Here is a 57,671-nt window from a genome sequence, read left to right on the forward strand (position 1 = left end):
TGCCCAAGCTGACGATTGACGGAACAGAGATCGAGGTGCCGGCCGGCATCACGGTATTGCAGGCCTGCGAATTGGCCGGCAAGGAGATCCCGCGCTTCTGTTACCATGAACGACTGTCGGTCGCGGGCAACTGCCGGATGTGCCTGGTCGAACAGGAAAAGGCGCCAAAGCCGGTGGCGAGCTGCGCTATGCCGGTTGCCGATGGCATGGTGATCAAGACCGACAGCCCGCTGGTCAAGAAGGCCCGCGAAGGTGTGATGGAGTTCCTGCTCATCAACCATCCGCTGGATTGCCCGATCTGCGATCAGGGCGGCGAATGCGATCTGCAGGACCAGGCCGTGGCCTTCGGCAAGCATTCCTCGCGCTACAAGGAAGGCAAGCGCGCCGTTTCCGACAAGAATTTCGGTCCGCTGGTAAAAACCATCATGACGCGCTGCATTCAATGCACGCGCTGCGTCCGTTTCGCGACTGAAGTCGCTGGCGTCGAAGTCCTGGGGGCCACAGGGCGCGGCGAGCACCTGGAGATTACCACCTATGTCGAGAAGACGCTGGCTTCGGAGCTGAGCGGCAACATCATCGATCTTTGCCCGGTCGGAGCGCTCACCTCGAAGCCCTATGCTTTCACCGCGCGCCCGTGGGAGCTGAGCAAGACGGAATCGATCGACGTTTTTGATGCCGTCGGCACCAATATCCGCGTCGACGTGCGCGGCCGCGAAGTGCTGCGTATCCTGCCCCGAGTGCATGAGGATGTGAACGAGGAATGGCTGGCGGATAAAGGCCGCTTCTCCTACGACGGTTTGATCCATCAGCGTCTCGACCGCCCTTATGTGCGCGCTGGCGGCAAGTTGCAGCCGGCGACTTGGCAGGAGGCGTTCGATGCCATCGCCACCAAGGTGAAGGGTGCCGATGGCAGCAAGATCGCCGCCATCGCCGGTGATCTCTGCGATGCGGAATCGATGCTGGCGCTCAAGGATCTGGTGCAGTCGCTCGGTTCCGCCAATCTGGATTGCCGCCAGGATGGCGCTGCGATCGATCCGACGGCGCGGGCGAGCTATCTTTTCAATTCGGGTATCGCCGGTATCGACAGGGCCGATGCCATTCTGATCGTCGGCAGCAATCTGCGTTGGGAAGCCCCGGTGATCAATGCACGCATTCGCAAGCGCTATCTGAAGGGCGGCTTAAAGACCGCGGTCATCGGTCCAACGGTTGACCTAACCTATCCTTATGATCATCTCGGGCACGGCCCCGATATTCTGCAGCAGATCGCCAACGGTTCGCATCCCTTTGCCGAGGTGCTGAAGAACGCCAAGGCACCGATGCTGATCCTTGGCGTGGGCGCCCTGACGCGTGGCGATGGCGGCGCCGTGCTGGGGCTGGCGCGCAAGGTCGCTGAGAATTCCAACATGATTCGGGCGGATTGGAACGGCTTCAATCTGCTGCACAATGCCGCCGCGCGGGTCGGCGGACTGGAGCTCGGCTTTGTGCCGGGCGCGAACGGCCGTGACGTGCAAGGCATTCTCGATGGCGCGCAGAAGGGCGATATCGAGGTCGTGTTCCTGCTTGGTGCCGATGAGATCGACACCAATCGTCTCGGCAAAGCCTTCGTCGTCTATCAGGGACATCATGGTGATGCCGGTGCGCATCGCGCCGACGTCATCCTGCCGGGTGCCGCTTATACCGAAAAGGACGGCACCTACATGAATACCGAAGGCCGCGCCCAGCTGGCGTTGAAGGCGATCTTCCCGCCGGGAGAAGCGCGCGAGGACTGGGCGATTCTGCGTGCCCTCTCCGCAGTGCTCGGCAAGCCGCTGCCCTATGACAATCTGGGCCAGTTGCGCCAGCGTCTTTATCAGCTCAATGCCCGCTTCCAGCGGATCAATACGATCGAGCCGGGCAGCTGGCAGAAGTTCGGCAATGACGCGCCGGTCGACAGCAAGCCTTTCATGCCGGCAATCGCCAATTATTACATGACTGACCCGATCAGCCGGGCGTCCGAAACCATGGCCAAGTGCACCGAGGCCTTTGTTCAGCCGGCTGCGGAGAAGACGGGTACCCATGGCTGATTTCTTTACATCCCATTTCGGGCTCTATCTCGGCACCACGATCTTCACGGTGCTGATGATTCTTGTGATCGTCGTGCCGCTGCTGCTGGCTGTCGCCTATCTCACCTATGCCGAGCGCAAAGTGCTGGCGGCGATGCAGATGCGCATGGGCCCGAACGTGGTCGGCCCGTTCGGCCTGTTGCAGCCTATTGCTGACGGTCTGAAACTGTTCTTCAAGGAAACGATCATCCCGTCCGGCGCTAGCCGCGTGGCCTTCCTGGTCGCGCCGATGATCACTTTCTCGCTGAGCCTTATGGCCTGGGCGGTCATTCCGCTCAGCGACGGTGTGGTTCTGGCCGATCTCAATGTCGGCATCCTCTACCTCTTTGCGATCTCGTCACTCGGTGTCTATGGCATCGTGCTGGCGGGCTGGTCGTCGAACTCGAAATATCCCTTCCTCGGCGCCCTTCGCTCGGCTGCGCAGATGGTGTCCTATGAAGTCTCGATCGGCTTCGTCATGGTCACCGTGCTGCTTTGTGCGGGATCGCTGAACGTCTCTGACATCGTCAGGTCGCAGCAGCATATCTGGTATTGCATCCCGCTGCTGCCGATGTTTGCGGTCTTCTTCATTTCGGCGCTGGCCGAAACCAACCGTCCGCCCTTCGATTTGCCGGAAGCGGAATCCGAGCTGGTGGCCGGCTATTTCTCGGAATATTCGGCCATGACCTTCGCCCTGTTTTTCCTGGGCGAATACGCGAATATCTGGCTGATGAGCGCGATGACCAGCATCCTGTTCCTGGGTGGCTGGCTGCCGCCGTTCAATATCGAGCCTTTTGCTGATGGCAGCGGTTGGCAGGTCGCTTGGCACGGCTTCTGGCTGGCGTCGAAGATCGCCTTTGTCGCCTTCTGTTTCCTGTGGGTACGCGCCACCTTTCCACGGTATCGCTATGACCAGCTGATGCGTCTTGGCTGGAAGGTGTTCCTGCCGTTCTCGCTGTTTTTCGTGGTTCTGACCGCCGGCGTCCTGTTGGCGACCGGTTGGCTGCCGGGCATGTGATCCGGCTGGATGAGGTAACTGATTATGGCAACCATCGCCCGGACAGCTAAAAGCTTTCTGCTGAAGGAATTGCTGAGCGGCATGAAGCTGACCTTCAGCTATTTGTTCAAGCCGAAGGTCACGATCAATTACCCTTATCAGAAGGGGCCGTTGAGTCCGCGCTTCCGTGGTGAGCATGCCTTGCGGCGCTATCCAAACGGGGAAGAGCGTTGCATCGCCTGTAAGCTATGCGAAGCGGTCTGCCCGGCCCAGGCGATCACCATCGAAGCGGAACCGCGCGAGGATGGCAGCCGCCGGACCACGCGTTATGACATCGATATGACGAAATGCATCTATTGCGGCCTGTGCCAGGAAGCCTGCCCGGTGGATGCGATCGTCGAAGGGCCGAATTTCGAATTCGCGACCGAAACCCACGAAGAGCTGCTCTACAACAAGGCCAAGCTGCTGGCCAACGGCGATCGGTGGGAGTCGGAGATTGCGGCAAACCTGCAGGCCGATGCGCCGTATCGCTAAGGCCGGAGTAGGGGAAACGATATGATCGTTCAGACGATTGCTTTTTATCTCTTTGCCGTGGTTGCGGTTCTCTCCGCCACCCTGGTGGTCGCCAATCGCAACCCGGTCTATTCGGTGTTGTTCTTGATCCTGACCTTTTTCAATGCGGCAGGTTTATTCGTACTGCTGGGCGCCGAATTGCTGGCGATGATGCTGGTCGTGGTTTATGTCGGCGCGGTAGCGGTCCTGTTCCTGTTCGTGGTCATGATGCTCGACATCAATTTCGTCGAGCTACGGCAAGGCTTTGTGCGCTATCTGCCGATCGGCCTTTTGGTCGGCCTCGTCCTGGTGGCCGAACTGGTTCTGGTGCTCGGCAGCGGCGCGATCGTTCCGCAGCTTGGGCAGCATATCGCTTCGCCGACGCCGCCACTGGACCAGGTCGGCAATGTCCAGGCCTTGGGCGAGATTCTCTACACCAAGTATTTCTATCTCTTCCAGGCGGCAGGCTTCGTGCTGTTGGTGGCGATGATCGGCGCGATCGTGCTGACGCATCGTGAGCGGGAAGGGGTGAAGCGGCAGAAGATTGCGGCGCAGGTGGCGCGCGGCCGGGAATCGGTCGAAGTCGTCAAGGTGCCGACCGGCAGCGGCGTCTGAACGGTCGAGGGAGAAGAAGATCATGGAAATCGGCTTGGGGCATTATCTGACCGTTGCGGCCATTCTCTTTACGCTGGGCGTGTTCGGGATTTTCCTGAACCGCAAGAACGTCATCATCATCTTGATGGCGGTGGAATTGCTGCTGCTCTCGGTGAACATCAATCTGGTGGCGTTTTCCCATTTCCTCGGCGATCTGGTCGGGCAGGTCTTCACCTTCATTATCTTGACCGTGGCCGCGGCCGAAGCAGCGATCGGCCTTGCCATTCTGGTGGTTTACTTCCGCAACCGTGGCTCCATCGCGGTTGAGGATATCAATGTGATGAAGGGTTGAACGAGATGGAAGTCGCGATTGTCGCCCTGCCTTTGCTGGGTGCGCTGATAGCCGGTCTCGGCAACCGTCGGATCGGGGATCATGCCGCGCAGTTGATTACCGCCGGATTGATGCTGATCTCCTGCGTGCTCGCCTGGATCGTCTTTGTCGACGTGACCTATGGCGCGAGCCCCCGCACGCTTCGCCTGTTCACCTGGTTCGCAACCGGCGCCCTCCATGTTGATTGGGCCCTGCGGGTCGATCAGCTTTCCGCGGTGATGCTGATCGTGGTGACCACGGTCTCGGCCATGGTGCATGTCTATTCCATCGGCTATATGCACCACGACAAGTCGGTGCCGCGCTTCATGGCGTATCTCAGCCTGTTTACCTTCGCGATGCTGATGCTGGTGACGGCTGATAACTTCGTGCAGATGTTCTTCGGCTGGGAAGGCGTCGGTCTTTGCTCCTACCTGCTGATCGGGTTCTGGTTTGACCGGCCAAGCGCCAATGCCGCCGCGATCAAGGCCTTCGTGGTCAACCGCGTCGGCGATTTCGGCTTCGCGCTGGGGATCATGGGCGTTTTCATGATCTTCGGGTCGGTGAGCTTCGACACCGTTTTCGCCGCGACCCCGGACAAGGTCGGTCAGAGTTTCCATTTCCTGAGCTGGAATGTCGACATCCTGACCACTCTGTGCGTACTGCTCTTCATCGGTGCGATGGGCAAGTCGGCGCAGCTCGGCCTGCATACCTGGCTGCCGGATGCGATGGAAGGGCCGACACCAGTCTCTGCGCTCATCCATGCCGCGACGATGGTCACGGCCGGCGTCTTCATGGTGTGCCGCCTGTCGCCGATGTTCGAATATGCACCCATCGCCAAGGATGTGGTCACCGTGGTCGGGGCCAGTACCTGCTTCTTCGCCGCGACGATCGGCCTGACCCAATTCGATATCAAGCGTGTCATCGCCTATTCGACCTGTTCGCAGCTCGGCTACATGTTCTTCGCGGCGGGCGTCGGCGCCTATGGTGCGGCGATGTTCCACCTGTTCACCCACGCATTCTTCAAGGCGCTGTTGTTCCTTGGCTCGGGCTCGGTCATTCATGCAATGTCCGGCGAGCAGGATATGCGGAAGATGGGCGGTATCTGGAAGCTGATCCCCATGACCTATGCCCTGATGTGGATTGGTAACCTGGCTCTGGCCGGCATCCCGTTCTTCGCCGGCTACTATTCGAAGGACTCCATTCTGGAATCTGCCTTTGCGGCAAGCAGCGGTGTTGGCCAGTATGCCTTCTGGCTCGGCATTGCCGCCGCGCTGATGACAGCTTTCTATTCCTGGCGCCTGCTGTTCCTGTCATTCCATGGTAAGCCGCGCTGCGATGAGAAGGTCTACGCCCACGTGCATGAAAGCCCCTGGGTGATGCTGGTGCCGCTCTTCGTCCTGGCTGTCGGTGCTGTGCTCAGCGGTGCTGTCTTCTTCAACGATTTCGTTGGCGAGCACGCGCATGAATTCTTCGGTAAGTCGATTTTCTACGGCCCTGAGAACGAGATACTGCATCGCGCCCATGAAGTGCCGGGCTGGGTGAAGATCCTGCCGCTGGTCATGGGGCTGGTGGGTATCGCATTGGCCTTCCTCTTCTATATGAAGAGGACCGATCTGCCCGGCAAACTCGCCTCGGCGCTTGGCGGCCTCTATGCCTTCGTCTTCAACAAATGGTATTTCGACGAGCTCTACGACCTCATCTTCGTCCGTATGGCCAAGGCACTTGGTTTCGGCCTATGGAAGGGGGGTGACGGTGCTCTCATCGATGGCCTCGGGCCGGATGGCGTGGCGACCGTCACGCAGGTGCTGTCGCGTCGGGTTGCCAAGCTGCAAACCGGTTACGTTTACCACTATGCCTTTGCCATGCTGATCGGCGTCGTCGCGCTCGTCACCTGGTACCTGATCGGCGACAAGTTGTGAGTTCGGCGATGTCCAACGAGTTTAACTATCCCATCCTGTCGCTGGTTACTTTCTTGCCGCTGATCGGCGCGATCTTCGTCGTCTTCATTCGGGGAGAAGCGGAAGCGGTCGCCCGCAATGCCCGGTGGGTGGCGCTGTGGACCTCCCTGGTGACCTTCGCGCTGTCGCTGGTCATCTGGTTCGGGTTCGATCGTGGATCGGCGGATTTCCAGTTCGTCGAGAAGCGCGACTGGATCCCGGCCCTGAATATTTCCTATCACATGGGTGTCGATGGCATTTCGATGGCCTTCGTCATCCTGTCGACGCTGCTGACGCCCATCTGCATCCTGGCGAGCTGGGAAGCGATCCAGAACCGGGTCAAGGAATACATGATCGCGTTCCTGGTGCTGGAAACGCTCATGGTCGGCACCTTCTGCGCCCTCGATCTCGTCGTCTTCTATGTCTTCTTCGAAGGCGTCCTGCTGCCGATGTTCCTGATCATTGGCATCTGGGGCGGTGCCAGGCGCGTCTATTCGGCGTTTAAATTCTTCCTCTACACGCTGCTCGGCTCGGTCCTGATGCTGCTCGCCATCCTGGCGATCTATTTCTCGACCGGCACCACCGACGTGCCAACGCTGATGCAGCATGGTATCGATCCGACCTGGCAGAAATGGCTCTGGCTGGCCTTCTTTGCGTCTTTCGCGGTCAAGGTGCCGATGTGGCCGGTTCACACCTGGCTGCCGGATGCCCACGTGGAGGCGCCGACAGCTGGTTCGGTCATCCTGGCGGGCGTGTTGCTGAAGATGGGCGGATACGGCTTCCTGCGCTTCTCACTGCCACTCTTGCCGCTGGCCTCGGCTTACTTCACGCCGCTGGTTTTCGCCCTCAGCGCCATCGCCGTCATCTATACCTCGCTGGTTGCGCTGGCCCAGGCCGATATGAAGAAGCTGATTGCCTATTCATCGGTTGCTCATATGGGCTTCGTCACCTGCGGTATCTTCACTTTCAACCAGCAGGGCCTGGAAGGCGCGATCTTCCAGATGTTGAGCCACGGTATCGTCTCCGGCGCGCTCTTCCTTTGCGTCGGTGTGGTCTATGACAGGCTGCATACCCGCGAGATCGCCCGCTATGGCGGCCTCGCCAACAACATGCCGCGTTATGCCTTCGCCTTCATGGTCATGACCATGGCATCGGTGGGCCTGCCGGGCACCGGCGGTTTCGTTGGCGAATTCCTGATCATGCTGGGAACATTCCAGGCGAATACCTGGGTCGCGGCCCTGATCACCACCGGTATCATCCTGGGCGCCGCCTATATGCTGTGGCTGTATCGCCGGATAATTTTCGGCAAGCTGGAAAAGGAAGATCTGAAGCATCTGCTGGATCTCGGTCCGCGTGAAGTGGCGATCTTCGTGCCGTTGCTCTTCATCGTATTGTGGATGGGCATTTATCCGTCATCCTTCACCAGCATCATGGGGCCCTCGGTGCAAAAGCTGGTGCAGAACTATCAAGCAGCGACGCAGCAAGCAGCCGATGCCGGTGCCAATGCCACCATGACCGCGGCAAGCGCGACTGCCACGACGACCGCTGGGGAATGAGCAAGCGATGACCGAAATGAACTATCTTGCCGCTTTGCCGGAAATCTGGATGGCCGTTGCCGGTATGGCACTGCTGTTGATCGGCGCTTTCCGTGGCGACCGTTCCACCCGAGCGATCGGTCTGGCCGCGATGACAGTGCTGATCGCAACCCTCATTCTCGTCCTGACCGGCAGCGGTGCGCCCAGCCGTGCACTTGCTTTCGGCGGCTTGTTTACCGTCGACAGCTTCGCAATCTATGCGAAGTCGCTTGTGCTGGTGGCGGCAGCGATCTCGATCTTCATGGCACTCGGCTACAACGAACGGGAAGGCATGGCACGGTTCGAAATTCCGCTGCTGATGCTGTTTGCTACCCTCGGCATGCTGATGATGATCTCGGCCAATGATCTCATTTCGCTGTATGTCGGTCTGGAATTGCAGAGCCTGGCGCTCTATGTGATCGCCGCCGTGCGCCGCGATACGTTGCGCTCGACGGAAGCGGGCCTGAAGTATTTCGTGCTGGGCGCACTCAGCTCCGGCATGCTGCTTTACGGCGCTTCGCTGATTTATGGGTTCACGGGCGCCACCGGTTTCGATGCGATTGCGACAGCAATCCAGGCTAAAGGTGCCGAACCGGGGCTTGGCCTGATCATCGGCCTGGTCTTCCTCTGCGCCGGCCTGGCATTCAAGATCTCGGCCGTGCCGTTCCATATGTGGACCCCGGACGTCTATGAGGGCGCGCCGACACCGGTCACCGCTTTCTTCGCTGCGGCGCCGAAGCTGGCGGCTATCGCACTCTTCACGCGGGTGTTGGTCGGTCCGTTCGGCGACATGACCGAGGAATGGCGCCAGATCATCTGGTTTATTTCCGTTACCTCGATGCTGCTCGGCAGCTTCGCGGCGATCTTCCAGACCAGTATCAAGCGCCTGATGGCCTATAGCTCCATCGGCAATGTCGGTTATGCCTTGGTTGGCCTGGCCGCCGGTAATCAGGCCGGCGTCAGCGGCCTGTTGATCTACATGGCGATCTATATCGTCATGACGCTCGGCACGTTTGCCGTCATCCTCGCGATGCGCCAGAAGGGGCAGATGGTGGAGAAGATCGCCGATCTCGCCGGTCTGTCGCGCAGTCAGCCGATGCTGGCCTATGCGATGGCCATCTTTATGTTCTCCATGGCGGGCATCCCTCCCTTGGGCGGGTTCTTTGCGAAATTCTTTGTCTTCAAGGCGGCGATCGAGGCAGGCGGCACCGACGGCTCGCTCTATGCACTGGCGATTATCGGCGTGCTGACCAGCGTGGTTTCTGCTTTCTATTACCTCCGTATTGTCAAGGTGATGTTCTTCGAAGAGCCGGCTGGCGGTTTCGATCCCGTCGATGGTTCCCTGCGGCTGGTGTTGTGGGTGACAGTGGCGCTGATCCTGTTCACCGTCATTCCGCCTCTGCTGGTGCCGCTGACCGGCAATGCGGGCGTGGCCGCGGCCAGCCTGTTCGCTGGATGAGCATCCGTTTCCAGGTCGAGCATCACGATCGCGTCGGAAGTACCAACGACCTAGCCCGCGAGCACGCCTTGGCCGGCGCACCCGAGGGATTGGTGGTGCAGGCTGATCAGCAGGAAGCCGGGCGCGGTCGGCGAGGCCGTGCCTGGGCCTCGCCACAAGGCAACCTCTATTGTTCACTGCTGTTGCGCCCGGATTGCGTTCCGGCCGTGGCAGCGACCCTGAGCTTTGCCACCGTCATTGCTCTCGGTGACGTTCTGACCGACCTGTTGCCGGACAGCACGATCCAGCATAAGTGGCCGAATGATCTGCTCATCGGCGGCAAGAAGGTTTCCGGCATTCTGTTGGAAGCGGGCGGAGCGGCTGGCAATAAACTGGAATGGCTGGTTATCGGGCTCGGCGTCAATATCGTCAGCCATCCGGATCAAGCTCTTTATCCTGTGACCGACCTCCGGGCTGAGGGGCTTGCGGACATCCCGCCGGCGGATTTGCTCACGCTCTTCCTAGAGCGCTTTGCCTTGCATTACGCGGCTTGGAAAGAGGGCGGGTTCTCCGCTTTGCTGCCGGCCTGGAAATCACGCGCTGTAGGGCTGGGGCGTAATATTCAGGTGCGGTTGGAAAACCACGTGCTGGAAGGGTGTTTTATCGATCTAGACGCCGACGGCACGCTGATGCTCAAATTGCCCGAAGGCAATGTCAGGCGAGTCACCGCGGGCGATGTTTTCCTGGCGACGTCATCTGCGGATTGAGGATCCCCATGTTGCTGGCAGTCGATTGCGGCAATACGAACATCGTTTTCGCTTTGTATGACGGCGAAACGCAGCGCGGCGCCTGGCGCATCTCCACCGATCATCGGCGGACGGCAGATGAATATGGCGTCTGGCTGACCCAGCTTATGGAACTTCAAGGACTGGCCCCCGAAGCCGTAACCGGGGCTATCATTGCCTCGGTCGTGCCGGATGTGATCTTCGAATTGAAAACATTGATCCGCCACTACTTTAGCTGCGATCCGCTTCTCATTGGCCAGAACGGCATCAAACTGACGATTCCCGTTCGGCTGGATCGCCCAGAGGAAGTCGGCGCCGACCGCTTGGTCAATGCGGTTGCGGCACATCATCTTTACACTGGGCCGCTGATCGTGATCGATTTCGGTACGGCAACGACATTCGATGTGGTCGATGCGGATGGCGGCTATATCGGCGGCGTCATTTGCCCGGGCATCAACCTTTCGCTGGAGGCGCTCTATATGGCGGCATCCAAGTTGCCAGGGATCGCCATTACACGCCCGCAACATGTCATTGGCCGTAGCACCGTGCCGGCCATGCAGTCAGGCATCTTCTGGGGCTATATTGGCCTCATTGAAGGTTTGGTGTGGCGGATCCGCGACGAATTCGGCACGCCGATGAAGGTCATCGGAACCGGCGGCTTGGCGCCTTTGTTCAAGGAAGCAACCTCGGCCATCGAGATCCTCGATGGCGATCTGACCTTGCGGGGCCTTGCTATGATCTATGCGGCAAACAGTAAATCGTGATGAAGTTGCAAGAGAGCCAATGACCGAGCATTTTCGCCCTTCGTCCCAAGAATTATGGTTTCTCCCTCTCGGTGGGGCCGGCGAAATCGGCATGAATCTCAACCTTTACGGTTATGCCGGCAAGTGGTTGATGGTCGATCTCGGCGTGACCTTCGGGGATGAATCGACCCCCGGCATTGACGTCATCATGCCCGACCCGGCTTTTATTACGGAACGTGTGAACGATCTCGCCGGCATCGTCCTGACCCATGCCCATGAGGATCATATCGGCGCCGTGCCCTATCTCTGGCCGCGCTTGAGATGTCCGCTCTATGCGACGCCTTTTACCGCTTCGGTCCTGCGCCGAAAGCTCGAAGAGGTCGGGTTGCAACATGAGGCTCGTATCACCGAAATCCCGATGTCGGGGAAATTCTCCGTTGATCCCTTCGAGATCGAACTGATCACGCTCACCCATTCGATTCCGGAACCGAATGCCGTTGTCATCCGAACACCTTTGGGCGCGGTGCTGCATACCGGCGACTGGAAGCTTGATCCCCAGCCCCTGGTGGGGGAAGCGACGGACGAAGCCGCTTTGCGTGAGCTCGGCAATGGCGGCGTTCTTGCCATGATCTGCGATTCCACCAATGTCTTCGTTGAAGGCACATCGGGCTCGGAAGCGGATGTCCGCGATTCCTTGATGGGAGTTGTCGGCCGCTTGAAGGGCAGGGTGGCGATCGGCTGTTTCGCCAGCAATATTGCGCGTATCGAGACCATCGCCCGGGTCGCCGCGGCTCATGAGCGCCGTGTGGCCTTGGTCGGTCGATCGCTTTGGCGCATGCTGCAGGCGGCGCGCGAGAACGGCTATCTGACCGATCTCGAGGATTTCGTCACCGAGCATGATGTTGGTTATTTCCCACCGGATAAGATCCTGATGATCTGCACCGGCAGCCAGGGCGAACCGCGTTCGGCTCTGGCCCGCATCGCGCGCGAGGAGCATCCGCAAGTGACGCTGGAACCGGGAGATACCGTGATCTTCTCGTCCCGGGTCATTCCCGGCAATGAGAAGTCGATTGCCAGATTGCAGAACGACCTCACCAAGCTCGGCGTGGAGATCATCACGGATCACGATGAGGACGTGCATGTCTCCGGCCATCCCGCGCGTGATGAACTCGCCGAAATGTATCAATGGGTCCGGCCCCGGATAGCGGTGCCGGTTCACGGCGAGGCCAGGCATATCAAGGAACATGTCGCCTGGGCCAAAGCCTGCCAGGTGCCGGAAGCGATCGAGCCGACCAATGGCTGCCTGATCCGGTTGGCACCGGGACCCGCGGAGGTGGTGAGCCATGTTACCTCGGGACGCTTGGGCCTGGATGGCAACAGCCTGGTTTCCATGGATAGCGACGCGGTCCGCCACCGCCATCGCCTCAGCTTCAACGGCGTGATCATGGTCTCGGTCGCGGTGGGCCGTGATGGAACCCTGCTGGCGGATCCGCAGGTAACGTTGGAGGGGCTGTTGGATGGCGAACCGGCGGCCACCGCCATTGCGGCGATTGCCGCTGCGGCCCGGGAAGCGATCAGTAATCTGTCCAAACCGCAGCGACTGGACAATGACGCGGTCGCCGAAGCGGCGCGCCTTGCAGGTCGCCGCTGGTTCAACAAAACGCATGATAAGAAGCCGATCACCAAAGTGCATGTGATCCGCCTTTAGCGGTCGGCTTCTCCATGCTAAAGTCCGGGAATGGCTCGCAAGCTTTTCGCCTTTACCGTGCTGACGGTTGTTGCCGCCGGCTGGGCTGGCCCAGCGGGGGCGGATCTGGCTATCTCGCGCCGGGACTGTCAGTATCTCGTCAATCATCAGCCGGCGCCGGACGTGGCCTACCAACCGGGTATCGATGCGCATGGCCGGCCTGTGGTTCCGGCCGACCTCAATAGTGCCGGTCAGATCCAATTGCCTGATACGATTTACATCCCGATCGAGGTGAACCTCGGCCGCCGTTTCAATATTCCACCGAATTCCAACCTTTGGAAGTCCACGGCGGAGATTGGCCTGGTCACGGTGACCGGGGATCAGGTCAGCTTCAACGGCCAACCCCTGACACCGCAGGATAATTCGGTCCTCGCGGCGCTCTGCCGGGAACACGGCGTAACCCGCTGAAATTGACCCAGTCCGGTCCGGAAACGGGCCGTTCGCCGCATTGGGCCGTGGACAGACCCCCGCGCTTTGCCTAAAGTCCCGCAACAATTCGATTTATCGCCAAAGTGAGGCTCTATGCGTTCCTCCCAGTTCTTCATGCCGACATTGCGGGAAAACCCTGCCGAGGCACAGATCGTTTCCCATCGGCTGATGCTGCGCGCCGGCATGATCCGCCAGGCAAGCGCCGGGATCTATTCATGGCTGCCGCTGGGCTTCAAGGTCCTGAAGAACATTGAGCAGATCGTGCGCGAGGAACAGGATGCAGCCGGCTGCCAGGAATTGCTGATGCCGACCATCCAGTCGGCCGATCTCTGGCGCGAATCCGGCCGGTATGACGATTACGGCAAGGAGATGCTGCGCATCACCGACCGTCATGAGCGCGAGATGCTTTTTGGCCCGACCAATGAGGAGCTGATAACCGATATTTTCCGCAATTCGGCGAAAAGCTATCGTGACCTGCCGAAGCTTCTCTATCATATCCAGTGGAAGTTCCGCGACGAAGTGCGCCCCCGTTTCGGCGTGATGCGCGGCCGCGAATTTCTGATGAAGGATGCCTATTCCTTCGATCTCGATTATGCCGGCGCCAAACGCGCCTATAACAAAATGTTCGTCTCTTATCTGCGCACTTATGCACGGATGGGGCTGAAAGCCATTCCGATGGCGGCCGATACGGGGCCGATCGGCGGTGATCTCAGCCACGAATTCATCATTCTCGCGGATACCGGCGAGAGCCAGGTTTTCTGCCATAAGAATTTCGTCGAGCGCGACGTGCTGTCGATGGATATCGACTTTGACGGCGATCTTGAGCCGATTGTTCAGGCTTGGACCAGCGACTATGCGGCGACCGAGGAGAAGCACGACAAGGCGGCCTTCGACGCCATCGCATCCGATCGTCGTTTGGAGGCGCGCGGCATCGAGGTCGGCCATATCTTCTACTTCGGCACCAAATATTCCGATCCGTTAAAGGCCCAGGTTCAGGACAAGGACGGCAAGCCGGTCACCCTTCATATGGGATCCTATGGTATCGGCGTCTCGCGCCTGGTCGGCGCCATTATCGAAGCCAGCCACGATGAGAATGGCATCATCTGGCCTGAATCGGTGGCGCCTTTCAAAGTCGGCCTGATCAATCTGAAGGTGACCGACGATGTCACCACCAAGGCTGCTGAAGATATCTATGGCAAGCTGAAGGCGGCCGGTGTCGAAGTCCTTTACGACGATCGCGATGAGCGGGCCGGCGCCAAATTTGCCGAGATGGATCTGATCGGCCTACCGTGGCAATTGACGGTCGGACCGCGTGGTGCGGCCAAGGGCGAGGTTGAATTGAAGAACCGCGCCAGCGGCGAAAAGCAGGAACTCACCATCGAAGCGGCGCTGAACCGGATCGGCCATAAATGATTTTCAATGCCTTCGAACGCCTCGTGGCGATGCGCTATCTGCGCGCGCGCCGCGAGGAGGGTTTCATCTCGGTCATCGCCGGCTTCTCGCTCCTGGGGATCGCCCTGGGTGTCGCGACATTGATCGTCGTCATGTCGGTGATGAACGGCTTTCGTGCCGAACTAATGAAACGCATTCTAGGCATCAATGGCCATGTCGCGGTCACCTCCATCCAAGGCCCGATTCCGAATTACGACGATCTCGTAGCCAAGCTGCGCCAAGTCAAAGGCGTTGTGTCGGCCACACCAATCGTCGAGGGCCAGGTCTTTGTGACCGCGGCCAATGGCGGCAGCGGTGCCATCGTGCGGGGCATGCGTGTCGATGATCTGAAGCAGCGGAAATTGCTTGCCGATAATATCCGCATGGGCTCGATCGATGCGCTGAACGAGGAAGATACCGTCATGATCGGTGCCCGCATGGCGGAGCAGATGGGACTGACGATCGGCAGCGAAGTCACCCTGATTTCGCCACAGACCACGGTGACCATCGGCGGCACCTTCCCACGGATGAAGACCTATACGATCGGCGCCATTTTCGACATTGGCATGTATCAGTATGACAGCGGTTATGTCTTCGTCCCGTTGGATGCCGCACAGCTCTACTTCAAAGTGCCCAAGGCGGCCACGTCGATCGAGGTCATGGCCACGAGCCCCGACAATATAGCGCCGGTTTTAGATGGGTTGGACAAGGCGCTGGGACCCGGTTTCCGCCTGACCGATTGGCAGCAGGCTCATGCCGAATTCTTCAACGCTGTCGAAGTCGAGCGGAATGTGATGTTCCTCATCCTGACGCTGATCATCGTCGTGGCTGCGTTCAATATCATTTCCGGCCAGATCATGATGGTGAAGGACAAAGGCCGAAACATCGCCATCATGCGCACCATGGGCGCTTCGCGGGGCACCATCTTGCGTATCTTCCTGTTATCCGGCGCCAGTATCGGCATCGTCGGCACGGCGGCCGGCTGTTTGCTTGGCGTGGCCTTTGCCTACAATATCGAAACCATCCGGCGTTTCCTCGAGGGCATTACCGGCACCAATCTGTTTGACCAGACGATCTATTTTCTCTCCAAGCTGCCGGCCATCGTGGATAAGTGGGAAGTGGCGTTGATCGTCTGCATGTCGTTGGTCCTGACTCTTCTGGCGTCCATCTATCCAGCTTGGCGGGCAGCGCGGCTCGATCCGGTGGAGGCGCTGCGCTATGAATAAGATGAACGGCGGTCGTCAGGCGGTGCTTGAATTGCGTGGTGTGAAGCAAAGCTTCAAGCAGGCTGCCGGCCGCTTGGATGTGATCGCTACTGCGGATCTTCAGGTTTATCCCGGAGAGATGGTGGCCTTGATTGGTCCGTCAGGATCCGGCAAATCTACTTTGCTTCATATTACTGGCCTGTTGGAGCATGCACTGGGCGGCGATGTGATCATCAGTGGGCAATCGACCAGTGAGATGAGCGATCGGGAGCGCACCAGATTGCGGCGCACCAAGATGGGATTCGTCTATCAGTATCATCATCTCCTGCCGGAATTCTCCGCTCTGGAGAATGTCGTATTGCCGCAGATGATTGCCGGACGAAGCCGCAGGGCCGCCAAGCCGCGAGCCGTTGAGCTGTTGACGCGGGTAGGGCTGGGCCAACGCCTCGATCACCGGCCGGCCAAACTATCGGGCGGTGAACAGCAGCGTGTTGCCATTGCCCGTGCCCTTGCCAATCAGCCGTCGATCCTCCTGGCCGATGAACCGACCGGCAATCTCGATATTCATACGGCGGATGACGTCTTTGCTCTCTTACTGTCACTGGTCCGCGACACGGGTGTTGCCGCAATGATCGCTACGCATAACCTTGAGATTGCAAAGAAAATGGACCGTGTCGTCACGATCCGCGAAGGCGTGCTGGAGCCATACTGAGCGGGTGCCGGTCCAGCGCGACGCTGTCCTATCATCGTGCCGACAACGTCCTCAAATGGTGCTGACTTCTAGCTGGCCTGGCGGCGCGCCACGATTCGCGCGACGAAGCGGGCGATCATGGGCCCGAGCAGCAATACGAGTAAACCCATGCCGATCGCGGCAATCATCGGCCCCAGCAACAATGCCGCCGGGAGGTCCAGTGCCTGTAATCCAAGCGTCAGGGCGAACGAGCCGATCACCATGAGGCCCCACTGCCAAAGCGGCTTGAGACCGGGCCCGGCGCGGATCTCGCCATGCATATCGCCGATGGCGGGGCGTCTCGGTGATTCCCTCTCCTTGCCTCGCAGGCGCATCTTCGGCTCCGGTCGGGGGTGCGGCGGGCATCATAGCCGGTAAGAAGGATTTCGGCCCAGCGGCAAAGCGGTCGGGAAGGCGACTCGCATTGGCTTCCGCTGACGCTCGGCCTGGGGGTTTTTATTCGCCGGGCGAGCGGCTAAACTGCCGGCGACCTCAAAAGCCGGAACACAGACCAAATGCCTTATGCCGATTTTGTCCATCTGCGCGTCCATTCCGCCTATTCGCTTTCCGAAGGGGCGGTGAAGAACAAGCAGTTGGTGGAGCTGGCCAAGCGCAATGACATGCCGGCGGTGGCGGTCACCGATACCGGTGCCTTGTTCGGCATCATGGAATTCTCTGGCTACGCGAAAGATGCGGGTATCCAGCCGATCATCGGCTGCCAACTGGGCGTCGCGCGGGTCGATGTCGAACCGCAGCGTGGCACCCAGCCGCCGCCGGATCCGCTGGTGGTTCTGGTGCAGAATGATGTCGGCTACCAGAATCTGATGAAGCTGGTGAGCCACGCCTTCTTGGAAACTGAACCCGGACTGGCTCCGCAGGTCAGCCTCGACCTGCTCACCCAACATTCGGAAGGGCTGCTGGCCTTGACCGGTGGGCCGGCCGGAGAGGTGGGCCGGCTGTTATTGGAAGGCCAGCAGGCGGCAGCGGAAGAGGCCTTGAAGCGCCTCGCTGCCATTTTCCCGGGCCGCTTCTATGTCGAGATCATGCGCCACGGCATGCCGGCTGAACAGAAAACTGAAGACGCCTTCATCGAGCTGGCCTATGAGCTCGATCTGCCGCTGGTTGCGACGAATGAAGTCTTCTTTTCAGACGAGGGCATGTACGCTGCGCATGATGCCTTGCTCTGCATCGCCGGCAGTACCTATGTCGGTGAAAAGGACCGGCGTCGCGTGACGCGCGCCCATGGCTTTAAATCGGCCAGGGAGATGCGCGAGCTTTTCGCCGATCTACCCGAAGCGGTCGATAATACATTGGTGGTTGCCCAGCGTTGCGCCTTCATGCCACCGGCACGCAAGCCGATCCTACCGGCCTTCTCGGTGGAAATTGCCGAGGCTGACGTGCTCAAGCAGAAGGCGATGGAAGGGCTCGATGCCCGCATGAAAGCCGCCAATATCGAAGGCGATGCGCGCAAGCCCTATGACGAGCGTCTGGAATTCGAGCTCAATACCATCATTCAGATGGGTTTTCCCGGCTACTTCCTGATCGTTGCCGACTTCATTCAATGGGCGAAGAAGAATGGCATCCCCGTGGGACCGGGACGAGGCTCGGGCGCCGGTTCCGTTGTCGCCTGGGCGCTGACCATCACCGACCTCGATCCATTGCGCTGGGGTCTGCTTTTCGAACGTTTTCTTAATCCCGAACGCGTTTCCATGCCCGACTTCGACGTCGATTTCTGCCAGGACCGGCGCGATGAAGTCATCCGCTATGTGCAGGAACGCTATGGACGCGATCGCGTGGCGCAAATCATCACCTTCGGTAAATTGCAGGCGCGTGCGGCCGTCCGCGACGTGGGGCGCGTCCTGCAGATGCCCTATGGCCAGATCGACAAACTGTCGAAGCTGATCCCGAACAATCCCGCCAATCCGATCTCGCTGAAGGATGCAATCGCCAGCGAACCGCAATTGCGCCAGGTGCAGGAAGACGACCCGATGGTCAAGCGCCTGATGGAGATCGCGCAGAAGATCGAGGGCCTATATCGCCATGCCTCGACCCATGCGGCCGGCGTGGTGATCGGCGACCGCCCGCTGAACGAACTGGTGCCGCTCTATCGCGATCCGCGTTCCGACATGCCGGTCACGCAGTTCAATATGAAGGATGTCGAAAAGGCCGGCCTGGTGAAATTCGACTTCCTCGGTCTGAAGACGCTGACGGTTCTGGTGACCGCGGTAAAGCAGCTCGCCAAGCGCGATATTGAAGTCGATCTTAACCAGCTGCCGCTGGATGATCGAAAAACCTATGAGATGCTGGGGCAGGGCGATTCAACCGGCGTGTTCCAGCTTGAAAGTTCGGGCATGCGGGACGTGTTGAAAAAGCTGAAGCCCGACCGGTTCGAGGATATCATCGCCGTGGTGGCGCTCTATCGCCCCGGCCCGATGGACAACATCCCGCGCTATATCAATTGCAAACACGGGCGGGAGGAGCCGGATTATCTCTATCCGAGCCTGGAAGGAATCCTGAAGGAAACCTTTGGGATCATGATCTACCAGGAACAGGTCATGCAGATCGCCCAGGTCCTTTCCGGCTATAGCCTCGGCGGGGCCGATCTGTTGCGTCGCGCCATGGGCAAGAAGATCAAGGAAGAGATGGAGGCACAGCGAAAGCTGTTCGTCGATGGTGCGGTGGAACGCGGCGTCCCCGAGGAGAAGGCCGGGCAGATCTTCGATCAGGTAAACAAATTCGCCGGCTACGGCTTCAACAAGAGCCATGCCGCGGCCTATGCACTGGTTTCCTATCAGACCGCCTGGTTGAAGGCGAATTATCCAGTCGAATTTTTCGCCGCCTCCATGACCTACGATATGGGGAACACCGAGAAGCTCAACGTCTTCCGGCAGGAACTGAACCGGATCGGCGTTAAACTCCTACCCCCTGACGTGAACAAATCGATGCCGACTTTTGCCGTCGAAAAGCAGGATGACGGTTCATTGGCCGTACGCTATGCGCTGGCCGCGGTGAAGAATGTCGGCATGGGCGCCATGGAACATATGGTCGCCAATCGTGAGGAGCACGGCCCGTTTAGGAGTCTCGCCGATTTTTGCGAACGGATCGATCCGAAAAGCATCAACAAGCGACAATTGGAAAATCTGGTTGTTGCCGGCGCCTTCGAAAGCCTCAATGCGAACCGCCGGCAGGTTTATGAGGCCGTCGAGCAGATGCTTCGCCAGGCCGGCGCCGCACAGGAAGCACGCACCAGCAATCAAAACAGCCTCTTTGGGGATGCGGCTAAAGTGACGCTGACACTGCCGCCGACGCCGGACTGGCCGTCGATGGAAAAGCTGCAACATGAATTCGGTGCCATCGGCTTCTATTTGTCGGCGCATCCATTGGATTCTTATGGCGCCAGTTTGAAGCGCCTGGAGGCTGTGCCTTATGCGGAGCTGCCGGCCTATATGCGGGCGAGGGGGACTGCACGCGCTAAAGTCGCCGGCCTTCTGGTCGGCAAGCAGGAGCGCACCTCGGCCAAGGGCAATCGTTTTGCTTTCGTGCAATTGACCGATCCCAGCGGCCTTTTTGAAGCGACGATCTTCAGTGAGCGCCTGAACGAAGCGCGGGAACTCCTTGAACCGGGGCGTGCTTTACTTCTGACCGTCGATTTACGAATGGAAGAGGATTCGCTTCGCCTGCTTATCCACTCCGTTGAAGCTTTGGATCAGGCGGCGTCCAATACCGGTGCCGGCTTGCGGGTCTTCTTGCGGGAACCAAGTCCGATCGAGAGCCTCAAGCAAATTCTGACCCGGGCGGGCCGCGGAAAAGGCAAAGTAGAACTGCTTCTCGACCTCGCAGAAGACCAGCGTGAAGTTGCTATTGCCTTGCCGGGCCGCTTTGCCATTTCGCCGGTGGTGCGCGGCGCAATCAAGGCTGTACCGGGAATCGTCGATATCGTTGATACCTGATTAATCTTGCCGCTTCGGTAAGCAGGGTAACTGTCTGATTCTAAATGAAACTGTGGAGATATATTCTGAGGATTGATTGCCTTAAGTCGTTGTCGCTGTAATTTCACGAATGGAATCAGTTCGTTAGGTTATGGGTTAGGGCCGTGCTGGTAACTTTTCCCTTGCGCCAGCGACGGGGGCACGGTAGGTAAGCGGCGCTTGAAACCGCATGCGGGCTTGCGCTGTCTCGGGGAGAAATCCCGAACGGACGCTCCGGTGCCGGATCCGCTGATCCGGTCACATCCCGCAGAGGCTTAACCGGAAAAGGATAATACACATGGCGATGCCGTCCTTCACCATGCGTCAGCTCCTGGAAGCTGGCGTGCATTTTGGTCACCATACCCGTCGTTGGAATCCGAAGATGGCTTCGTACCTCTTCGGCGTTCGCAACGGCATTCACATCATCGATCTGGAACAGACCGTGCCGATGCTGGATCAGGCGATCCGCGCGGTTCGTGACGTTGCTGCCTCCGGCGGTCGCGTCCTGTTCGTGGGCACCAAGCGCGCTGCATCGGACAAGGTTGCCGATGCCGCCAAGCGCTGCGGCCAGTATTACGTCAATCACCGCTGGCTGGGCGGCATGCTGTCGAACTGGAAGACCATCTCCCAGTCGATCAAGCGCCTGCGCGAGGTTGATGACCGTCTGTCGACCAATACGTCCGGCCTGACTAAGAAAGAACTCCTGATGATGACCCGCGACCGCGATAAGTTGGAGCGCGCGCTGGGCGGCATTAAGGATATGGGCGGTCAGCCGGATATTCTCGTCGTCATCGACACCCTGAAGGAACAGATTGCTATCCAGGAAGCCAATAAGCTCGGCATTCCGGTGGTGGCGATCGTGGACAGCAATTCCAACCCGAGCGGCGTGACCTATCCGGTGCCGGGCAATGATGACGCAACGCGCGCGATCTCGCTCTATTGCGATCTCTTCGCCGGTGCCGTGCTCGACGGCCTGCAGCAGGAAGCGATCAGCTCCGGTAAGGATATCGGCGAGTCGGACGAATTGCCCGCCGAAATTCTGCCGGTCGAAGGTGGCGAAGCCAATCAGTCGGCTTCGGCGTAAAAGTCTGGGTTTGGTTCAGTGGGGTGACCGGGCGGGAACGCGCCGGCGCCCCATTGACACATTGGCGGCCCGCTGCTGTTCGGCTGCCTGGAACGTGTAAGATATTTGCAGGAAGGAATTGAAAATGGCGGAGATTACGGCTGCGCTGGTCAAGGAACTGCGCGAGAAGTCGGGCGCCGGCATGATGGATTGCAAGAAGGCGCTGAGCGAAACCAGCGGCGACCTTGAGGCGGCGATCGATTGGCTGCGCAAGAAGGGTCTTGCCGCGGCCGCCAAGAAAGCGGGCCGCGTGGCCTCCGAAGGCCTGGTCGGCGTGGTTGCCGAGGGCACCAGTGGCGCCCTGGTCGAAGTCAATTCCGAAACCGATTTCGTCGCCCGGAACGAGAGCTTCCAGAGCTTCGTGACCGCCGTGACCAAGCTGGCCCTGACGGCCGGCGACATTGAGGCGCTCAAGACCGCCAAGCTGCCGGAAGGCATCACGGTCACCGAAAAGCTGACACAATTGGTTGCCACGATCGGTGAGAATATGAGCCTGCGCCGCGTGGCGACGGTCAGTGTCAGCAGCGGTGTGGTGGCGAGCTACATGCACAATGCGGCGGCAGCCGGCCTCGGTAAGATTGGTGTCCTGGTCGGCCTGGAATCGACTGGCGATGCTTCGAAGCTCGCGGCCCTTGGCAAGCAGATCGCTATGCATATCGCCGCGGCTAACCCGCAGGCCCTGGATATCAGCTCGGTCAATCAGGCCGATCTCGATCGGGAGCGTGACGTGCTGGCCGAGCAGGCCCGGGCGTCGGGCAAGCCGGAGGAAATTATCGCAAAGATGGTCGAAGGCCGTCTGAGAAAGTATTATGAAGATGTGGTGCTGCTGGAACAGCTCTATGTGATCGATGGCGAGAGCCGGGTGAAGCAGGTAGTTGAAAAAGCTGCCAAAGAGATCGGCGCGCCGGTCAAGCTCACCGGATTCGTCCGCATGGCGCTCGGCGAAGGCATCGAGAAGGAACAGAAAGACTTCGCAGCGGAAGTCGCTGCGCAGCTTGGAAACTAAATGGCGAGCCCGGCGTTATAGCCGGGCATCGTGGGTAACGGATGGGGCTGTCGGCCCCATCTGATTAAAAATATAGAACGCACGCGCAGGAGGCAGCAGAGTGAGCAAGGCAGCGACACAAGGCCTGTTGTATAAGCGCGTTTTGCTCAAGATTTCCGGCGAAGCCCTCATGGGGCAGCGGGAATTCGGTCTCGATCCTACGACTGTCACCCGCGTCGCTGCGGAAGTGAAGCAGGTTTACGAACTGGGCGTCGAATGCTGCCTGGTGATCGGCGGCGGGAATATCTTTCGCGGCATCGCTGGCGCGAGCCAGGGCATGCAGCGTGCCTCGGCCGATTACATGGGTATGCTGGCCACCGTCATGAACGCCTTGGCCATGCAGAATGCCTTGGAACAGGCCGGTGTCGATACCCGCGTGCAATCGGCTATCCCCATGCAATCGATCTGCGAGCCCTATATCCGCCGGCGCGCCGTGCGCCATCTGGAAAAGGGCCGGGTGGTGATCTTCGCCGCCGGTACCGGCAACCCGTATTTCACCACCGATACGGCGGCTGCTTTGCGTGCTTCCGAAATGAAATGCGAAGCTCTGTTAAAGGGCACCAAGGTGGACGGTGTTTACAGCGCCGACCCGAAGCTGCATCCCGAAGCGGAACGCTATACGCATCTCACTCATCACGACGTGCTGTCGCGGGACCTCAAGGTGATGGATGCGGCGGCGATTTCGCTTGCGCGGGAAAACGGCATTCCCATCATCGTCTTTTCCATTCATACGCCGGGTAATTTCGCTCAGGTCATGCTGGGGACCGGCAGATACACAGTGATCGGCAATGAGCCGGTCCAGGCTGCGAAGTAAGGTTGGGGGTACTAGGTATGACTGATGCTCGATTGGATGAATTCAGCCGCCGCATGGACGGAGCTGTCGAGGCATTGCGCAAGGAATTCGCCGGTCTGCGTACCGGTCGCGCATCGACGCATCTTCTCGATCAGGTGATGGTAAACGCCTATGGCAGCAACATGCCGATCAACCAGGTCGGTACGGTGAGCGTGCCCGAACCGCGCATGATCACGGTCCAGGTTTGGGATCGTGGCATGGTATCGGCGGTCGAGAAGGGAATTCGTGATGCTGGTCTCGGTCTCAATCCCGCCAGCGATGGCCAATTGGTACGCGTGCCGGTTCCCGAATTGAGTCAGGAACGTCGTACCGAGCTGGCGAAGGTCGCCCATAAATATGCAGAGCAGGCGCGTGTCGCGGTGCGTAATGTGCGTCGTGACGGAATGGATATGCTGAAGAAGTCGGAAAAGGACGGCGACATTTCGCAAGATGAACACCGCGGGCTGTCCGATCAGATGCAAAAACTGACCGACGACCATATCAAGCGGGTCGACGAGGCTCTGGCCGCCAAAGAAAAAGAAATTATGCAGGTCTAGAACGAAGGAGACTCGCGTGACGGCATTGCGACCAGCGATACAGGCGTTCGGCGTCGATGGTGTTGTGGCGCCTCGCCACGTGGCGATCATCATGGATGGCAATGGCCGCTGGGCGAAGGCGCGCGGCCTGCCGCGAACGGCTGGGCACTACCAGGGGGCGGAAACCGTCCGCCAGGTTGTTGAGGCCTCGATCCGCAACGACATCACCCATCTTACATTGTTCGGATTCTCGTCGGAAAACTGGAAGCGACCGGCAACCGAAATCAATGATTTGATGGGGCTTCTGCGGCTTTATCTGCGGCGCGAAATCGCCCGGCTGCACGATAACGGCGTGCGCCTGTCAGTCATTGGCGAGCGCCATCGCCTGGCGCCCGACATCGTCGAGCTGATTGAGGGTGCCGAACGTCAGACGCGTGATAACAGCCGCCTGCGCCTCACCATCGCGCTCAGCTATGGCGGCCGGATGGATATCGTCAATGCCGCGCGGCAATTGGCGCAGCGCGTCGCTCAGGGCGAGCTGCGCGCCGAAGATATCGATGAAGCCATGTTCGCCGGCAATTTGTCGACGGCCGACATGCCGGACCCGGATCTGGTCATCCGTACCAGCGGGGAAATGCGGATCAGCAATTTTCTGCTTTGGCAGTTCGCCTATACGGAAATGATTTTTGTCGACAAACATTGGCCGGAATTTAGCGCCGCGGATTTTTCTGCTGCCCTAGCCGAGTATCAGGGGCGGAACCGCAGATATGGCGCCGCCGGCTGAAACTCCGCACGAACGTCAGCGGCATGAGCGGGTGGGTCAGGGAAACGAACCAAACAGCGGGAACGTACCGAACGGCACCGAACCCGCGTCGGTAAAACCGCTGACAAGCTTTCAGCAGCGTGTTGCGTCCTCTGCTGTCCTTTTGCCGGTGGCGCTGCTCGCGCTCTGGCTGGGTGGCTTGGCCTGGGCCATCTTGATCGCCATCTTCGGTGGCATCATGGCCTGGGAATGGAGCGCCATTTGCGCCGAGCGTCGGCCTGTGCAGGTTGCCTATCCCGTCGGGCGCCTATCCGTGGTCAATCTTGCCATGGTGGCAGTCGTTATTCTGTCCTTGGCGGTCGCCGTGTTCTCCCCGCCGCTCACCTTACCCTTATGGCTGGTGCCGCTGGCCGGCGCGCTGGCGATATTGGTGCTGGCCTGGCCGCAGCGCGGGGTCGGCGCCCTGTGGCTGCTGCTCGGCATCCTTTATGTCGTGCCGGCGGCCCTGGCGATGATCAAGATTCGCTCCTGGTCGTCAGACGGATTTGCTACGGAAATTTGGATCGTTGCCCTGGTCGTGGTGGCGGATACGGGCGCCTATTTCGCAGGCCGTTCGATCGGTGGTCCGAAACTTGCCCCGCGTATCAGCCCTAGCAAAACCTGGGCAGGCTTGGCGGGCGCTATCCTGTCGGCAGCGCTGGTCGGGGCGATCGCCGCGACTTTGGCCGGCCGGCCGACGATTTGGCCGATGGTGCTTGCCAGCGGCCTGCTCGCCGTGGTCGAACAGTCCGGCGACCTGTTTGAGTCGTTTTTCAAGCGGCATTTCGGGGTCAAGGATAGCGGGCGTATAATCCCTGGTCATGGCGGTGTCCTCGACCGGGTTGACGGTCTGATGGCGGTGGTCTTGGCCGTCGCCGCTGTAGAATATGTGATTGGTGGAGGAATCCTCGAATGGCTGTGATCGAGCAGAAAATGGCAGCGGCCGCACCGCGCCGGGTGACCATTCTGGGATCGACCGGTTCGGTAGGCTGCAACACAGTGGATATCGTCCGCCGCGATCCTTCAGCTTTTCAGGTCGAGGCGCTGACGGCGCATAACAATGTTGAACTGCTGATTGAGCAGGCGCTGGCCCTGCGTCCGCGCCTGGCCGTGGTCGGGATCGAGGCCAAGTTTGGGCGCTTGAAAGAAGCCCTGGCAGGAACGGGTATAGAAGCGGCTGCCGGGCGGTCCGCGGTGATCGAAGCGGCGGCGCGGCCGGCCGACTGGGTCATGGCGGCGATCGTCGGCGCGGCCGGGCTGGAACCGACTTTGGCGGCTGTGCGCCGCGGTGCAATGATCGGTCTCGCCAATAAGGAGACGCTGGTTTGTGCCGGCGATCTGATGATGGCCGAGGTTGCACGGCACGGCGCCGTGATGCTGCCGGTCGATTCCGAGCACAGCGCGATTTTTCAAGTCTTCGATCCGGAGCAGATCGAGGCTGTCGAGAAGATCATTTTGACCGCCTCCGGCGGTCCGTTCCGGACACGCAGTTACGAGGAAATGCGGTCGATGACGCCGGAACAGGCGGTCGCGCATCCCAATTGGAGCATGGGAGCAAAGATCTCGGTCGATTCCGCTAGCATGATGAACAAAGGCCTTGAACTGATCGAAGCGCATCATCTGTTCCGGCTGCCCGAGACCCAGATCGATATCCTGGTGCACCCTCAATCGATCATCCACAGCATGGTGGCCTATCGTGACGGATCCGTGCTGGCCCAATTGGGCAGCCCGGATATGCGGACACCGATTGCCTATGCACTGGGCTGGCCGAAGCGAATCGCCGCGCCAGCCGACCGACTCGATTTCGCCAAAATGCGGGATCTGACCTTTGAAAGCCCCGATGCGGTCCGTTTCCCAGCTTTGCGCCTGGCGCGCGAGGCGTTGCAGGAAGGCGGCCAGGCACCGACCGTTCTCAACGCCGCCAATGAGATTGCCGTCGCTGCCTTCCTCGACCGCAAAATCGCCTTCACCGACATCGCTTCGGTCGTGGAATCGGTCTTGTCCGAGATGGGGACTCGGGCATTGAGCTCGATTGCCGATGTTCTGGAAACCGATTTGTCGGCCCGCCAGGTCGCGCAACGTCAGGTCGCCGCAAGATTAACCAACGCGTGATCCCAAAACTGGGGTTAACCCAAGGAAATCGTTCTGTTTTGGTGTGCTGGCACGATAAAGTGTGCTAGACAATCCGACGTGGCTGCGGCCACCATGCAGCGCCAGGGGACAAGAAGGGCGCCAGGTTGGGAGTGGGCAGAAACTCCGTATAAAAACGGTGAGAACCGCTCTTGTCTAAATTGGGGCTCTGCGGCACGGAAAGTGGTCTAGGACGATGGAAATATTGGCGGCGATACCGCATTACGGCTTCTGGTTCCTGCTTCTCCTGACGGTACTCGTCTTCGTTCACGAGATGGGACATTTCCTCGTTGCGCGCTGGTGCGGCGTCCGGGTGGAAGTCTTTTCCATCGGCTTCGGTCCGGAGCTGTTCGGCTTCACCGATCGTTTAGGCACCCGTTGGAAATTCAGCGCGATCCCCCTTGGCGGTTATGTCCGCATGTTCGGCCAGGAGAGCAATGCCCTCGAGGGACAAGCGGCGGCGCCTATGTCGGAAGAGGACGCCGCTGTTGCTTTCAACCGGAAAAGCGTTGGCCAGCGCGCGGCGATTGTCGCAGCGGGCCCGCTTGCCAATTACGTCTTCGCCATTGTGGTTCTCACCGGCCTCTTCCTGGTCTATGGCAAGACGCTGCAATCGACCGAAATCGGCGAAGTGATGCCGGATTCGGTCGCCAGTGAGGCAGGCTTAAAAGCTGGCGATAAAATCGCCACTCTGAATGGCAGCCCGCTGGAAGGTTTCGAAGATCTGGCGATGCAGGTCCGCCTGCATCTCGACGAACCGCTCCAATTGGGCATTGATCGGGCGGGGCAGAAACTGGATTTCACCCTGAAGCCGCGAATCGTCGAAGAGGAAGATACCTTCGGCAACAAGCAGCGAGTCGGTCGGCTGGGTATCCGTAGCAGTGGTAACGGCAACGTCCGCAAGCTGGGCGTCGGTCAGTCGGTCGTCGAAGCGACCCATCAAGTCTATCAAATGACCACGGGCATGCTGACCGGCATTGGCCAGATGATCACGGGGAAGCGTTCAGCCGACGAGGTTGGAGGCGCGCTGCGCATCGCCAAGATGTCCGGTGACATGGCAGAGATTGGTTTTGCGTCGCTGGTCAGCCTGGCGGTGTTGCTTTCCGTCAACCTCGGTCTGATCAATCTGTTTCCGATCCCGATGCTGGATGGCGGCCACCTGATGTTCTATGCCGCCGAAGCTTTGCGCGGCCGGCCGCTGGGGGCTCGCGCGCATGAATGGGGGCTACGACTTGGCGTTGCGTTTGTGCTGTCGCTGATGGTGTTTGCCACTTGGAACGACTTGGTTTATCTGAAAGTCGTCGATTATATCAAATCCCTGTTTACTTGACCGGAAGATGCGTAAAATGGCCATCGTAAAGCGGCTTGTCCTGACCCTGGCAATAACAATAGGCATTTTCGGTCTGACAGGTATTTCCAAAGCATACGCGCAAAATATTTCTAGCGGCGATCCGATCCAGGAGATCCGGGTGGAAGGCAATCAGCGTATCGAGCCCGAGACGATTCGCTCTTATATGCAGATCAATCCGGGCGACAATTTCGACGCCCAGAAGATCGACCAAGCATTGAAAAACCTGTTCGCCACGGGTCTCTTCGCCGACGTCAATCTGCGGCGCGAAGGCAATGCGCTGGTGGTGTCGGTCAAGGAAAATCCGATCATCAACAAGCTGGCCTTTGAAGGAAATAAGCGCATTGAAGATGATGCCCTGCAGGCCGAAGTCCAGCTGCGTCCGCGCGTGGTCTATACCCAGACCCGCGTGCAACAAGATGTGAAGCGCATCCTGGATCTTTACCGCCGCAGCGGCCGCTTCGCTGCCACCGTTGAGCCGAAGATCATCAAATTGGACCAGAACCGCGTCAATCTGGTGTTCGAAATTCATGAAGGCGATATCACCGAAGTACGCCGTATCGATTTCATCGGCAACAAGGTGTTCAGCGATAGCGAACTGCGCGACGAAGTCCTGACCCGGGTCAGTCATTGGTATCTGTTCCTTACCAATGCCGACACCTACGATCCCGACCGTTTGACCGTGGATAAGGAACAGCTTCGACGTTTCTATCTGTCAGAGGGTTATGCCGATTTTCGCGTGATTTCCGCCGTCGCCGAATTGTCGCCGGACCAGGAAGCTTTCTTCATTACCTTCACCGTGGAGGAGGGGGAGCGCTATAAGTTCGGCAAGGTCGATGTCAAGACGACGCTGAAAGGTCTCGATCCCAATTCCTTGCGAGGGGACCTCGATACCACCGAAGGCGATTGGTATGACGCATCGCGGGTCGAGGATACGGTGCAAAAACTGAGCGACCGGCTGGGCAATCTGGGTTACGCCTTCGTTGACGTGCGGCCCCGTATCGACCGCGATGCGAAGAACAGGGTTCTCAACCTGACTTATGACATCCAGGAAGGCCCGAAGGTTTACGTCGAGCGTATCGACATTTCCGGCAACGTGCGCACACAGGATAAGGTTATCCGCCGGGAATTCCGTCTGGCGGAAGGCGACGCGTTCAGTACGGAAAAATTGAAGCGGACCGAACAGCGGTTGAAAAATCTCGACTTCTTTGAATCGGTCGATATTTCCCAAGCCGCAGGTAGCACGCCGGACAAGACCATTATCAAGGTTAAGGTGCAGGAGAAGTCGACCGGTGAATTGAGCTTCGGTGCCGGTTTCTCGACGGCCGATGGTCCTTTGGGTACGGTCGGTCTTCGTGAACGAAATCTGCTTGGCAAGGGACAGGATCTCTCGGCCACAATCGGCATCTCCGGCAAGCGGTCGTCCGGTTCGATCAACTTCACCGATCCTTATTTTCTTGACAAGGAAATGTCAGCCACGTTCGGCATCTTCCACACACGATACCGGGCGCGGCATGATCGCTATCGCCAGATGTCATCCGGTTTCAATACCGCGCTCGGCTACGATATTTCGGAATATACCCGACATACGCTCGGCTATACGTTCTCGGCGGACGACATCTATCATATCGACGACGAAGCATCTCAGGTGATCAAAGACGACAAGGGGTACGAATTCCGATCGACCTTGAAGTCGAACGTGATCTACGACCGTCGTGATTCCAAGCTTGATCCGCGCGATGGCTATTATGTTAACCTCGAGACCGATTATACCGGCGTCGGCGGCACGGTATATGCGGTGAAAGGTGTCCTGAGCGGCGGTTACTTCATTCCCTTCAACCGCAGCAAATCGGTCTCATTAGGCCTCTCCGCTGAAACCGGTTATATCCAGCCGCTTTTCGGAGATTACCTGCACTTCGCCGATGCGTTCCAATTGGGCGGCCAAACCTTGCGGGGTTTTGCTGATCGTGGCGTCGGCCCGCGTGACGAGGATGCGAAGAAAAAAGACGGTTCCATTGGCGGCCAGTTCCTGTTCGATGGTACAATCAGCCTTGGTTTCCCTCTCGGATTGCCCGAGGAGTATCAGATCCGCGGTCGCGTTTTCTCGGATTTCGGCACGGTGACGGGTACGGATCCGCATAGTAACGTCGATGTCGACGACTCCGGCATGATCCGTGTCTCTGCCGGCCTTGGCCTGACCTGGGTATCACCCTTCGGTCCTTTGGCGGTGGATCTTGCTGTGCCGATGCGTAAAGATTCGAAAGACGAGACTGAATTGTTCAGCTTCAGTGTCGGCACCCAGTTCTAACTTCTATATTTGGAGTATCTATCGTGCGTATGTTCGGTAAATATTTTTACACTTTGGCCTTGATGGCGGTTCTCTGCGGGGGAGCTGCAATCGGCGTGAGCGTTGCACCCCTCCAAGCTCAAGCGCAGGCTGCCGGCGGCGAGCCGGTTGTCATCGCGGTGATCGACCGCGAGAAGATCATGTCGCAATCCACCGCCGGCAAGGGATTGCGTGCAGCCGTTGACCAGCGCCGCCAGCAAGTCCAGGGCGACATCCAGAAGCGGCAAGAAACCTTGATCAAACAGCGTCAGCAGCTCGAACAGCAGCGCGCTTCCATCACACCGCAGGATTATCAGAGCAAGGTTGCGGCTATGAACAAGCAGGGTGAAGCCCTGCGGGTGGAAGTCCAGAATAAGGGTCGCAGCCTCGATGAATCCGTGCAAAGGGCCCTTGGCCAACTTCAGGACGCCGCCTTTGTCATCGTGAAGCAGATCGCCGCACAGAAGAAGATCTCCCTGGTATTGTACCGGGATACGGTGGCTTGGGCGCCGGGTGCGGTGGATATCACCAACGATGTTGTCACCCAGCTCAATACAAAGCTGCCGTCAGTGAAGTTCTAAGCATAACCTGATCGGTGTGCAGATGAGCGAAACAGACGTGCAGCAGGGAATATCGGTGGATGCCAAGGGGATCATGCGAATGATCCCCCATCGCTTTCCATTCCTGATGATCGATCGCGTTGAAGATATGGTAAGCGACGTCGGTGCCGTCGGTATCAAAAACGTATCGATGAACGAAGCCGTGTTCCAGGGACATTTCCCCACGGATCCGGTCATGCCGGGCGTGTTGATCATCGAAGCCATGGCCCAGACGGCGGCCGTTCTCGTCGTTCACACATTGGGTGCAGCTTTTGAAGGCAAGCTGGTCTATTTCATGAGCGTCGACAATGCGCGGTTCCGTCGTCCCGTTGTGCCGGGCGACCAGATCCGCATTCATGTTCGCAAAGACCGCAATCGTGGCCCGGTGTGGAAGTTTATTGGCGAGGCGAAAGTCAATGACCAGATTGTGGCGGAAGCAACCTTCGCCGCGATGATCCGGGACTGATCCGGAGAGGAGAGGCCGATGTCAGAAGCAGCAAAGTCGAAAAGCACAGGTGATTTCCGCCTGGCTCATACGATGATCCGGGTGTTCGATCTCGAGAAATCGATCGATTTTTACACGCGCCTGCTCGGCATGAAGCTGATGCGCCGGAAGGATTATCCGAGCGGCGAATTCACCCTGGCCTTTGTCGGTTACGGTAATGAAGACGACAATGCGGTAATCGAACTCACTCACAACTGGGGCCAGAAGGAACCATACCAATTGGGTTCGGCCTTTGGCCATCTGGCTATCCACGTGCCCGATATTTACGGCGTGTGTAATCAGTTGGAGAAAGAGGGCGTGAAGATACCGCGTCCGCCTGGACCGATGAAGCATGGCGGTTCGGTTATTGCGTTTATCGAAGACCCGGATGGCTACAAGATCGAACTGATCGAAGCTTCACATTAACAGCAGAATGTAAAAACCCCCGCCGATGACAGCGGGGGTTTTTCTATGACAGGTCTGTTTCCCAGCGCGCCGTGTGTTCGATATAGGCTCGCTGGGAATTAGGTATCATTTACGCTTGTTGAGCGGCAGGAAGGGACGTTCGCCATAGCCGGTGTAAAGCTGGCGCGGACGGCCGATCCGCTGTGTCGGATCTTCGATCATTTCCTTCCACTGGGCGACCCAGCCGACCGTGCGGGCCACGGCGAACAGCACGGTGAACATCGAGGTGGGGAAACCGATCGCTTGCAGGATGATCCCCGAATAGAAATCGACGTTCGGGAACAGTTTGTGGGAGACGAAATAGTCGTCTTCCAAGGCGATCCGCTCGAGTTCCATGGCGAGGGCCAGGAGCGGCTCATTACGCTTGCCGAGCGCGTCCAGCACTTCGTGGCAGGATTCGCGCATCACCGTGGCACGGGGGTCATAGTTTTTATAAACGCGATGGCCGAAACCCATCAGGCGGAAATTATCATCCTTCGATTTCGCGCGCTTGATGTATTCGGGAATGCGGTCGACCGAGCCGATTTCATGCAGCATCGACAGCACTGCTTCGTTGGCACCCCCATGAGCGGGGCCCCAAAGGCAGGCGATGCCCGCGGCGATACAGGCGAAGGGATTGGCGCCCGACGAGCCGGCGATGCGGACCGTCGAGGTCGACGCATTCTGCTCGTGATCGGCATGGAGAATGAAGATGCGATCCATCGCCTTCGCGACCACCGGATCGATCTTGTATTCCTCGGCCGGCACCGCGAAAGTCATGCGCAGGAAGTTTTCCGCATAATTGAGGTCGTTGCGCGGGTAAACGAAAGGCTGACCGACTGAATACTTATACGCCATCGCAGCGATCGTCGGCACCTTGGCGATCAAGCGATAGGACGCGATCATCCGCTGATACGGATCGTGGATATCGGTGCTGTCGTGATAGAACGCGGAGAGAGCACCGACCACACCGACCATCACGGCCATCGGATGCGCATCACGGCGGAAGCCGCGATAGAAGGATGCTATCTGCTCGTGCAGCATCGTGTGATAGGTGATTTGATGCTGGAACTCGGCCTTTTGCTTCGCATTCGGCAATTCGCCTTCCAGCAGAAGATAGCAGACTTCCATGAAATCGCTGTGCTTCGCCAGTTCTTCGATCCGATACCCGCGATGCATCAGTATGCCTTCTTCGCCATCGATATAGGTGATGGCCGAGGCGGTTGACCCGGTGGAACCATAGCCCGGATCGTAGGTAAAGACGCCATGCTCCGTATAGAGCTTGCGAACATCGATGACATCAGGACCCAGCGTACCCTTGAGCAGCGGCAGTTCCCAATTGGTGCCTTGGTTATCCTTCACGGCGACAGAAGCATAGGTTTTCGGTGCAGCCGGTTTGATGCCGGAATCAACAATGCGCAACGGCTTAGCTGTGGCAGATGCTTTCGCAGATTGCTTCGACTTAGCCAACTTAGCCGTCTTGCCGGATTTAGCCGCACCAGATTTGCCTGTGCCGGATTTACGCTGCGCCATGAGATCCTCATCACTTATGGTGAACTGGCCCGAGCGGGCCTGAGATAAAGTCGTTTTTTTACCTGCGCCCCTAGGCTAGCACGGGAAAGGTTAACGCGTCATGACCCATTTTTCGCACTGCAATAGACTCGTCGATCGTCAGTGAACGGTCAAAAAAACATCCGATAGGCGCCCGAGGCACTCCTCTTTTCCCAGCACTTCCATCACCTCGAACATACCGGGAGATGTTGTCGACCCGGTGAGCGCCGCACGCAACGGCTGGGCGACCTGTCCCAATTTGACGCTATTGGTGTCGACGAATTGCCGCACCGCAGCTTCAATTGCCGCAGCGGTCCATTCAGTGAGGTGCGTGAGTTCAGCATGCAGCTTTGTCAGTAAGCCGACAGCTTCCGCCGTCAGCAGCGCCTTTGCTTTGTCTGCCATCGGCAATGGCCGCTCGGCGATATAGAAGGCGGCATTCTCTGCCAATTCCTTCAACGTCTTCGCGCGAGCTTTGAGCCCGGGCATGCCTTTTACTAAGCGCTCGGTGGCTGCGTTGTCGCCGGCGACGCCGAGACGGGCCGCAATATCGACGGCAAGCTCCCGATCGTCGGTTTCACGCAGGTAATGCGCGTTGAGATTGTCGAGTTTTGCATAGTCGAAACGCGAGGCCGAGCGGCCCACTGCGGGAAGGTCGAACCATTCGATCGCTTGCCGGGTCGAAATGATTTCGTCATCGCCATGGGACCAGCCGAGGCGCATCAGATAATTCCGCAGTGCCGCGGGCAGATAGCCAAGGTCGCGATAAGCATCGACACCGAGGGCGCCGTGGCGCTTCGACAACTTCGCCCCGTCGGGACCGTGGATGAGTGGGATATGGGCAAAGCTCGGGCAATCCCATCCCATCGACTGGTAGATCTGCATCTGCCTGAAAGTGTTGGTGAGATGGTCATCGCCACGGATCACATTGGTGATGCTCATGTCATGATCGTCCACCACGACCGACAGCATGTAAGTCGGCGTTCCGTCGCCGCGCAGCAACACCATGTCGTCGAGCTGCTCATTGGCGACGCGTACCTCGCCTTGCACCTGATCGGTCAGGACGGTTTCCCCCGTGGTGGGCGCCTTCAGGCGAACCACCGGTTTGACGCCGGCCAGCGCGTCCTTGGGATCTCGATCTCGCCACCGACCGTCATAACGGATGGGTTTGCCGGCCGCCCGGGCGGCCTCACGCATCTGCTCCAGTTCCTCGGGCGTGCAATAGCAATAATAGGCTTTGCCGGCCGCCAGCATTTGATGGGCGACCTCTGCGTGACGCCCGGCGCGGGCAAACTGGAACACCGTTTCGTCGTCCCAATCGAGACCGAGCCATTTCAAACCATCGATGATCGCTTCGATGGCAGCTTCGGTGGATCGCACACGGTCGGTATCTTCGATACGCAAGCGGAAGACACCGCCGTGATGCTTGGCATAAAGCCAGTTGAAAAGGGCCGTGCGGGCACCGCCGATATGCAGGAAACCGGTGGGTGAGGGGGCGAAACGGGTAACGACGGTCATGGGTGGGATCATGCTTTGTCAGGTGAAGGATTGCGACGGTCTTAGCATATTTTTGCCCGGGCGTGGCAACTGGCTGTGGCGCGACTGGATCGCATTTGCTACAGCTTTGGCGGGAGGATTTCAGCCATCATGCGCGCGGTATCATTGCTGGCGATAGGCCATGGCCAGATCGTCGCCCAGCGCGAAAACTGGCCGTGCTGGTTGGCCGTCGTCCTCGGCTGTGGGATCGCTTGCTACTTCTCTTTGCCGGTTGAACCGCCGCTCTGGCTGCCCGCTATCTTCTGTGCCTTGGGTTTTGGCGGCGCCATCTTTTTCGGTCTGTCCGCACATGCCCGCATCCTATTCTGGCCAGCGCTGTTTTTTGGCGTGCTTTGCCTCGGCTTTGCCGACATGACCTATCGCACTTTATCAGCAACCCCGCATATGCTCGCCGAAGATCTGCCGGGCGCCTATGTCAGCGGCCGTGTTGCCAGGACCGAGCCGTTGCCGAACGGATTGCGTCTGACACTGTCGCCGGCTTTTCTCGGGCACGATGCGGAAGATGACGGCGCAGAGCCTTTTTCATTGCGGATCACGGTTCTGCGTCCCGTTGGCGATATCGTTCCGGGCGATTGGGTCCGGCTGCGGGCTGATTTGCGTCCACCTTCGCCGCCTCCGGCACCAGGCGCTTACGATTTCCGCCGCCAGGCATTCTTCGATGGCCTGGATGGAACCGGCTTTGCCTTCCGCGCCTTCAAGCAGGAATCTGCTGAAGGCCGACAAGCGACCAGCTTTTTTGACACCTACGACGATTGGGCGGATACGCTGCGCCAGAGGATTGGCGATCGTATTTCCGCTGTCCTGCCGGGGCCGCCTGGTGCATTGGCGATTGCATTGGTCGTCGGTAATCAAACGGCGTTGCGCAAGGCAGATCTCGATGCGATGCGAGATTCCGGTTTGGCTCATCTGCTGTCCATTTCCGGACTGCATATCAGCCTGGCGGCCGGATTGATGTTCTTCTCCACACGGTTCCTGCTGGCGCTTTTCCCCTGGCTCGCCTTGCGAGCCCCCATCAAGAAATGGGCGGCGGTCATGGCGCTCGCGGGCGCTTTCTTTTACGCCATCCTTGCCGGGGCAACCGTGCCGACGCAGCGTTCCGTCATCATGACCGGCATCGTTTTCGGTGCCATCTTGCTGGACCGTTCGCCGATTTCCCTGCGCCTGGTTGCCTGGTCGGCGATCATGCTGTTGCTCTGGCAGCCCGAAAGCCTGATCGGCCCCAGCTTTCAGATGTCTTTCGCTGCGGTGCTGGCTCTGGTCGCTGTTTTCGATGCTCTCCGGCAACCGCTTCTGTCACTGCGCCGCCGCGTGACTGCGCCGCCGGCAGATATTGGTGGACGCGTGCTATCTTATGGTGGCCAAGGGTTATTCTGGCTCGCGACCATGGTGCTGAGTAGCCTGGCGGCGAGCCTCGCCACAGCGCCCTTCGGCCTCTATCATTTCAATCGTCTGCAGTTCTATGGCATTGCCGCTAATATGCTGGCGGTGCCAATCACCGGTTTCCTGATCATGCCGGCGGCGGTCATCGCTCTATTGCTCATGCCGTTGGGGCTAGATGGACCGGCCCTCCATGTCCTTGGCTGGGGCTGCGCGGCGGTCTTATGGGTTGCTCATACGGTGCAGGATTGGCCGCAAGCGGTCACGGCGATTCCAACCATGCCGTCATGGGGCCTCATTGCCGCGACGACCGGCTTTTTGTGGCTCTGCTTGGGCAAAGGAAAAGCACGCGCACTGGGTTTGGCCGGCTTTGCCTTGATGGTGATTTCAATCTTTATCCAACCAGTGCCGGATGTGTTTATTTCTGCATCGGGCCGGTTGCTGGCAATGCGAGGGCCCGATGGACAATTGGGCGTTTCCAGCAATCGCAGCGAAAAGCTGGTTCGCGAGACGTGGCTGCGACGTGTCGGGCAGGATAAGAGCGCAACCTTCGAAAAGTTGGCAACGACACAGAACTGGATTAGCTGCAGCTATCCTGACATGTGTGAAGGTGAGATCGCAGGGCGGCGCTTTTTCTTCGACCTGGGCCGCGTTCCAAGTCCAGTCGATTGTACCGCGGCGGATCTGATCATCGTGCCCCAGCGCTGGGTCCGCTGCCCGCCTGGGAATGCAGCAACAATAATCGACCGCCGGATCTTTCGAAGCTCCGGTGCTATGACCTTGAGGATTGAAAACGGCGCAGTTCAAATCGACAGTGTTGCCGCATCGATTGGCAAGCGCCCTTGGTCCGCTTATCAGCTAATCGGTATTGATGAAGACCAACGGTCGGCATCAGGCAGCATGGCTTCGGAGAACGAAGACCCGCCCGGTGGTGACGATGCCGGCGACTAAAGCCTGAGCCGTCGCAAACCGGCCGTCGGATGTTGCCGACGGCCCCGTTTACCTCAATAACGGCGCATCAATCCGATCAGGCGACCTTGGATACGGACGCGATCCGGGCCGAAGATGCGGGTTTTATGCGCCTGGTTGGCCGGTTCCAAGGCGATTGAATCGCCTTTGCGGCGCAGTCGCTTCAGGGTCACCTCATTATTGTCGATCAAGGCCACCACGATGGTGCCATTCTCGGCCGTCTCGCAGCGTTCGATCACCACCGTATCGCCATCTTGGATACCGGCATCAACCATTGAATCGCCTTCAACCGTAAGGGCGTAATGCTCGCCGCGACCGAGCAAAGCCGGCGGCACATCGATGCCGGCGGCATTGTCACGCAAAGCCTCGATCGGTGTACCGGCCGCGATCTTGCCATAAAGCGGCAACTGCACCGTCTGGCTGGCCGAGGCGACGACGGCGCCGGAGATCGACGGCGTGAAATCCCCATGGATGACATTCGGAGCAAAGCCGCGGCGGTCGTCCTTCACGCGCTCTTCCTTGGCCGGCTTCGCAGCGACCGGCGCCTTCCGCTGATCTTCCGCCAGCCGCATGATTTCCAGGGCGCGGGCGCGGTGTGGCAGGCGCCGGATGAAGCCGCGTTCCTCCAGTCCGGTGATCAGCCGATGCACCCCGGATTTCGACTTAAGCCCAAGCGCTTCCTTCATTTCATCGAAGGAAGGGGAGATCCCGGTATCGGCCAGCCGTTCCTGAATGAACTGCAGCAGTTCCCGCTGTTTGCGCGTCAGCATTCGAGCTCCTTTGTCGGCCCTTTAGCATGTAACTCTTGAGCGCGTCGTCCTTCGATGTCGTTTGGACTCCGAGAACAAAGCAACAACATATGGTATGTTCTAGTTTAGTTCCGGGGAAAGGTCAAGGCCGCCTTGGAGGCCTCTAAAGGCTGACGGCACCCCCGCCCAAGCGGATGATTTCGACTTCGCTACCGGTAACTGCGGCGGGAGCATGGGGCGGACGAAGGACCAACGCGTCGGCCTTGGCGAGCAGGCTGATCAGTGAACTGTCCTGAAGGTTGAAAGGCGTGGCGATCAGGCGACCATCCTCATCGCGCGTCAGGCTGGCCCGCAGATAATCCTGGCGCAGATCATTCGCCGGCAGGTCGCGGCCAAGCGCGGCATATTCGGTTGCTATCCGATCCTCCTGACCCAGCATGCGAGCGATGGCCGGGCGCACGAAAAGCAGCGCCGTCACCAGAGCCGATGTCGGATTGCCGGGCAGGCCGATGACCTTCAAATCACCGAGCCGACCGAACATCACCGGCTTGCCCGGCCGCATGGCGATTTTCCAGAAATCGAGCTGAATGCCTTTTTCCTGCAGGATCCGTTGGACCAAATCATAGTCGCCAACCGACGCACCGCCGATCGTCACCAGAAGATCGCAGCCACGCGCGCCATCGATCATGGCCGAGAGACGCTCCGGTTGATCGGGCGCATTGCCGAGATTGAGCACCTGGGCGCCACTTGCGGCTGCGAGGGCGGCGAGGGTATAGCCGTTGGACGCCACGATCTTGCCTGGCGACAAGGCCTCGCCAGGATTCACCAATTCATCGCCGGTCGAAAGAATGGCGACGCGCGGCCGCCGGGTGACGGTGAGCCACGGCCAATTCATGGCCGCCGCAAAGCCGATGTCGCGGGCGGTGAGGCAGCGTCCCGGCGACAAGCCGATATCTCCGGATTTAAAATCCAGGCCGCCTTGGCGGACATGCTGGCCATTGCGAAAACGCGGATCCGTCAGTGCAACGGTATCGCCAGCACGTATCGCGTTTTCCTGGATGACGACGCTATCGGCCCCCTCCGGCAGCATGGCGCCGGTAAAGATACGGGCCGCTTCTCCGGCTTCAATCGGCCGCTGTGGCGCATGGCCGGCCGGGATCTCCATGGTGACGCGCAAAGAAACCGACTGGGCGCCCAGATCGGTGCTGCGCACGGCATAGCCGTCCATTGCCGAAACGGCCTTGGCTGGCTGGGTTAGGCGCGCCGCCACCGGTTCGGCGAGCACGCGGCCCAGCGCATTTTCCAACCCGACCTGTTCGGTGCCGAGTGATTCGAAGGCAGAGAGAATGCGGGCCCTGGCTTCATCGACCGATAGCATCACGCGGCCTCGAAGGTGCCGGATTTCCCACCGCTTTTATGCGTGAGGCGGATATCGGTGATGGTCATGCCGCGGTCCGCCGCCTTGCACATGTCATAGACCGTCAGCGCAGCGATGGAGACCGCCGTGAGCGCTTCCATTTCGACGCCCGTGCGGCCGACCAATTTGCAGGTAGCAGTAATCTCGACTGCGTTGTTGCCCTCATCGAGCGTCAGATCGACCTTAACCGAACTCAGCGCAAGGGGATGGCACAGCGGGATAAGATCGGGTGTTCTTTTAGCACCCATGATACCGGCCAGACGTGCGACCGAGAGCACATCACCTTTCTTGACGCCGCCAGCGCGGATCAGCGCCACGGTTTCGGGCTGCATCAGAATGCGGCCCTTGGCCGTGGCGCTTCGTTCCGTCTCGGCCTTGTCGGAGACATCGACCATACGGGCCTTGCCCTCGGCATCGAAATGCGTAAAGCCGCTCATCACTTCAGTCCGGTAGATCCTGGCTCAGGCTGCACGCGGCGCATGGGTGCCGAGCAATGTCCGGGTCGCCTCGGTCACGTCGGCCTGGCGCATCAGGGATTCGCCGACCAGGAAGGCGCGTGCCCCGACCTTGGCCATGCGTTCGAGATCGGCGGTCGCATAAAGGCCGCTTTCCGCCACCAGCAAGCGATCGCCGGGCACCATGCGGGCAAGTTCCTCGGTGGTGGCCAGATCGACAGTAAGCGTTTTCAGATTGCGATTGTTGACGCCGATCAAAGGCGATTTCAGCTTCAGCGCCCGCTCCATCTCAGCGGCGTTATGAACTTCCACCAGCACATCCATCCCCAGATCGAACGCCGCGGTTTCGAGTTCCGCCGCCTGGGCATCGCTCAGGGCCGCCATGATCAGCAGGATGCAATCCGCGCCGATCGCCCGGGCTTCGGCGATCTGATAGGGGTCGAGCATGAAATCCTTGCGCAAGGCGGGCAGGGGCACCACTTTGCGGGCCGCATCTATATAGCTGTCGTCGCCCTGGAAATAAGGCTTGTCGGTCAGGATGGACAGACAGGTAGCGCCGCCAGCGAGATAAGCGAGGGCGAGCTTCGGTGGATCGAAATCCGCCCGGATGAGACCTTTCGACGGCGATGCTTTCTTGATCTCGGCGATCAAGGCGAAGGCGCCCGCCTGCGCGTTGCGGCGCAGGGCCTTGGCAAAACCCCGCGGTGGATCAAGTCGGTTGCGTTCAGCGGCTGCGGCAGTCACCGTGGCCAGCGATCGTTCCCGCCGGCAAGCTTCAATATGCTCACGTTTATCGGCACAGATTTTTGCTAAGACGTCACTCATGCTTTATCTCCGACGGTGTTCGTCACTTGGACGAGATGATCAAGCACCTTGCGTGCTTTGCCGGTATCGATGGCCTCGGCCGCCAAACGGACACCGGCAGCCAAGTCGGTTACTACGCCAGCAACGATGAGAGCTGCTGCTGCGTTCATCAGGACAATATCACGATATGGGCCGATTTTGCCATCTAACAAGGCCGTGATGGCTGCGGCATTGACGCTGGGATCGCCGCCCTTGATGTCTTCCGCTTTCGCAAGCGGTAAACCAATATCTCGGGGCGACACCTGGAAATGGCGGATGACGCCATCTTTCAATTCGCAGACTTCGGTCGGGCCGGTGACGGTGATCTCGTCCAATCCGTCGCTGCCGGTGACAATCCAGGCATGTTCGGTGCCGAGATTCTTCAGCACATGCGCGAGCGGCTCGTGCCATTGGGCGGAGAAGACACCGATCAATTGCCGGGTGACACCGGCCGGATTGGAAATGGGCCCCATCAAATTGAAGATGGTCCGGGTCCCAAGTTCGACCCGTGCCGGACCGACATGGCGCATGGCGCTGTGATGACGCTGTGCCCAGAGAAAGGTTGTGCCAACTTCCCAAAGGGCGCGTTGCACGACCGTCATGTCGGCATCGATATTGACGCCCAGCGCGGCCAAGACGTCGGCGGCGCCACTTTTCGACGAGGCGGCGCGATTGCCATGCTTGGCGACCTTCACGCCGCAAGCAGCGCAGATGAAAGCGGCCGCGGTGGAAATGTTCAACGTACCGGCGCCATCGCCGCCGGTGCCGCAGACATCGATGGTACCGGCCGGCGCCTCGATCCTTGTCATCTTGTCGCGCATCACCGTGACTGCACCGGTGATCTCATCGACGGTTTCACCACGGACGCGCAGGGCCATCAGCAGTGCACCGATCTGTGCCGGCGTCGCCTCCCCGGACATCATGATGTTGAAAGCTTCTTCGGCCTGGGCGCGGCTCAGTGACTTGCCTTGCGCGGCAATGCCGATAACGCCCTTCAAATCGGTCCCAGTCATGCGATCACGCGGCCTTGCCCGGCGATGTCGGGATCCGGGCGGGATCAATGTTCAAGCCGCAATCCTGCAAGAAATTCGCCAGCAATTTGTGGCCATGTTCCGAAGCGATGCTTTCCGGATGGAACTGGACGCCGGCCATCGGCAAGCTGCGATGCTGCAGGCCCATGATCAAGCCGTCTTCAGTTTCGGCAGTTACTTCAAGCTCTGCCGGAAAGCTGTCACGTTCCACCAGCAGCGAATGATACCGCGTTGCGGTGAAGTTATTCGGCAGATCGCGGAACACACTTTTATTGCCGTGGCGCACCGTGCTGAGCTTGCCGTGCATCGGCTTTGGTGCCCTGACCACTTTACCGCCGAAGGCTTGCCCGATCGCTTGGTGGCCGAGGCAGACGCCTAGAATCGGCGCGGTTTTCGGGCCCAAGTCTTTGGCTGAAACGATGAGATCGAGGCAGATACCGGCGCGATCCGGGTCACAGGGGCCGGGCGACAACACGATACCTTGCGGCTGCTTGCGCCACACCTCGGCGACACTGATCTGGTCATTGCGATGCACCTCGATGGTGGCACCCAACGCCCCGAGATAGTGGTAAAGGTTGTAGGTGAAGCTGTCGTAGTTGTCGATTAGGATAAACATGACGTCAAATACCGTGTCCTCCATGCCGTCGGCCCCAAGCCGCCGGTTGGGCGGAGTGTAACAGGCCGCTTATGGCAATGAAAGTGATCCGAACCGGGCAAAAAATCGCCTTTCGCGAGAGGGAGACCGATAGTCCCGCAGTTGGACCTGCCGTTCCCCTGCCTAAGCTATCACCGGATGTGACATGTCGGACGTGATGGCCAGCACACAGGCTACGGCCTCAAACCAGGGATCGCCCCTTCGCATCGAGCCGCTATCGGTCATTGCCCGATCAGGCCAGGTGGTGCAGGGACGCTCGGAGGTAGATGAGAACGCTGTTACCGGTTCGGTGCTGCCGATCTTGAAGGGGCCGGGAGACCGGGTCCTCGCCGGCAGCCGAAACGGGGCCGCGCCGCTGGAAATTTCGCCGGAAATTGACCAGCCTCAGGTAACTGACCAAGCCCAGGTATTTGTTCCAGGCCAAATACTAGCGGTGGACCATCCGGGCGATGGTCTGCCGGAGCGATTTTTCGGGCCCTTTCTGCGCTTTTGGATGCGTAAGCTCCTCATTTGCGCGGTTGCCGGCATTCTTGCGGGCTTGACCTGGATGATCATGCAGGGCCGATCAGTAACGCCTTCAGGTGTTTTCTGCCTGTTGATCGGTCTGTTGCCGCCCGGGCTGCTTTTCGTCTGGCCTAGCCAATGGTTTGTCGCTCGCCGATGGCTCAAGCAGTACGGCATGATCTGCCGCGATCCTGCCCAATTGGCGCGATTGCGTTATGCCGCCGGCTTTGTTTTCGGCCGCTCCGGCACGTTAAGCCACGGCCAGCTTAGGATCGTCAGTGTGCAGCCTGCGGGCAACATTGCGCCGGCAGATTTCGTGACGCTCGCCACCTCTGCCTATCAGACCGTGGAGGATGTCTGGGGCCGGGCAATTCTTGCTTTCGGCATCTCTCACCGCATCCGGCTGAGGCCCTCTGAAGATGTTGTCGTGGAACCGGGCGCCGGGCTATCGGCGACAGTGGATGGCCAACGGATTATCGTCGGCCGGCAGCATTGGGTGGAGCAACACGGCATCGAGACGGCATTGCTGGCCGGTGCCCTTCAGGAACATGCGCGGCTGGGGCGGCAGATGCTGATTGCCGCCGTTATCTCGCCCGAACCGACGTGTCTCGGGGTTCTCGCTCTCGCGGACCCGCCGAAACGCGGCGCAGTTGATTTGCTCCGACTGTGCAAAAGCTCGGGCATCGAGACAATCTTGATCGCTGACCCCGGAGAAAAGGCGACGACGGTTCTCTCGGGCCTGCTGGGCATCGATCGGGTCGTCAATCTATCCGCTGCCATGACCGAGCTCGACCCCAAGCGCATCGTCGCCATCGGCCGCAGTAATGATCGCAAGCTGCTTACGCGTTTTGAACGATCGATTGCCTTTGGCGACGCGGCGGTTGCGCAGAATGCGGACATTGCTTTTGGTGTACGACGTGAAGATCCGCGCCACATCCTCGATTTCATCATCTTGTCGCAGGCATTGGTGCGGCGACTGCCCTTGGCCTTGCTTGTCGTCTGGCTGACTGGCTGGCCGGTCGCAGCGACGGGGCTGGGCTTGATCCGGATGCCGCCGCAATTTATTGCCATTTGTATCGGTGCCGGTATTGTGATCGCCATTCTGCAAGCGCTGCTCTTGCGGCTACTTGGCTCCCTGGTTAATGACGAGGCCGAAGATTGAAGGTCGGTTGGAATCAGGCGGCCGATCGATAAAATCTGGCTAATGTCGGCAGCCCGGCATAGTTTCGTAATCAGGACAATTGGGACGTGGCCAAGGCAAAACGACAGACGAAAGCGCGGCGTTCGGGTAAGACGGCGCGCAAAGGCAGTCGTCGTAAGTCACGTCGTACCCCGTTTTCTTGGCCGGCGATCAAGCGCCGTCTGTGGGGATGGCTGGATCACAGTGCTTCCCGGTTTAGCCTCGGTATCGGTATAGGTCTGGCCATTGGCCTGCTTCTGGTCGTGCTGTTCGGTCACTTTGGGCACTGGCTTGGCATCCAGCGGCAGCCGGCGGATGATATTGCCGGCCTGATCAACAATTCGCCGGTGCCGCCGAGATTATCGGAAACGCCGAAGGCAAGGCCGGAACCTGAGACCCCAAAGCCGGTCACCGAAGCCGCACCGGCAGTTGAGGCGAAGCCAACCATCAATCCCACAACCTCGAATCCTCCGGTTCCAAAGGACGCGGCGCAAGGCAATCAGGCCGCTGCCGCGCCTGAGAACATGTCGGAGATCACTGAACAGGAACTGGTGCCGCAGCTGACCCGGCCGCCGGCGATCTTGAACGCGCCGCCGCCACCCACCGCTCAGCCATCGGCCGCGCCAGGACCCAAGGTCGCGCAAAAATCGACGGATACCGGCACGAAGCCAAATGACCAGCCGGCCTGGCTGCGTAACTCGGTGGCAATGCGCGCGCCGGTCAATGGACCGATGATCGCCATCGTGCTGGATGATGTCGGTGTGGCAAAGGCCCATGCCGAAATGGCCATCGATCTGCCGGCGCCGATCACCTTGTCGATGATGACCTATGCCGATGGCGTGGCCGAGATGGCGGCGGAAGCGCGGGCAAAAGGGCATGAACTGATGCTTCATGTGCCGATGCAACCGGTGAATCCGAACGTCAATCCCGGCCCACATGCCTTGTTGGTCGGCCTATCGCCGGCCGAATTGAAACAGCGGCTGGATTGGGGACTCGACCGCTTCAGTGGCTTCATCGGCATCAACAATCATATGGGCAGCCGTTTCACCCAAGACGACGCCGGCATGCGCGTCGTCATGCAGGAATTGCGGGCGCGCGGCCTGCTGTTCCTGGATTCGAAAACCATCTCCAATAGCGTCGGCGATAAGCTCGCCCGCGAAATGGGCGTGGCGCATGTCGCGCGCGATGTTTTCCTGGATGACGATATGTCGCCGGCCGCGGTGGCCAGGCAATTGGCCATCACCGAACGCGTGGCGCGCAAGCAGGGTTATGCGGTGGCGATCGGCCATCCGCATCCGGCGACACTCGCGGTTTTAAAAAAATGGCTCATCGATGCCAAACAGCGCGGCTTCGTTCTGGTGCCGCTCAGCACCATCGCTCGCCGGGAAAACGGATTGCCCGGCTGAGCAGCCGCTGATCCGTCAGTCCTCGCTGGCTGCGACCTGCGACAGGACTTCGCCTTTACCCCGCATCCGCATGATCAGCGGTACGACGAGCGCCAAGGCGGCCAGCGCCAATAGGGTGATCGAGATCGGCGAGTGAACGAGGACCGTGAGATCGCCCTGGCTGATGGCAAGAGCCCGGCGCAATTGCTGTTCGGCCAGCGGACCAAGAATGAGACCAACAACCACCGGGGCGATCGGATAGCCGAAGCGGCGCAATACATAGCCGAGCAGGCCGAAGGCGAGTAGCAATCCAAGCTCGACGACCGATGGATTGGCGCCGATCGTCCCCAGCGTCGCGAAAAGGAGAATTCCCGCATAAAGCCAATGCCGCGGGATCGACAGCAATTTCACCCACAAGCCAATCATCGGCAGATTGAGAATAAGCAGCATGAAATTGGCGACCAGAAGACTGGCGATCAATCCCCAGACCAGTTCCGGGTTGCTGGTGAAGAGCAGGGGACCCGGTTGCAGCCCGTATTGCTGAAAGCCTGCCAGCATGATTGCCGCTGTGGCGGTGGTCGGAAGACCAAGGGTCAGGAGCGGCACCAGAGTCCCCGCGGCCGAGGCATTGTTGGCTGCCTCAGGGCCAGCGACACCTTCGATCGCACCGCTACCGAATTCCTCCTTGTGCTTGGAGAAGCGCTTTTCGGTGGCGTAAGACAAGAACGTGCCGATTTCAGCGCCGCCCGCCGGCATTGCACCGATGGGAAAACCGATGACGGTGCCGCGCAGCCAGGACATCCAGGACCGCTTCCAGTCCTCGCGGTTCATCCAGACCGAACCTTTGACCGGCTCGATCGCTTCGTTGCCATCGCCTTTCGCCGCAGCGACCGACAAGGTTTCTCCGACAGCGAATAAAGCAACAGCAAGCGTCGTCACTTCGACGCCGTCCAGCAGATCGGGTATGCCAAAGGCCAATCGCGCTTGGCCGGTTTGCAGGTCGATGCCGATCAGCCCAAGAGTCAGACCGATGAAGAGCGCCGTCAGCCCTCGCAATGTTGAATCGCCGAAAGCGGCCGAGACGGTGACGAAAGCCAGAACCATCAATGCGAAATATTCCGCAGGCCCGAAAGAGAGGGCGAATTTCACGACCCAGGGTGCGATGCAGGCGAGGGCAATGGTCGCAATCAATCCGGCGACGAAGGAGCCGATGGCGGCGGTTGCCAAAGCCGGACCACCGCGACCGGCCCGCGCCATCTTATTGCCTTCAAGAGCGGTGACGATCGATGCGCTTTCGCCCGGCGTGTTGAGCAGGATCGATGTCGTGGAGCCACCATACATGCCGCCGTAATAAATGCCTGCGAACATGATGAGAGAGCCGGCCGGATCGAGCTTGAAGGTAACCGGGAGGAGTAGGGCGACGGTGAGTGCCGGGCCGATCCCGGGCAGCACGCCGACTGCCGTGCCAAGCGTGACGCCGACCAAGGCGAAGAGCAAATTGCTGGGCTCGACCGCGACGCCGAGACCCTGCAAAAGAAGGCTGAAAGTATCCACAAGATGCTCCCTGTCAGAACAGCTGTTGGATGAAACGCTCAGGCGGACCGCTGGGCAATGAAAGCTGCAGGATCTTGGCGAAGAACAGCCAGGCGGCGAAAGACAGAACAATGCCGAGGGGAACGGTCATCCACAGCGGCCCGCGTCCGAAGCTACGGGCGATCGCAGCAAACATCAGTCCGGTGGCAATCGAGAATCCGGCAATCTTGAGCAGCAGCATCTGTGCGGCGAGGCCACCGACAATCCAGATGATGGGCGCGATGTTGTCGGCTTCCCGTTTGGGGAAACCGCCGCGCCAGGCCGTAATAGCCGTGGCGACGGCGAGGACCAGCAATCCGCCGGCAATGGCATAGGGAAAGGCCGCTGGGCCGATGCGTGCATAACTCGCAGCGCCGCCGATATGGCGGGTGTCCCAAAGGATCAAAGCCGCAACGCCCGCGAGAATGACGGCGATGACCAGCGCCGCCTTATCAGGACGGCGCCGTATCTCGACCTCGTTATCCCGGCTCATTTTACCAGGCCGACTTCTTTCAGGATGGCGCTGGTCGCGGTGATATCGCTGGCGAGCTGCTGCTTGAAGGCATCTCCGGCAAGATAGGTGTCCTGCCATTCTTTCGCCTTCAAAGCCTCCTGCCAGGTTTTCGATTTCACCATCTTTTCGATATCGGCCGTGATGGCAGCCTTCTGGTCATCGGTGATGCCGGGCGCAGTGGCGACCATGCGCCAGTTTTCGACAGCGACATTAACGCCGGCCTCGGTGAAGGTCGGGGCATCGACGCCCTCGATCCGCTCGCTGCCGGAAACCGCAAGAAGACGCAAGGTGCCGTCCTTGATCTGGCCGCTGAATTCGCCATAGCCGGAAATCCCGGCGGTTACTTGGCCGCCGAGAATTGCCGCCAGTGCTTCCCCACCACCCGAATAGGCTATGTAGTTGATCTTGGTTGGATCGACGCCGGCCGCCTTGGCGAAGAGACCGGTGGTGATGTGATCGGTCCCCCCAGCGGAACCACCTGCCCAAGAGACGGCGCCTGGATCGGCTTTCAGGGCTGTGACCAGATCGGCCAATGATTTGATCGGCGAGGCGGCCGGGACGACGATCACCTCCTGTTCGCCGGTCAACCGGGCAATCGGCGTTACCTGATCGAGCGTCACCGGCGAGTTATTGGTCAAAATAGCGCCGACCATGACATAGCCGCCGACGATCAAGGCGCTCGGGTCGCCCTTATATTGATTGACGAATTGCGCCAGGCCGATCGTTCCACCGGCTCCCGGCACATTGGTGACCTGTACGCTGGAAGCAATACCCTCATCCTGCATGGCTGCTTGCATTGTTCGGGCTGTTTGGTCCCAGCCGCCGCCGGGGGCGGCTGGCGCGATGATCTTATAGTCAGCCGCGCCGGCGCTTGCCGAAATAACCATCAATCCGCCGGCAATAAGCCCGAGTAAGGACTTCTTCATTTTTCCTCCCCTCACAGGTTTCATTATAGCGCGAACTCTTATCGCTCGGCCTGAGGACGAGCCTGTAATTACCCTGTCTTCATCGGACTTCGTAATGACCGTAAATGCAAGACCAGAGTTTGCCGGCCCCCGGGAACTGTCCGGAACTGTGCTCGATCGCCATCCGTAAGAGCCGCTCGTGTCAGACGTGACGCTTGCGGACATGAAGCGACGAAATTCGCAGCCGAACCGCAGCGACAATTTGTCATCAAGCATCGTCTCGCTTAAAGAGGTATTGTCTGTACCTGTTTAAAGGCGATTGCAACGACTGGCCGAAGCAGGTCAGCAATAGGAGGTATTCAACATGCTGGATAAGGCGACCCGGGACTTGGTCAAGGCGACGGTTCCGGTCCTGAGGGAACATGGCGTGGCGCTCACCCGTCACTTCTATGCGCGGATGTTCGCACATAATCCGGAACTGAAGCATGTCTTCAATCAGGCGCATCAGGTAAACGGGCAACAGCAGCAAGCGCTGGCGATGGCGGTGCTGGCATATGCAGAGAATATCGATGATCCGTCGGTTCTCGCGCCGGTCCTGCAGCGTATCACGCATAAGCATGCAAGCCTCGGCATTCGCGCCGAACATTACCCCATCGTTGGCAAGCATCTCCTAGCTTCGATCAAGGAAGTGCTCGGTGACGCGGCGAGCGAGGAGCTTATCGCTGCCTGGGCCGCTGCCTATGGCCAGCTCGCGGATATCCTGATTGGGGCTGAATCAGCTTTGTATCGCGATGCAGCGACTGTGGCAGGTGGTTGGTCCGGATGGCGTCCCTTCAAGGTCGGCAAGAAGATCCGCGAAAGCGACGAGATCACATCCTTCTATCTCTATCCAGTCGAAAACGCGCCGTTGCCGGCTTTCAAACCAGGTCAGTTCATCAGCATCCGCGGTCGCGCGGCGGGCGGGCAGATGATCCAGCCGCGGCAATACAGCCTCTCCGATGCACCGAACGGCGAATATCTGCGCTTATCGATCAAGCGTGAAACCGGCTTGGAAGAACGGCCGGATGGGATGATTTCCAATTGGATGCATGACAAGATCGAGGAAGGTTCCGTGGTCGAACTATCGCCACCCTTCGGCGACTTCTTCCTCCATACGGATCGCGAGACACCGGTCGTTCTGATCAGCGGCGGTGTCGGGCTCACACCGATGATGGCCATGCTCAATCATCTGGTGCGCAAGCAGCCGCAGCGGCGTGTCGTCTTTGTCCACGGGGCGCGGCATCGCGGCGTGCATGCCTTGAACGGCCATGTCCGCGACCTGGCGGAACGGCATCCGCAGGTTTCGGTGAAGGTCTTCTACGAGAAGGTCGGGAATGACGATAAACCGGGTGTCGATTACGACCTGCCAGGCCGGATCGATCTGACCGCTATCAAGGACGAAACCATCCTACCGGAAGCGGATTACTATATCTGTGGCCCGGTGCCGTTCATGAAGGCAAAACTGACGGCCCTCAATGATCTGGGTGTGTCGAGTGATCGTATTCACTACGAAGTCTTCGGCTCGCATACCTTGTCGGCAGCATGACCCTGGATAAGCCGACGGACGCGGCCTGAGCTTAGCGATTGCCGCGTCCGGCGGCGAAACGGACGGCTTCCTGGGCCGCGCGGACCAGGGCACGTGCCTTGTTCTGGCATTCCTGGTTCTCGCTTTCCGGGACGCTGTCATGCACGATGCCGGCGCCCGCCTGGACATACATGACGCCGTCCTTCACCACAGTGGTGCGCAACGCTATGCAGGTATCCATCGTGCCATTGGCCGCGAAATATCCGACCGCCCCGGCATAGATGCCGCGCTTCTCCGGCTCGAGCTCCTCGATGATTTCCATGGCGCGCACTTTCGGCGCGCCGGAAACCGTACCGGCCGGGAAGCCGGCCCGGAGCGCATCCATCGCGTCGTATTTCTTGTCGATGCGCCCTTCGACATTCGACACGATATGCATGACGTGGGAGTAGTTCTCGATCGTGAACTGATCCGTCACCTTTACGGTGCCGATCTGCGCCACGCGGCCGACATCGTTGCGGCCAAGATCCAGCAGCATGAGATGCTCTGCCAGCTCCTTCTGATCTGCGAGCAAATCCGCGGCCAGCGCCCGGTCTTCCTCCGGCGTTGCACCTCGCTTGCGCGTCCCGGCGATGGGGCGAATGGTGACCGTGTCGTCGCGCAGCCGCACCAGGATTTCGGGGCTGGAGCCGACGATGGAGAATCCGCCTAGATCCAGGAAGAACAAAAACGGCGAGGGGTTCACCCGGCGCAACGATCGATAGAGCGCGAAAGGGGGCAGGGTGAAGGGCAGGCTGAAACGCTGTGACAGCACCACCTGAAAGATATCGCCGGCCAGGATGTAATCCTTGGCCTTCCGGACCATGGCATGGAATTGCGTATCAGTCAGATTAGATCTTGGTTCCGGCAGATCGGGAAGCGGTTCACCGCCGCCACGCTGCTGCGGTAGGCTGCGATCAAGATCGGCCACGATATCGTTCAGCCGCTCCAGAGCTTGATTATAGGCCGCCCGGGCGGAAACCCCCTCGCGCGGCCAGATCGGCGTGACGACGGTGATCATATCCTCGACATTGTCGAAGATGGCGACCACGGTTGGCCGCAGGAAAAGGCTGTCCGGCAAAGGCAGGTTGTTCGGCGTCAGATCGGGCAGAACTTCCATCTGCCGGACCATGTCATAGCCGAGATAGCCGAAGAGACCCGAGGCCATGGGCGGGAGCCCGGCCGGCAGTTCGATGCGGCTCTCGGCGATCAGGTCCCGCAGCGAGGCTAAAGCAGGTTTATCGATCGCCTCGAATTCGTCGGGCTGAAACCTTGCCTGGCGGTTGATTTCCGCTTTTTCGCCTCGACATAGCCAGATCAGGTCGGGCTTGAGACCAATAAGCGAATAGCGCCCCCGGACGGCACCGCCTTCGACGGATTCGAACAGGAAGGAATTGGCGCGTCCATCGGAAAGCTTGAGCATGACTGAGACAGGCGTCTCCAAGTCGGCAACGAGCTTGGTCCAGACGACTTGCGGCTTGCCGTCGTCATAGGCGGCAGCGAAGGCGCTAAAATTCGGCTCCGCCTTCATTCTTCCGCCATGACTTTGTCGATCAGCTGATCGTTGCGTTTGACGGGAATCCGCTGCTGGAGTGCGGCGGCGAATTGCGCGCTCAATTCGTTGCGGATGTCTTCCAGCAACTTGTCGCTGACGATCTTGGCTTCATCCTTGTGATCGGCGGCAACGGCTGGGGTGATCGCCGTCAATTTTGCGATGACCGGGCCGTCCGCTGCCTGGCCTTGCGCATAATCGCCAATCTTTGCGGCGAACAACTTCCGCGCCAGGTCTACGTCGATGCCGTTATCGGTATCGCCGACATCGCGGGTGAAGGAGGCACTCGACTTGATCTCCAGCTTCATGGCTTTGGCTTCGGTTGCCATGTTGCCACCCTGGCGGAGCTTTTCAACGAGCGCCTTCGCTCTTTCGGTCGCGACGCTGCGCTGCTTATCAGCGATCCAATCCTGGGTGACCTGATCCTTGATCTCCGCCAGAGGCTTCAATTCAGGCGCGGTGACGCCGGTCACCTGCACAACGGCATAGCCGCCATCCGGCATGGCTGTGAGCTGGCTGGTGCTACCGCTCTGGGTTTGCTGGATCAAGCCCAGCACTTCCGGCCGCAGACCCAATTCTTTGCCGTCGCGATCGGTGCCGAGCGAATCAACAGCCGGCAGACTTATCGCCTTCAATTTCAGCTTGTCGGCGGCTTCGGAGACGCTCGCACCACCGGCGAGGGCATCTTCCAGCTGATTGACGATAGAGACCATCGAATCGCTGGCCCGGGAGAGGGCGATCGTATCCCGCAGCTGATTCTTGACCTGATCCAGACTCTGGGTACTAGCTGGCGTGATGCTCTTCACATGCGCCAAATGCAAGCCGAAGGGGCTCTTGATGGGCGCCGAGACGCCGTCGGCAGCAAGCGCAAAAATGGGATCCTGCAATTCTTTGGGCTGCAGCTTATCCTTGGTCACCGTACCGAGATCGACCGGCCCGCTGCCGGTGACTTCCTTGACGGCTTCGGCAAATGCCTTGCCTGATTTCATGGCCGCGAGGATTTTGTCGATCGATGCCTGATCCTGAACCACGACCTGCTCCACGTCGCGCAATTCAGGCGTCCGGAACTCGGCCTCTCGGTTCTTGTATTCCTGCTGGATATCGTCATCCGACACAGTGATGTCTTTCGCGAAATCCGCCGGCGAGAGTTGCAGGACCGTGGCGGCACGATATTCCGGCCGCATATATTGCTGCGCATGATCCTTGTGGAATTGCGTCAGGGCGGCATCATCGGGCGTGCCGACATCAGTGATCGAGGCCGAGGGAAGGATCAGGACATCGGCGGTGCGGGTTTCCGCCTGATAGCTGTAAATTTCATCCGCCAGGATCTGCGGCAGCACGATGTTACTGAATAGGGCGCGATAGAGCTGCCGGTCCTGGAGATCATCGCGGACGCGCTGATAGAAGGCCGCTTCGTCATATCCTTCCTGGCGGATGGCCGCGAGGAATTGATTGCGATTGAACTTGCCGTCGATGCCCTGGAAGCTTTGCTGCGACTGGATCGTTTGAACCACCAATGTGTCCGGGACGGTCAGCCCCAGTTGGTGAGTATAGACCTGCATCAGATTGCGGTTGATGCGCTGATCTACCAGCTTTTGCGGGACACCTGCAGCCCGGATCTGGTCCGGTGTCAACTGTACGCCCTGGCGCTGATATCCTTGGATCAGCAGTTGCAGATCCCGATGCAGATCGGTCTGGCTATATTCCAGATCGCCCACCGTCGCCACCGGCGTGCTTTTGCCGCTGTTCCGGAAAATATCGCCCACGCCCCAAGCGGCAAAAGCAACGATCAGGATCACGAACAGGATTTTTGCCACGAGCGAGGTGGTCTTATGCCGGATGGTGCTGAGCATCTTGATCTACCAGTTGAAAATCGGCCGGCATCATAGGGATAGCGGCTGGCTGCGGCAAGCGTTCCGGACTTGGAAATGTAATCTATCCGGCTGGCCGGATCGGGGCGGCCTGTGATAGGAAGGCCGCCGCCACTGGAAAAAGGATAAATCGAACCATGTCGACGCCGAATGTACGGCCGCTGGCGGCCGGCAATTGGAAGATGAATGGCAGCAGCGAAATGACCTTGTCCCTATTGAAGGGACTGACGGAACGGCTGAAATCCGCCGGCGGAAGTCTGGCGGCGGAAATCCTGGTTTGTCCGCCATTCCCCTATCTGGCGGCGGCCATCGCTTTGGTGGACAAGGACATTGCCGTCGGCGGACAGGATTGCCATCCCAAGGCTTCCGGCGCCCATACTGGCGACGTGGCGGCAGCGATGCTGGCGGATATCGGGTGCCGGTATGTCATTCTGGGGCATTCGGAGCGCCGCACGGATCATGGCGAATCCAGTGCGGAAGTCGCGGCGAAGGCGGCAGCGGCGCTCGTAGCGAAACTGACGGCAATCATCTGCGTTGGCGAAACGGAAGCTGAGCGGGATCGCGGCGAGGCGTTGAAAATCGTGGAAAAACAGATCGTTGAATCGCTTCCCCCCGCGGGCTCGGCAAGCAATCTGGTGATTGCCTATGAACCGGTTTGGGCGATCGGCACCGGGCGTACGCCGACAAGTGATGACGTGGCTGCCGTGCATGGTCATATCCGCAAGCTCTTGCGGACCAATCTGGCTGATGGCGGTCAGGTACGCATCCTCTATGGCGGCTCCGTCAAGCCAGCCAATGCGGCAGAACTGATGGCGATTCCCGACGTAAACGGCGCGCTGGTCGGGGGCGCCAGTCTAAAGGCCGAGGACTTCTGGGCAATCGCCGAGGCTTGCCGCTGACGCAATAGCTGTCCAGGGCGCTTATATCTTTCGCTGGCCAAGCGGCTGCAAAACCGCTAGAACGCCGCAAATTGACGTGAATTCAAAGGATTGGTGCGATGATTATCGTACTGGTATTGCATATCGTGATCGCCGTCTTTCTGGTCGGTCTGATTCTCGTGCAGAAGAATGAAGGCGGCCTAGGTGGGCTGGGCGGCAGCGGGTCTGGCAGTGGCGGTATGGGCGGCTTTCTGGCCGGCCGGACGCAGGCCAATCTGTTGACCCGGATGACCGGCGGTCTGGCAGCGGCGTTTTTTGTTACCAGCCTGGTTCTGGCGATTATGTCGACCCATGGCGGCCAGACGCAGCTTGTGCCCGACGTGACCGCGCCGGCTGGTACGGCCCCGGCGGCTCCCGCGCCGGCGGCTCCGGCGGATTCCGGGACGCTGAACCTGGAGAAGGGCACCACGACGACTCCGGCGGCGCCACAACCGGGGGCACCACAGCCGGGGGCACCGCAGCCGGTCGCACCGGCGGGTCAGTAAGCCGCAATCCTGGGTCGCGGCTTAGTCCGCGATTCTCGTCAAGAAGTAAGTTGAACCGGGGCAGCGATTGTTCGCTTGCCCCCTTACCCTGTTTCGTTTCATAAAGTCACTCCATGACTCGCTTTATATTTATCACCGGCGGCGTGGTTTCCTCTTTGGGAAAAGGCCTGTCGTCGGCGGCTCTCGGCGCGCTGTTGCAAGCCCGGGGCTTCAAAGTCCGTCTCCGAAAATTAGATCCGTATTTGAACGTTGATCCGGGCACCATGAGCCCGTATCAGCACGGCGAGGTCTATGTGACGGATGACGGTGCGGAGACCGACCTTGATCTCGGCCATTACGAGCGTTTTACCGGGATTTCCTCCCGGCGCAGCGACAGCGTGACCACCGGCCGGATCTACTCCGACGTCCTCGCCAAGGAACGGCGGGGCGACTATCTCGGCGCCACCATCCAGGTCATTCCCCATGTGACCGATGCCATCAAGGACTGGATCAAGGCCGACGTCACCGACGAGGATTTCGTGCTGTGCGAAATCGGCGGCACGGTCGGCGATATCGAGAGCCTGCCGTTCCTGGAAGCGATTCGTCAGTTCGCCAATGAAGTCGGCCGCGAACGCGCCATGTTTGTGCATTTGACCCTGGTTCCTTGGATCCCGGCAGCCGGTGAGTTGAAGACCAAGCCGACCCAGCATTCCGTCAAGGAGCTGCAATCGGTCGGTATTCAGCCGGATATCTTGCTCTGCCGCTGCGATCGCGAAATCCCTGCAGATAGCCGGCGGAAGATCGCGCAGTTCTGCAATCTCCGCCCATCGGCGGTCATCCAGGCCTTGGATGTCGACACCATCTATGCTGTGCCGCTGGCCTATCACGCCGAAGGCTATGACCGCGAGGTTTGCCGCCATTTCGGTATCGAGGCGCGCGAGCCGGAACTCGGCCGCTGGCAGCAGGTGGTCGATCGCATCCGCTCGCCGGAAGGCGAGGTAACGATCGCTGTGGTCGGCAAATACACATCCTTGCTCGATGCCTATAAATCGCTGGCGGAGTCGCTTCGCCACGGCGGCATTGCGAACAATGTGAAGGTCAACCTCAACTGGATCCATTCCGAGGTCTTTGAGCGCGACGATGCCGTGCAGCATCTCGAGAATGTGCATGGCATTCTGGTGCCGGGCGGTTTCGGCGAACGGGGATCGGAGGGTAAGATCGCTTCGGCCCGTTTCGCCCGTGAGCGCAAGATTCCTTATTTCGGCATCTGTTTCGGCATGCAGATGGCGGTGATCGAAGCGGCGCGCCACTTGGCGGGGATCAGCAAGGCCGGTTCAACCGAATTCGGGCCCTGCGAAGAGCCGGTGGTGGGTTTGATGACCGAATGGGTACGCGGTAATACTTTGGAAAAGCGCGCGGCGGGTGGCGATCTCGGCGGTACCATGCGGCTCGGCGCCTATGACTGCAACCTCGCGGCCGGAAGTCAGGTTGCAGAGATCTACGGCACCCCAGCGATCAGCGAGCGGCATCGTCATCGCTACGAGGTCAATATCAACTACAAGGATCGGCTGGAGAAGGTTGGCTTGCGTTTTTCTGGCATGTCGCCGGACGGTGTCTTGCCGGAAATCGTCGAGATCCCCGACCATCCGTGGTTCATCGGCGTACAATTCCATCCGGAACTGAAATCGCGCCTGTTCGAGCCGCATCCATTGTTTTCGTCGTTCATCGCAGCGGCGGTGACACAATCGCGCCTGGTGTAACAGACACCAAAGCAAGCACTGCCATGGGATCAGGCATAAGATGAGCACTATTCGCGTTGGAAATATCGATATCGCCAATCATGCACCCATGGTGATGATTGGCGGCATGAACGTCCTGGAAGAACGCGATACGATTTTCCAGGTCGCGGAGGCTTTTTGCGCGGCCACACAGCGCATCGGCATGCCCTATATTTTCAAAGCCTCTTTCGACAAAGCGAACCGCTCGTCGATCCACTCATTTCGTGGTCCCGGTCTAGAAGAGGGATTGAAGCTGCTGAGCGAGGTCAAGTCGCGGTTCGGCGTTCCAATTCTTACCGATGTGCATACGCCAGAACAGGCGGCGCCAGCTGCGGAAGTCTGCGACATCATCCAGGTGCCCGCTTTCCTGGCGCGACAGACCGATCTCATTGCGGCCATGGCGGCGACGAAGGCGGCCATTAATGTCAAGAAGCCGCAATTCATGAGCCCGCCGCAGATCAAGAATATCGTCGAGAAGATCCGTGAAGGCGGCAACGAACGGATCCTGTTGTGCGAGCGTGGTTCCTGCTTCGGCTATGACAATCTCGTGGTCG

50 protein-coding genes (2 of these 50 only partly in view) are annotated in these 57,671 nt (G+C 59.4%); 36 read left to right on the top strand and 14 right to left on the bottom strand.

Annotation, left to right across the window (positions count from 1 at the left end; genetic code table 11):
* The 15 genes from nuoG to SMD27_RS09235 all read left to right on the top strand — a co-directional run.
* Window positions 1–2,063 carry the 3' portion of an NADH-quinone oxidoreductase subunit NuoG gene (gene nuoG / locus SMD27_RS09165; RefSeq protein ID WP_320508067.1) on the top strand. 1 nt of this gene lie to the left of the window's left edge, so only the last 2,063 of its 2,064 coding nucleotides appear in the window; only part of the start codon is in view: it crosses the left edge, with 2 bases visible at window positions 1–2; its stop codon occupies window positions 2,061–2,063.
* Window positions 2,056–3,099: an NADH-quinone oxidoreductase subunit NuoH gene (gene nuoH / locus SMD27_RS09170; RefSeq protein ID WP_320508068.1), complete on the top strand. Its 1,044-nt coding sequence runs from the start codon at window positions 2,056–2,058 to the stop codon at window positions 3,097–3,099. Before nuoG ends, nuoH begins: the two co-directional genes overlap by 8 nt.
* Window positions 3,100–3,123: 24 nt before the next feature.
* Window positions 3,124–3,612: an NADH-quinone oxidoreductase subunit NuoI gene (gene nuoI / locus SMD27_RS09175; protein ID WP_320508069.1), complete on the top strand. Its 489-nt coding sequence runs from the start codon at window positions 3,124–3,126 to the stop codon at window positions 3,610–3,612.
* Between the two features lie 21 nt (window positions 3,613–3,633).
* Complete coding sequence (locus SMD27_RS09180; RefSeq protein WP_320508070.1) at window positions 3,634–4,245, top strand: NADH-quinone oxidoreductase subunit J; 612 nt, start codon at window positions 3,634–3,636, stop codon at window positions 4,243–4,245.
* Window positions 4,246–4,267: 22 nt separating this feature from the next.
* Window positions 4,268–4,576: an NADH-quinone oxidoreductase subunit NuoK gene (gene nuoK / locus SMD27_RS09185; protein ID WP_320508071.1), complete on the top strand. Its 309-nt coding sequence runs from the start codon at window positions 4,268–4,270 to the stop codon at window positions 4,574–4,576.
* Window positions 4,577–4,581: 5 nt separating this feature from the next.
* Window positions 4,582–6,513 (top strand): NADH-quinone oxidoreductase subunit L, encoded by a 1,932-nt coding sequence (nuoL, locus tag SMD27_RS09190; protein WP_320508072.1) that lies wholly within the window; start codon window positions 4,582–4,584, stop codon window positions 6,511–6,513.
* A gap of 8 nt (window positions 6,514–6,521) precedes the next feature.
* Window positions 6,522–8,087: an NADH-quinone oxidoreductase subunit M gene (locus SMD27_RS09195; RefSeq protein ID WP_320508073.1), complete on the top strand. Its 1,566-nt coding sequence runs from the start codon at window positions 6,522–6,524 to the stop codon at window positions 8,085–8,087.
* Window positions 8,088–8,094: 7 nt separating this feature from the next.
* Entirely contained in the window at window positions 8,095–9,564 is a 1,470-nt protein-coding gene (gene nuoN, locus SMD27_RS09200; protein WP_320508074.1) for an NADH-quinone oxidoreductase subunit NuoN, read from the top strand.
* Window positions 9,561–10,310, top strand: a complete 750-nt coding sequence (locus SMD27_RS09205; RefSeq protein ID WP_320508075.1) for a biotin--[acetyl-CoA-carboxylase] ligase — start codon at window positions 9,561–9,563, stop codon at window positions 10,308–10,310. Before nuoN ends, SMD27_RS09205 begins: the two co-directional genes overlap by 4 nt.
* A gap of 8 nt (window positions 10,311–10,318) precedes the next feature.
* On the top strand, window positions 10,319–11,092 hold the full coding sequence (locus SMD27_RS09210) for a type III pantothenate kinase (protein WP_320508076.1): 774 nt from the start codon (window positions 10,319–10,321) through the stop codon (window positions 11,090–11,092).
* Between the two features lie 19 nt (window positions 11,093–11,111).
* Complete coding sequence (locus SMD27_RS09215; protein WP_320508077.1) at window positions 11,112–12,779, top strand: ribonuclease J; 1,668 nt, start codon at window positions 11,112–11,114, stop codon at window positions 12,777–12,779.
* Window positions 12,780–12,809: 30 nt separating this feature from the next.
* Window positions 12,810–13,226, top strand: coding sequence for a hypothetical protein (locus tag SMD27_RS09220; protein WP_320508078.1), 417 nt, complete (start codon window positions 12,810–12,812; stop codon window positions 13,224–13,226).
* 114 nt (window positions 13,227–13,340) lie between these two features.
* The gene (gene proS / locus SMD27_RS09225) at window positions 13,341–14,660 is read left to right on the top strand and encodes a proline--tRNA ligase (RefSeq protein WP_320508079.1); all 1,320 of its coding nucleotides are present in this window, start codon (window positions 13,341–13,343) and stop codon (window positions 14,658–14,660) included.
* On the top strand, window positions 14,657–15,904 hold the full coding sequence (locus tag SMD27_RS09230; protein ID WP_320508080.1) for a lipoprotein-releasing ABC transporter permease subunit: 1,248 nt from the start codon (window positions 14,657–14,659) through the stop codon (window positions 15,902–15,904). The genes proS and SMD27_RS09230 overlap by 4 nt, the downstream gene beginning before the upstream one ends.
* Before the next feature lies 1 nt (window position 15,905).
* Window positions 15,906–16,595 (top strand): ABC transporter ATP-binding protein, encoded by a 690-nt coding sequence (locus tag SMD27_RS09235; protein ID WP_320508653.1) that lies wholly within the window; start codon window positions 15,906–15,908, stop codon window positions 16,593–16,595.
* A gap of 68 nt (window positions 16,596–16,663) precedes the next feature.
* Here SMD27_RS09235 and SMD27_RS09240 read toward each other — a convergent pair whose 3' ends face one another.
* On the bottom strand, window positions 16,664–16,948 hold the full coding sequence (locus SMD27_RS09240) for a hypothetical protein (RefSeq protein ID WP_320508081.1): 285 nt from the start codon (window positions 16,946–16,948) through the stop codon (window positions 16,664–16,666).
* Between the two features lie 180 nt (window positions 16,949–17,128).
* Between SMD27_RS09240 and dnaE the strand changes: the two genes are divergently transcribed.
* The 13 genes from dnaE to gloA all read left to right on the top strand — a co-directional run bounded on the left by dnaE (window position 17,129) and on the right by gloA (window position 32,232).
* Window positions 17,129–20,563: a DNA polymerase III subunit alpha gene (gene dnaE / locus SMD27_RS09245; protein ID WP_320508082.1), complete on the top strand. Its 3,435-nt coding sequence runs from the start codon at window positions 17,129–17,131 to the stop codon at window positions 20,561–20,563.
* A gap of 316 nt (window positions 20,564–20,879) precedes the next feature.
* Entirely contained in the window at window positions 20,880–21,665 is a 786-nt protein-coding gene (gene rpsB / locus SMD27_RS09250; protein ID WP_320508083.1) for a 30S ribosomal protein S2, read from the top strand.
* Window positions 21,666–21,789: 124 nt separating this feature from the next.
* Window positions 21,790–22,710 (top strand): translation elongation factor Ts, encoded by a 921-nt coding sequence (gene tsf / locus SMD27_RS09255; RefSeq protein ID WP_320508084.1) that lies wholly within the window; start codon window positions 21,790–21,792, stop codon window positions 22,708–22,710.
* A 100-nt stretch (window positions 22,711–22,810) separates the two neighbouring features.
* Window positions 22,811–23,563, top strand: coding sequence for a UMP kinase (gene pyrH, locus SMD27_RS09260; protein ID WP_320508085.1), 753 nt, complete (start codon window positions 22,811–22,813; stop codon window positions 23,561–23,563).
* 17 nt (window positions 23,564–23,580) lie between these two features.
* Window positions 23,581–24,138, top strand: coding sequence for a ribosome recycling factor (frr, locus tag SMD27_RS09265; RefSeq protein WP_320508086.1), 558 nt, complete (start codon window positions 23,581–23,583; stop codon window positions 24,136–24,138).
* Between the two features lie 91 nt (window positions 24,139–24,229).
* Window positions 24,230–24,901, top strand: a complete 672-nt coding sequence (gene uppS / locus SMD27_RS09270; protein ID WP_320508654.1) for a polyprenyl diphosphate synthase — start codon at window positions 24,230–24,232, stop codon at window positions 24,899–24,901.
* Window positions 24,885–25,841, top strand: coding sequence for a phosphatidate cytidylyltransferase (locus SMD27_RS09275; protein ID WP_320508087.1), 957 nt, complete (start codon window positions 24,885–24,887; stop codon window positions 25,839–25,841). The genes uppS and SMD27_RS09275 overlap by 17 nt, the downstream gene beginning before the upstream one ends.
* A complete protein-coding gene (locus tag SMD27_RS09280) occupies window positions 25,832–27,031 on the top strand; it encodes a 1-deoxy-D-xylulose-5-phosphate reductoisomerase (RefSeq protein ID WP_320508088.1) in 1,200 nt (399 codons plus the stop codon). Before SMD27_RS09275 ends, SMD27_RS09280 begins: the two co-directional genes overlap by 10 nt.
* Window positions 27,032–27,245: 214 nt before the next feature.
* Window positions 27,246–28,379 (top strand): RIP metalloprotease RseP, encoded by a 1,134-nt coding sequence (gene rseP / locus SMD27_RS09285; RefSeq protein ID WP_320508089.1) that lies wholly within the window; start codon window positions 27,246–27,248, stop codon window positions 28,377–28,379.
* A gap of 16 nt (window positions 28,380–28,395) precedes the next feature.
* A complete protein-coding gene (bamA, locus tag SMD27_RS09290) occupies window positions 28,396–30,705 on the top strand; it encodes an outer membrane protein assembly factor BamA (protein ID WP_320508090.1) in 2,310 nt (769 codons plus the stop codon).
* 29 nt (window positions 30,706–30,734) lie between these two features.
* On the top strand, window positions 30,735–31,304 hold the full coding sequence (locus SMD27_RS09295; protein ID WP_320508655.1) for an OmpH family outer membrane protein: 570 nt from the start codon (window positions 30,735–30,737) through the stop codon (window positions 31,302–31,304).
* A 22-nt stretch (window positions 31,305–31,326) separates the two neighbouring features.
* On the top strand, window positions 31,327–31,788 hold the full coding sequence (gene fabZ, locus SMD27_RS09300) for a 3-hydroxyacyl-ACP dehydratase FabZ (protein ID WP_320508091.1): 462 nt from the start codon (window positions 31,327–31,329) through the stop codon (window positions 31,786–31,788).
* Window positions 31,789–31,806: 18 nt separating this feature from the next.
* Entirely contained in the window at window positions 31,807–32,232 is a 426-nt protein-coding gene (gloA, locus tag SMD27_RS09305) for a lactoylglutathione lyase (protein WP_320508092.1), read from the top strand.
* 105 nt (window positions 32,233–32,337) lie between these two features.
* On the opposite strand, the gene gltA is transcribed toward gloA, so the two are convergent.
* Both gltA and gltX read right to left on the bottom strand, forming a co-directional pair.
* Entirely contained in the window at window positions 32,338–33,783 is a 1,446-nt protein-coding gene (gene gltA / locus SMD27_RS09310) for a citrate synthase (RefSeq protein ID WP_320508093.1), read from the bottom strand.
* Window positions 33,784–33,921: 138 nt separating this feature from the next.
* Window positions 33,922–35,319, bottom strand: a complete 1,398-nt coding sequence (gltX, locus tag SMD27_RS09315; protein WP_320508094.1) for a glutamate--tRNA ligase — start codon at window positions 35,317–35,319, stop codon at window positions 33,922–33,924.
* Window positions 35,320–35,448: 129 nt separating this feature from the next.
* On the opposite strand from gltX, the gene SMD27_RS09320 reads away from it, so the two are divergent.
* On the top strand, window positions 35,449–37,686 hold the full coding sequence (locus SMD27_RS09320; RefSeq protein WP_320508095.1) for a ComEC/Rec2 family competence protein: 2,238 nt from the start codon (window positions 35,449–35,451) through the stop codon (window positions 37,684–37,686).
* A gap of 53 nt (window positions 37,687–37,739) precedes the next feature.
* On the opposite strand, the gene lexA is transcribed toward SMD27_RS09320, so the two are convergent.
* The 6 genes from lexA to SMD27_RS09350 all read right to left on the bottom strand — a co-directional run bounded on the left by lexA (window position 37,740) and on the right by SMD27_RS09350 (window position 42,815).
* On the bottom strand, window positions 37,740–38,474 hold the full coding sequence (gene lexA, locus SMD27_RS09325) for a transcriptional repressor LexA (RefSeq protein WP_320508096.1): 735 nt from the start codon (window positions 38,472–38,474) through the stop codon (window positions 37,740–37,742).
* A gap of 142 nt (window positions 38,475–38,616) precedes the next feature.
* Complete coding sequence (locus SMD27_RS09330; RefSeq protein WP_320508097.1) at window positions 38,617–39,831, bottom strand: molybdopterin molybdotransferase MoeA; 1,215 nt, start codon at window positions 39,829–39,831, stop codon at window positions 38,617–38,619.
* Complete coding sequence (moaC, locus tag SMD27_RS09335) at window positions 39,831–40,307, bottom strand: cyclic pyranopterin monophosphate synthase MoaC (RefSeq protein ID WP_320508098.1); 477 nt, start codon at window positions 40,305–40,307, stop codon at window positions 39,831–39,833. Before moaC ends, SMD27_RS09330 begins: the two co-directional genes overlap by 1 nt.
* A 24-nt stretch (window positions 40,308–40,331) precedes the next feature.
* Window positions 40,332–41,150 (bottom strand): indole-3-glycerol phosphate synthase TrpC, encoded by an 819-nt coding sequence (gene trpC / locus SMD27_RS09340; protein ID WP_320508099.1) that lies wholly within the window; start codon window positions 41,148–41,150, stop codon window positions 40,332–40,334.
* Complete coding sequence (gene trpD / locus SMD27_RS09345; protein ID WP_320508100.1) at window positions 41,147–42,181, bottom strand: anthranilate phosphoribosyltransferase; 1,035 nt, start codon at window positions 42,179–42,181, stop codon at window positions 41,147–41,149. The genes trpC and trpD overlap by 4 nt, the downstream gene beginning before the upstream one ends.
* Before the next feature lie 4 nt (window positions 42,182–42,185).
* On the bottom strand, window positions 42,186–42,815 hold the full coding sequence (locus SMD27_RS09350) for an anthranilate synthase component II (protein ID WP_320508101.1): 630 nt from the start codon (window positions 42,813–42,815) through the stop codon (window positions 42,186–42,188).
* Between the two features lie 184 nt (window positions 42,816–42,999).
* Here SMD27_RS09350 and SMD27_RS09355 point away from each other — a divergent pair, with 184 nt between their 5' ends.
* Together SMD27_RS09355 and SMD27_RS09360 are read left to right on the top strand one after the other, a co-directional pair.
* Window positions 43,000–44,520: a hypothetical protein gene (locus SMD27_RS09355; protein WP_320508102.1), complete on the top strand. Its 1,521-nt coding sequence runs from the start codon at window positions 43,000–43,002 to the stop codon at window positions 44,518–44,520.
* Window positions 44,521–44,606: 86 nt separating this feature from the next.
* Entirely contained in the window at window positions 44,607–45,944 is a 1,338-nt protein-coding gene (locus SMD27_RS09360) for a divergent polysaccharide deacetylase family protein (RefSeq protein WP_320508103.1), read from the top strand.
* Window positions 45,945–45,959: 15 nt separating this feature from the next.
* Here SMD27_RS09360 and SMD27_RS09365 read toward each other — a convergent pair whose 3' ends face one another.
* Genes SMD27_RS09365 through SMD27_RS09375 form a run of 3 tightly spaced genes read right to left on the bottom strand, consistent with a single transcriptional unit; the run spans window position 45,960 to window position 48,935 of the window.
* Complete coding sequence (locus SMD27_RS09365) at window positions 45,960–47,477, bottom strand: tripartite tricarboxylate transporter permease (RefSeq protein ID WP_320508104.1); 1,518 nt, start codon at window positions 47,475–47,477, stop codon at window positions 45,960–45,962.
* A 13-nt stretch (window positions 47,478–47,490) separates the two neighbouring features.
* On the bottom strand, window positions 47,491–47,988 hold the full coding sequence (locus tag SMD27_RS09370) for a tripartite tricarboxylate transporter TctB family protein (RefSeq protein ID WP_320508105.1): 498 nt from the start codon (window positions 47,986–47,988) through the stop codon (window positions 47,491–47,493).
* Entirely contained in the window at window positions 47,985–48,935 is a 951-nt protein-coding gene (locus tag SMD27_RS09375) for a Bug family tripartite tricarboxylate transporter substrate binding protein (RefSeq protein ID WP_320508106.1), read from the bottom strand. Before SMD27_RS09375 ends, SMD27_RS09370 begins: the two co-directional genes overlap by 4 nt.
* 343 nt (window positions 48,936–49,278) lie before the next feature.
* Here SMD27_RS09375 and hmpA point away from each other — a divergent pair, with 343 nt between their 5' ends.
* On the top strand, window positions 49,279–50,499 hold the full coding sequence (gene hmpA, locus SMD27_RS09380; protein ID WP_320508107.1) for an NO-inducible flavohemoprotein: 1,221 nt from the start codon (window positions 49,279–49,281) through the stop codon (window positions 50,497–50,499).
* A 31-nt stretch (window positions 50,500–50,530) separates the two neighbouring features.
* Here the strand turns inward: hmpA and trpE are convergent, their stop codons facing one another.
* Complete coding sequence (gene trpE / locus SMD27_RS09385; protein WP_320508108.1) at window positions 50,531–52,045, bottom strand: anthranilate synthase component I; 1,515 nt, start codon at window positions 52,043–52,045, stop codon at window positions 50,531–50,533.
* The gene (locus tag SMD27_RS09390; protein WP_320508109.1) at window positions 52,042–53,919 is read right to left on the bottom strand and encodes a SurA N-terminal domain-containing protein; all 1,878 of its coding nucleotides are present in this window, start codon (window positions 53,917–53,919) and stop codon (window positions 52,042–52,044) included. The genes trpE and SMD27_RS09390 overlap by 4 nt, the downstream gene beginning before the upstream one ends.
* A gap of 155 nt (window positions 53,920–54,074) precedes the next feature.
* Here SMD27_RS09390 and tpiA point away from each other — a divergent pair, with 155 nt between their 5' ends.
* The 4 genes from tpiA to kdsA all read left to right on the top strand — a co-directional run.
* Entirely contained in the window at window positions 54,075–54,836 is a 762-nt protein-coding gene (tpiA, locus tag SMD27_RS09395) for a triose-phosphate isomerase (protein WP_320508110.1), read from the top strand.
* A gap of 98 nt (window positions 54,837–54,934) precedes the next feature.
* Complete coding sequence (secG, locus tag SMD27_RS09400; protein WP_320508111.1) at window positions 54,935–55,360, top strand: preprotein translocase subunit SecG; 426 nt, start codon at window positions 54,935–54,937, stop codon at window positions 55,358–55,360.
* Between the two features lie 113 nt (window positions 55,361–55,473).
* Window positions 55,474–57,099, top strand: coding sequence for a CTP synthase (locus tag SMD27_RS09405; RefSeq protein ID WP_320508112.1), 1,626 nt, complete (start codon window positions 55,474–55,476; stop codon window positions 57,097–57,099).
* A gap of 40 nt (window positions 57,100–57,139) precedes the next feature.
* On the top strand, window positions 57,140–57,671 hold the 5' portion of the coding sequence (gene kdsA, locus SMD27_RS09410; protein ID WP_320508113.1) for a 3-deoxy-8-phosphooctulonate synthase. 329 nt of this gene lie beyond the right edge of the window; only the first 532 of its 861 coding nucleotides appear in the window; the start codon lies at window positions 57,140–57,142; its stop codon lies beyond the right edge, outside the window.

Origin of the sequence: Dongia soli, from assembly GCF_034044715.1 — a bacterium.
Classification (GTDB): Bacteria; Pseudomonadota; Alphaproteobacteria; order Dongiales; family Dongiaceae; genus Dongia_B; species Dongia_B soli.

What these genes read in the sequence shown, in the direction of transcription:
- nuoH (WP_320508068.1), top strand. Translation starts at nt 2,056, where the DNA reads ATGGCTGATTTCTTTACATCCCATTTCGGGCTCTATCTCGGCACCACG.
- nuoI (WP_320508069.1), top strand. Translation starts at nt 3,124, where the DNA reads ATGGCAACCATCGCCCGGACAGCTAAAAGCTTTCTGCTGAAGGAATTG.
- SMD27_RS09180 (WP_320508070.1), top strand. Translation starts at nt 3,634, where the DNA reads ATGATCGTTCAGACGATTGCTTTTTATCTCTTTGCCGTGGTTGCGGTT.
- nuoK (WP_320508071.1), top strand. Translation starts at nt 4,268, where the DNA reads ATGGAAATCGGCTTGGGGCATTATCTGACCGTTGCGGCCATTCTCTTT.
- nuoL (WP_320508072.1), top strand. Translation starts at nt 4,582, where the DNA reads ATGGAAGTCGCGATTGTCGCCCTGCCTTTGCTGGGTGCGCTGATAGCC.
- SMD27_RS09195 (WP_320508073.1), top strand. Translation starts at nt 6,522, where the DNA reads ATGTCCAACGAGTTTAACTATCCCATCCTGTCGCTGGTTACTTTCTTG.
- nuoN (WP_320508074.1), top strand. Translation starts at nt 8,095, where the DNA reads ATGACCGAAATGAACTATCTTGCCGCTTTGCCGGAAATCTGGATGGCC.
- SMD27_RS09205 (WP_320508075.1), top strand. Translation starts at nt 9,561, where the DNA reads ATGAGCATCCGTTTCCAGGTCGAGCATCACGATCGCGTCGGAAGTACC.
- SMD27_RS09210 (WP_320508076.1), top strand. Translation starts at nt 10,319, where the DNA reads ATGTTGCTGGCAGTCGATTGCGGCAATACGAACATCGTTTTCGCTTTG.
- SMD27_RS09215 (WP_320508077.1), top strand. Translation starts at nt 11,112, where the DNA reads ATGACCGAGCATTTTCGCCCTTCGTCCCAAGAATTATGGTTTCTCCCT.
- SMD27_RS09220 (WP_320508078.1), top strand. Translation starts at nt 12,810, where the DNA reads ATGGCTCGCAAGCTTTTCGCCTTTACCGTGCTGACGGTTGTTGCCGCC.
- proS (WP_320508079.1), top strand. Translation starts at nt 13,341, where the DNA reads ATGCGTTCCTCCCAGTTCTTCATGCCGACATTGCGGGAAAACCCTGCC.
- SMD27_RS09230 (WP_320508080.1), top strand. Translation starts at nt 14,657, where the DNA reads ATGATTTTCAATGCCTTCGAACGCCTCGTGGCGATGCGCTATCTGCGC.
- SMD27_RS09235 (WP_320508653.1), top strand. Translation starts at nt 15,906, where the DNA reads ATGAACGGCGGTCGTCAGGCGGTGCTTGAATTGCGTGGTGTGAAGCAA.
- SMD27_RS09240 (WP_320508081.1), bottom strand. Translation starts at nt 16,948, where the DNA reads ATGCGCCTGCGAGGCAAGGAGAGGGAATCACCGAGACGCCCCGCCATC.
- dnaE (WP_320508082.1), top strand. Translation starts at nt 17,129, where the DNA reads ATGCCTTATGCCGATTTTGTCCATCTGCGCGTCCATTCCGCCTATTCG.
- rpsB (WP_320508083.1), top strand. Translation starts at nt 20,880, where the DNA reads ATGGCGATGCCGTCCTTCACCATGCGTCAGCTCCTGGAAGCTGGCGTG.
- tsf (WP_320508084.1), top strand. Translation starts at nt 21,790, where the DNA reads ATGGCGGAGATTACGGCTGCGCTGGTCAAGGAACTGCGCGAGAAGTCG.
- frr (WP_320508086.1), top strand. Translation starts at nt 23,581, where the DNA reads ATGACTGATGCTCGATTGGATGAATTCAGCCGCCGCATGGACGGAGCT.
- uppS (WP_320508654.1), top strand. Translation starts at nt 24,230, where the DNA reads ATGGATGGCAATGGCCGCTGGGCGAAGGCGCGCGGCCTGCCGCGAACG.
- SMD27_RS09275 (WP_320508087.1), top strand. Translation starts at nt 24,885, where the DNA reads ATGGCGCCGCCGGCTGAAACTCCGCACGAACGTCAGCGGCATGAGCGG.
- SMD27_RS09280 (WP_320508088.1), top strand. Translation starts at nt 25,832, where the DNA reads ATGGCTGTGATCGAGCAGAAAATGGCAGCGGCCGCACCGCGCCGGGTG.
- rseP (WP_320508089.1), top strand. Translation starts at nt 27,246, where the DNA reads ATGGAAATATTGGCGGCGATACCGCATTACGGCTTCTGGTTCCTGCTT.
- bamA (WP_320508090.1), top strand. Translation starts at nt 28,396, where the DNA reads ATGGCCATCGTAAAGCGGCTTGTCCTGACCCTGGCAATAACAATAGGC.
- SMD27_RS09295 (WP_320508655.1), top strand. Translation starts at nt 30,735, where the DNA reads ATGTTCGGTAAATATTTTTACACTTTGGCCTTGATGGCGGTTCTCTGC.
- fabZ (WP_320508091.1), top strand. Translation starts at nt 31,327, where the DNA reads ATGAGCGAAACAGACGTGCAGCAGGGAATATCGGTGGATGCCAAGGGG.
- gloA (WP_320508092.1), top strand. Translation starts at nt 31,807, where the DNA reads ATGTCAGAAGCAGCAAAGTCGAAAAGCACAGGTGATTTCCGCCTGGCT.
- gltA (WP_320508093.1), bottom strand. Translation starts at nt 33,783, where the DNA reads ATGGCGCAGCGTAAATCCGGCACAGGCAAATCTGGTGCGGCTAAATCC.
- gltX (WP_320508094.1), bottom strand. Translation starts at nt 35,319, where the DNA reads ATGACCGTCGTTACCCGTTTCGCCCCCTCACCCACCGGTTTCCTGCAT.
- SMD27_RS09320 (WP_320508095.1), top strand. Translation starts at nt 35,449, where the DNA reads ATGCGCGCGGTATCATTGCTGGCGATAGGCCATGGCCAGATCGTCGCC.
- lexA (WP_320508096.1), bottom strand. Translation starts at nt 38,474, where the DNA reads ATGCTGACGCGCAAACAGCGGGAACTGCTGCAGTTCATTCAGGAACGG.
- SMD27_RS09330 (WP_320508097.1), bottom strand. Translation starts at nt 39,831, where the DNA reads ATGCTATCGGTCGATGAAGCCAGGGCCCGCATTCTCTCTGCCTTCGAA.
- moaC (WP_320508098.1), bottom strand. Translation starts at nt 40,307, where the DNA reads ATGAGCGGCTTTACGCATTTCGATGCCGAGGGCAAGGCCCGTATGGTC.
- trpC (WP_320508099.1), bottom strand. Translation starts at nt 41,150, where the DNA reads ATGAGTGACGTCTTAGCAAAAATCTGTGCCGATAAACGTGAGCATATT.
- trpD (WP_320508100.1), bottom strand. Translation starts at nt 42,181, where the DNA reads ATGACTGGGACCGATTTGAAGGGCGTTATCGGCATTGCCGCGCAAGGC.
- SMD27_RS09350 (WP_320508101.1), bottom strand. Translation starts at nt 42,815, where the DNA reads ATGTTTATCCTAATCGACAACTACGACAGCTTCACCTACAACCTTTAC.
- SMD27_RS09355 (WP_320508102.1), top strand. Translation starts at nt 43,000, where the DNA reads ATGTCGGACGTGATGGCCAGCACACAGGCTACGGCCTCAAACCAGGGA.
- SMD27_RS09370 (WP_320508105.1), bottom strand. Translation starts at nt 47,988, where the DNA reads ATGAGCCGGGATAACGAGGTCGAGATACGGCGCCGTCCTGATAAGGCG.
- SMD27_RS09375 (WP_320508106.1), bottom strand. Translation starts at nt 48,935, where the DNA reads ATGAAGAAGTCCTTACTCGGGCTTATTGCCGGCGGATTGATGGTTATT.
- hmpA (WP_320508107.1), top strand. Translation starts at nt 49,279, where the DNA reads ATGCTGGATAAGGCGACCCGGGACTTGGTCAAGGCGACGGTTCCGGTC.
- trpE (WP_320508108.1), bottom strand. Translation starts at nt 52,045, where the DNA reads ATGAAGGCGGAGCCGAATTTTAGCGCCTTCGCTGCCGCCTATGACGAC.
- SMD27_RS09390 (WP_320508109.1), bottom strand. Translation starts at nt 53,919, where the DNA reads ATGCTCAGCACCATCCGGCATAAGACCACCTCGCTCGTGGCAAAAATC.
- tpiA (WP_320508110.1), top strand. Translation starts at nt 54,075, where the DNA reads ATGTCGACGCCGAATGTACGGCCGCTGGCGGCCGGCAATTGGAAGATG.
- secG (WP_320508111.1), top strand. Translation starts at nt 54,935, where the DNA reads ATGATTATCGTACTGGTATTGCATATCGTGATCGCCGTCTTTCTGGTC.
- SMD27_RS09405 (WP_320508112.1), top strand. Translation starts at nt 55,474, where the DNA reads ATGACTCGCTTTATATTTATCACCGGCGGCGTGGTTTCCTCTTTGGGA.